The following is a 57,671-nucleotide window of genomic DNA, read 5'->3' on the forward strand; positions in this document are numbered from 1 at the left end:
TCGGATGAAAAGGAAGCGGCAGAGTGAGACTGACAATTGACCGGCTAGGGCACCTTGGCGACGGAATCGCCCAAGGCGACAATGGGCCGGTCTTTGTGGCCGGGATGTTGCCGGGAGAGGTGGTCGAGGGCGACCTGGAAGGCGATCGCCTGATAAATCCCAAGATCGTGACCCCCAGTGCCGCCCGCATCAAGCCGCCCTGTTCGCACGCACGCGCCTGCGGCGGCTGCCTGATGCAGCACGCATCAGATGCGATGGTGGCAGACTGGAAGACGGCACATGTCGAGGGCGCCTTGGCAGGACAGGGGTTGCATGCCCCGTTCCGGCCGATCCTGACCTCGCCGCCCCGGTCACGGCGGCGGGCGACCTTTGCCGCGCGGCGCACCAAGGGCGGGTCGATGATCGGATTTCATGCGCGCGGGTCGGATGCGCTGGTGCAGATCCCGAACTGCCAACTGGTGCATCCCGACCTGATGGCCGCGATGCCGGGGCTGGAGGAGCTGGTGCGGCTGGGTGGGTCGCGCTCACAGGAAGTGGCGTTGATGGTCACCCGCGCCCTTGGCGGGCCGGATGTCGTGGTCACGGGGGGCAAGCCATTGGACGGCGCCTTGCGGTTGGAACTGGCGCGGGTGGTGGAGGCACATGCCTTGGCGCGGCTGACCTGGGATGGTGAGACCGTGGCGCTGCGGGCAACCCCGATCCAGACGGTGGGCAAGGCCCGCGTCGCCCCGCCTGCTGGTGCGTTTTTGCAGGCAACGGAACATGGCGAACACGCCTTGTTAGACACGGTGCGTGACGCGTTGGGGCCGCAGAAAAAGATCGTTGATCTGTTTGCCGGCATCGGCACGTTTGCGCTGCCCTTGGCCGAACTGGCCGAGGTGCATGCGGTGGAAGGGGACCCGGCGATGGTGGCAGCCCTCGACAAGGCCGCCCGCAACACCGAAGGGCTCAAACCGATCAAGGCCGAGGCGCGTGACCTGTTTCGCCGCCCGCTGGAGCCGGACGAGTTCAAGAATGTGACCGGGGTGGTGATCGACCCGCCGCGCGCCGGTGCCGAGGCCCAGGTGCGCTGTCTGGCCGAAACCAAGGTGCCGGTCATTGCAATGGTATCCTGCAATCCGGTGACCTTCGCACGCGATGCAAAAACGCTCGTTCAGGCCGGCTACCGGCTGGACTGGATACAAGTTGTCGATCAATTCCGCTGGTCGGCGCATGTGGAACTTGTGGGCCGCTTCGTTCGGTAGCATATCCCCCGTCACAATCTGGTTCGGGAGATGATGATGACGCGCGCAGCAGTGGGTGAGTGGCTGGACCGGCCGATGGTCAGAAATGCCATCATCGGCGTGATCCTGTTCAACGCGGTGATTCTGGGGCTTGAAACCTCTGCCCCCGTAATGGCGCGGGCGGGAGAGCTGATCCTGGTGCTGGATGCGATCTGTCTGGCGATCTTTGTCGCCGAGATTGTGGCCAAGATCTATGCGCATGGTTCGCGCTTCTTCCGAAGCGGATGGAATCTTTTCGACTTTGTCATCGTCGGCATAGCCCTTGTGCCTGCCGGGCAGGGGTTGTCGGTGTTGCGGGCCTTGCGCATCTTGCGGGTCTTGCGGGTGATCTCTGTGGCTCCGCGTCTGCGCCGCGTGGTCGAAGGCTTCATCACCGCACTGCCGGGAATGGGTTCGGTGTTCTTGCTGATGGCGATCATTTTCTACATCGGTGCGGTGATGGCCACCAAACTGTTTGGTGGCGCGTTCCCGGAATGGTTCGGCGATCTGGGCAATTCGGCCTATACGTTGTTCCAGATCATGACGCTGGAAAGCTGGTCGATGGGAATCGTCCGCCCGGTGATGGAGGCATTCCCCTATGCCTGGCTGTTTTTTGTACCCTTTATCATGGTCACCACATTCGCGGTGGTGAACCTGTTGGTCGGTCTGATCGTGAATTCGATGCAGGATGCCCATTCCGCCGAAGACAATCTAAAGACCGACGCCTACCGTGATGAGGTGCTGGCAAGGCTGACCGCGATAGAGGCGCGCCTTTCATCGGTTGATGACACATCCGTGAGACGCTGACCCACGATCTCCGCTAGGCAGGTTGCCGGAATTTGGCTATGCGGTTGGAAAAAAGCGGGGCAGTTGTCGATGTGGCTTTATCGGATTGTGGCAGTGCTGGTGCTGGCCTTCGGGATTTCAGCCTGTGGCAACAGCAAGTTCAAAACCTACAATGGCCCTGCGGTCACATCGGTGCAGGTGCACAAGGGTGAGCGGAAGATGTATCTTCTGCATCAGGACAAGGTCCTGAAATCATATGACATCGCGCTGGGGTTCGCCCCGGTGGGCCACAAGCAGTTTGAAGGTGACGGCAAGACGCCTGAGGGCACTTACATTATCGACCGGCGCAATCCGAATTCTGAATTTCATCTGTCGATCGGAATCTCTTATCCCAATCAGGCCGACCGGGCCTATGCCGAAGCGCTTGGCAACAAGCCAGGAGGGGACATCTTCATCCATGGCGCACCGAAGCGAAAAGTGTCGCGCCGAGACTGGACTGCAGGCTGCATCGCGGTGACCGACAAAGAGATGGAGCGGATCTATGCCATGGTCAAAGACGGCACGGTGATCCACATCCTGCCCTGAGGCCGGGGGTCAGCCCCCGGTCACCAGGCACCACCAGATCTTGCCGCCCGGTTCCTGATACCAGGAAAAGCCGATCTCGCGTGCGGCTGGGTCCAGAATGACGGCGCGGGTTTCGGGCTGTCGCATCCACGCGGCCAGCGTGACCAGTTCGGTCTCGAAGGTTTCCGAAATCAGCTCGCCTTTCAGCGCCCCGGTATAGCCCACGCGCTGCACCCGGGTCAGCGGCGAAGACCCGTCCGACCCAAAATGCCAGGGCCGGTTCTGCACCGACATATCACGCGCATGTGTGGCAGCAGCAGCGTTCAGCGCGGCGTTGAACGCCAGCGGTGCCGCATTCTGGGCGCGGCGCAGGGAATTGACGGAATCGAGCAGCCGGAACGAAACCTCATTCTCGCTGCCCGGAGCGATCTTGTATACCTGCGGCAATGGCTGGCCGCTGGCATCGAGCTGCACCGCAGCCGTTTGCTGGACACATGCCGAGAGCAGCCCAACTGCACCGAGGGTCAGGACCATGCGTCTGTTCATCTGGAGTTCCGATCGTTCCGGCCCGGGGGCACATTGTTTTCAGGCTGTCTAGCGAAAACCGCACAGCAATTCAAACCCCACTCTGCGACCCCGCCGGTTGACGGTGGTTTGATTTGCGGGTTTTGGCCGATGGGAGTATGCAGCTGTCAAAACGTCAATGGCAGGAGACCTCTGATGAGCGTCGAAGATCGGATCAAACTGAACCGCCGGGTTTTTCTGGGAACCGCAGCCGCTGGCCTTGGTGCCGCAATGACCCCGGCATTGGCCATGGATGGCTCGACCGAAATGGTCGCCCCGGTGACCAGCGGATCTGTGCGCAACAACGTGTCCAGTTTTCGCATGCTGAACTGGCAGGATTATTTTGACAACACGCGGGGGGGCGCGATTCTGGTCGATCTTACCTCGCGCGCGCTGCACTACTGGTCGGAAGATCAGGCCGTCTATCGGCTTTACCCAACGTCAGTTCCTCTGTCCGAAGATCTGACCCGCCGAGGTCGGACTGAAGTGGTGCAAAAGGTGGTCGCGCCCAGCTGGCGGCCGACGCCCTCGATGAAAGAACGCAACCCTGAATGGCCGGATGTTGTCGAAGGTGGCGCGCCCGATAACCCTATGGGATCGCATGCGCTTTACTTGTCCTGGACCTATTATCGCATTCATGGCACCCATGACACGCGCAAAATTGGCCGCCGGTCCTCCAATGGATGTGTCGGACTTTATAATGAGCATATCTCGGAACTGTTTTCCATGACCAAAGTTGGGACTCAGGTGTTGCTAATTTGACGACATGGCGGTGAGACGCGCGGTGGTTCAACAAGCCAGATTGCAAATCTCGTGCCAAGCTGGTTATGAAGTCGATACGAGGTACAGTCTTGGGTGCATGCCGTCGCCTCTGCAACATTCGGCGGTATGCTATATCTGGAGGTTATTATGAAGAAACTTGCACTCGCCGCCGCTCTGACGGTCGCTGCTTCCACCGCTTACGCTGGTGGTATGGTTGAGCCGGTTATGGAGCCGGAAGTTGTTGCTGCGTCGACCTCGTCGTCGTCGGGCGGCATCGTTGTTCCGCTGCTGCTCCTGCTCATCATTGCAGCAGCAGTTTCGAACTGATCTAACGATCACGTTCCTAAGGAAAAAGGCGGTGAGTTCACTCACCGCCTTTTTTCTGTTCAAATCGCGGGACGCCCGGGGTGTTGACTGCGCTACCGCAGCCAACCCGCAAGATTCTCGGAGATAACGGCCAGCAATGCCGCGATATGGGCATCGTCATCGTTGAGACAGGGAATATAGGTAAAAGTCTCGCCGCCCGCGTGTTCGAAGGCTTCGCGGATTTCTCCGTTAATTTCTTCCAGCGTTTCGATGCAATCGGCAGAAAAGGCAGGGGCCATTACGGCGATGTTCTTTTTACCCTGCTTTGCCAGTTCCGCCACATGCTCGACGGTATAGGGCTTCAGCCATTCTTCGGGGCCAAACACCGATTGAAACGTCGTGTCGATGCTGCCCTTCTCCCAGCCCAACCGTTCACGCAGCAAGCGTGAGGTTTTTGCGCACTGGCAATGATAGGGGTCGCCTTCCATCAGATAGCGCTTGGGCATGCCGTGATAGCTGGCAACCAGCACATCCGGCGTCGTCTCCAGCGTGGCATAGGCGCGTTCCACCGATTGCGCGAGCGCATCGATGTATAGCGGATGGTCGAAGTATTCGGGCACAGTGCGGACGGACGGCTGACGCTTTTCCTTCATCAGGGCGCGGAAGAATTCGTCATTGGCGGTGGCAGATGTGGCCCCGGCATAATGCGGGTAGAGCGGGAAAAACAGGATCTTCTCACATCCCGCCTCGACCATCGCGCGGACTTTTGAAGCGGTCGACGGATTGCCGTACCGCATGCAGAAATCGACCATGATCCCATCGCCATATTGTGCGGCGATGCCTTCGGCGATCTTGGCGGTCTGATCCTTGGTGATGGTCAGCAACGGGCTTTCATCGCGGTCATGATTCCAGATCAGCTTGTAATTGGCCCCCGAGCTGAGCGGCCGCTTGGTCAGGATCACCAGTTGCAGCAGAGGTTGCCAAAGCCAGCTGGAGTAATCGACCACGCGCTTGTCTGACAGGAATTCGTTCAGATACCGCCGCATCGACCAGTAGTCGTAATTGTCAGGCGTGCCCAGATTGGCGACCAGAACGCCGATCTTTGCCTTCCGCACCGGCGGGTGATCGGCGGGGGCATGGGCAAGGCGGCCCTGACCGGGCCCGATGACAGACCCCTGTGGGGCATGAGTCAATCCGTGCTTGGCATCGAGCATCGTGGGCGTCCTTGGCTGATCAAAGTTCTGCGGGACATATAGGCTTATGCGCCGGGGTCAACCTTTGGCCGGATCAGAGGGCAGCGGCATTTCCGCCGCATTGAGCACATCGGCCAATCTTTGGGCAGCAGAGCCGGGTTTGAGCGGCTTTGGCTGGCTGGCGTCGGGGGCCCAACCGGTCAGACAGATGATCTCGAACGTGGCGGGGATGCGGCCTTCGCTGTCGGCATATTGCGCCTGATAGATCTCGGCGGCGCGCAGCAGGACCGAGCGGCGGGTCGGATGGCGCAGACGGGTGGACAGAGCATTGCCCTCTCCCATCAGGCGCAGGTCGCGCATCAGATGCAGAGCATCGCGGTACCGCACGGTCTTGCTGAAACTGTCCGCAACCGGCAGGGCAAATCCCGCACGTTGCAGCAGACCGCCCAGGTCACGGATTTCCCCCATCGGCAGCACGCGGGGTGACAGGCCGCCTGTCACATCGGCCTCGGCTTCGGCGAGGCAGGCCCGCAGCTCGTGCAGGGTTTGGCCGCCGAACATCAGGGCCAGAACCAAGCCATCGGGGCGCAGGGCATGGCGACATTGCACCAGCTGGCCGACGGGATCATTGGCCCAGTGCAGGCAGAGCGCATGGATCACCAGATCATGCGCGCCAGGGGTCAGCGCCAGAAGGTCATCATCGGCCACCGTGGCGCCCATGCCCGACCAGAGCGCAGGGAAACCAGTGACAACCGCGGGTGATTTAAACGTCCTGTTAACCTCGATCAGCCTCTCCTGAACTTCGGCGCGCACCTCGTCGTGCAAGAAGAACTCGGTGGCCCGGCTGCGGTTGCGCAACAAGGCGGGGCGATCGGTCAGGATGGGGGGTGTCTGCATGGCGCGGAAGATGGGGGGAGCGGTATGGGATTGCAAGACGCGCTGCTGCATATGGTGTATCCGCCGCATTGTGTGGCCTGTGACGCCATGGTGTCGAGCGATTTCGGTCTTTGTGGCAGCTGCTGGCGCGACACGCCGTTTGTGGCGGGCTTGGTTTGTGACCTTTGCGGCACGCCCTTGCCCGGGGAGGACCCGGGCCATCCGGTGCATTGTGATGATTGCCTCAGAACGGCACGGCCATGGTCGCATGGGCGCGCGGCGATGTTGTACCGGGATCGGGCGCGCGATCTGGTGCTGAAACTGAAGCATGGCGACCGGTTGGATCTGGCCCGGCCCGCCGGTGGCTGGCTGATGCGCGCGGCGCAGCCGATTGTGCAGCCGGGGATGCTGATCGCGCCCGTGCCCTTGCACTGGCTGCGGTTGCTCAGGCGACGCTATAACCAGTCCGCCTTGCTCTCGGCGCAGGTGGCGCGGCTGTCGGGGCTGGAACATTGCCCCGACCTGCTGCAACGCCGCCGCAACACCCATAGTCAGGAGGGCAAAGACCGCGACGGGCGGTTTGCAAATGTGGCTGACAGCATCCGGGTGCATCCGCGCCGCCGCGCGCGGGCAGAGGGGCGGCAGGTGCTGCTGGTGGATGACGTGATGACATCGGGTGCCACACTGGCCGCCGCCGCCGAAGCCTGCCTCGCAGTGGGAGCCGTCGGGGTCTGTGTTCTGGTGCTGTGTCGCGTTGCGAAAGAAGGGTAAATCCGTATAGTCCGGCGCAACGCCTTTGTTTGCAGGACATGCCATGAAACCCGTTGAAATCTACACCACGCCGACTTGCCCCTATTGCATTGCAGCCAAGCGGTTGCTGGACAAAAAGGGCGTGGCCTATACTGAAACCGATGTCAGCCGCGATCCTGCCCTGCGGCAGGCAATGATGGCGCGGGCAGGTGGTGCCCGCACCGTGCCGCAGATCTTTATTGGCGGTCAGCATGTGGGCGGGTCTGATGACCTGCACGCGCTTGACCACCGCGGCGCGCTTGATCCGATGCTGGCGGGCTGATGCGCGTCGGTTTGGTGCAGTTGACGGTCAACGACGACCCGGTGGAAAACCTTGTCGCAACCCGGACGCTTGTACGTGAGGCGGCGGCTGGTGGGGCGCGGTTTGTGCTGACGCCCGAATGCACCAATGCGCTGTCTTCAAGCCGCGATCAGCAGCGGGCGGTTTTTCATCACGAAGCCGATGACCCCACCCTCGCCGCGCTGCAGGCCGAGGCGGCGGCACTTGGCATCTGGTTGTTGATCGGGTCACTTGGGTTGAAAACCCATGACCCCGATGGCCGCTTTGCCAACCGGTCGTTCCTGATCGGGCCGGATGGCGCGGTGGTCGCGCGCTATGACAAGATGCACATGTTTGATGTGACCGTTTCAGAAACAGAGTCCTATCGCGAATCGGCGGGTTACCGCCCTGGGGCGCGCGCGGTGGTCGGTGACACGTCCTTTGGACGGATCGGGATGACGGTGTGTTATGATGTCCGGTTTCCGTATCTGTACCGGGCTTTGGCGCAGGCCGGGGCGCAGATTCTGACCGTGCCGGCCGCGTTCAACCACCTGACGGGGGCGGCCCATTGGGAGGTGCTGCTGCGGGCGCGCGCCATTGAAACCGGGTGCTTCGTGCTGGCCCCGGCGCAGACCGGCTTTCACCCGGAGCGGGCGGGCAAGGGGCGGCGGACGCATGGGCATTCCTTGGTGATCGCACCCTGGGGCGAGGTGCTGGCCGATGGTGGCAGCGAGACCGGTGTCGTGTATGCCGATCTTGATCTGTCGCAGGTGGATGCGGCCCGAGGTCGGATTCCGTCCTTGAGCCATGACCGGGGATTTTCCGGGCCATGAGCGAAAAGGATCGCGTCGAAGAGATTGCGGTCGCCCTGTTCGGCGAGCTGTTCATGGCCGATCAGCTGGCGCGCAACCGGATTTCCAAGGTGCTTCCCAAGGGGATGGAACTGTCGCATTTCGGCGTGCTGAACCATCTGGCGCGGCTGAATGAAGAGCGGACCCCGGCGCAACTGGCGCGGTCGTTTCATGTGACCCGGGGGGCAATGACCAATACATTGGCCAAGCTGGAATGGGCGGGACATGTGCATATTCGCCCTGACTGGGATGACGCCCGGCGCAAATTCGTCGCGATCAGCCCTTCGGGCCGGTCGGCGCGCGATGCAGCGGTGCAGTCGGTCGCCCCGCTGATTGCCGAGGTGGTGCAACAACTGGGTGCCGAGCGGGTGCGGGCTCTGCTGCCGGTGCTGCGTGAAATGCGCACCCGGCTGGAGGATGAGGGCTGAAGTGAAGGTGACCGCTGGGTTTCGGGCAAGGGGGAGCGGGACATGACGCCTGGCAAACGTCTGTTCGACATCGCCGCCGCCCTGGTTCTGGGAGCGGTGTTGATCCTGCCCTTTGCCATCCTTCTGATCATTGTAGTGCTGCGCGAGGGACGGCCAGTGTTTTATGTCTCTGAAAGGATGCGCGCGCCGGGACAGCCGTTCCGCTTGTGGAAGCTGCGGACGATGCGGAATGTGGCGTCTGATTCCGGCGTGTCTGGTGGTGACAAGGCCGCGCGCGTGACACCGATGGGCCGATGGTTGCGCAAGCACCGCGCAGATGAAATTCCCCAGCTGTGGAATGTGCTCAAAGGCGACATGAGCTTTGTCGGCCCAAGACCGCCGCTGCGCGCCTATGTCGAACGCTATCCACAGATCTATGCCCGTGTGTTGCAGTCGCGTCCGGGAATCACCGGACTTGCAACGCTTTACTTTCATCAGCACGAAGAGCGGGTTCTGAGTACTTGCCTGACGCCGGATCAGACCGATGCGGCCTATGTGCGGCGGTGCATCCCGCGCAAGGCGCGGCTGGACGAGATCTACCGCAGGCGCCGGTCGCTGTGCATGGATTTTATGCTGATGGTGCAGACGGCGCGGCGCGCGCCGCGCCGGGGCATGAAAAAGCGTAAAGGATGATCGAGGCGACTTAACCACCTGTTAACCATCGACTGCCTATCACTGACTTACGGCGCGTGTGTTGCGACGGTTTGTTGGTTCCGAGGTAAGTCCATTTTGACCAGTGCGGCATCCGGGTTTTTTCTTTGGTTTGTCGGCCGCCTGTCCAGGCTGCAAAAGCAGCTTATTTTGCTGTCCATTGACGTGCTTCTGGCTCCGCTCTCCTTGTTGGCCAGCTATTGCTTTTTGTACCCGATCTCTGTCGCCCCTGGCATGGCGCTGGCTGGGTGGCCGGGATTTGTGGCGGTAACCTTGTTTGCCGCGGTCGGATCGCCAGTGCTGGGCATCCCGCTGATCAAGCTCAAATCCTATGAGACCGTTGGCGCAATCAAGACCGGCCTTCTGGCATTGTTTTCCGGCGCTGGTCTCTGGCTGGCAAAAACCGGAGCGGGGTTTGCGCTGCCCTTTGCAGGAATGCCATTGTTCTTGCTTATTTTTGTTCTGTCTATGGTCGTTGCGCGGGTCGGGCTTCTCAGTCTGTTTCTCTCCGTGCTGCGCCACGGGCAGGTCCGGCGCAATGTGGTGATCTATGGCGCGGGCCGCACGGGGACGATGCTGGCATCGGCGCTGCGGTCGCATGAAAACATCCATGTCGTGGCCTTTGTCGATGACAGCGCGCAGCTGCAGGGCATGACCCTGATGGGGATCAAGGTACATCCAGCCAGCCAGCTTGAACGCCTCGTTGCCCGATACGATGTGGAGCGTGTGCTGCTGGCGATGCCTTCTGTGGCCATGGCGCGGCAGGCAACCATTGTGCGAGACCTAGTGTCGCGCGGGCTGGATGTGCACGCCCTGCCGTCCTTTGCGCAACTGGTGGGAACAGAGGTCATTCTGGATGCGCTCGCGCCGGTGTCGCCCGGCGCATTTCTGGGCCGCAAGCCGGTCAATGACCTTCACCCCGACACCAGCGGTGCCTATGGCGGCAAGACCATTCTGGTCACCGGGGCCGGGGGATCGGTCGGGTCTGAACTGTGCCGCCAGCTGATCCGCTATAAACCTGCACGCATCGTTCTGTTCGATGTAAGCGAAATCGCGCTGTACCAGATCGGGCGGGAAATGGCGGATCGGGTGGATGCGGCGGGAATCAGCTTTGTGCCGGTGCTGGGTACCATCGCGGATTCGCGGCAGATCCGGGCCGTGTTGGCGGCCAATCAGGTGGATGTGATCCTGCATGCCGCGGCCTATAAGCATGTGCCGCTGGTTGAAGCGAATCCCATCGCGGGCATTGTGAACAATGTGCTGGGCACCCGGACCCTTGCCGAAGCTGCAGTGGAAGTGGGGGTGAAGCGGTTCATCCTGATCTCGACCGACAAGGCCGTGCGCCCGACCAACGTGATGGGCGCGTCGAAGCGGATGGCAGAATTTGTGGTGCAGGACATGGCCCGGCGATCCGTCAGCACCGATTTCTCCATTGTGCGATTTGGCAATGTTCTGGGCAGCTCAGGCTCCGTCGTCCCCCTGTTCCGGGAGCAGATCCGCAAGGGCGGCCCGGTGACGCTGACACATGAGGATGTGACCCGCTACTTCATGACGATCTGCGAAGCGGCCAGCCTTGTGCTGATTGCCGGCGGGTTGTCGATGTCGCGCGGTGTGCATGAGGGTGATCTCTTCGTGCTCGACATGGGCCAGCCGATCCGGATCAGGGATCTGGCCGAACGCATGATCAAAGCCGCTGGTTACACGGTCAGATCGCCCGAGAACCCGGAGGGCCAAATCGAGATTCGGATCATCGGGCTGCGCCCCGGTGAAAAACTGCATGAAGAATTGTTGATCCAGCCAGGAATGTTGGCCACGCCACACGAAAAGATCCTGCGGGTGCAGGAACGCGGATTGTCGCGGATAGAGATGACAACGGCGTTGCGCGATCTGCGCAGTGCGGTCGCTATGGACAGCGCGGATGCCGCCTGCAGGGTGATGGAAGCCTATGTCGAAGGGTTCCGCCGCAGCGATGCAGGCCCCCGCCGCGGCCCCCCCATCGTCTTGGTTCCCGGCAGGTTCGTGTCCGGGCCGCGGCACAGCAAGATCGGGTCGTCCTGATGCAAGACAGATGTCCACGGGTTCCTGCGATCGGCCTTGGCTGCGTGGCAACGGGGGTGGCGCTTGCCTTGTTGGGCACCTTGAGCGCGACACCGCTCCAGGCGGAATCCCGCGCGACCCTGAACCTTTACGGGGCAACCGGAATGATCGACATGCCCTCGGCAGAGATGCAGTCGGATGGCATCCTGTCGGTGTCATCCAGCCATTTCGGCCCCGTCAGCCGGACCACCCTGAGCTTTCAGATCACGCCGCGACTCTCGGCCAGCTTTCGCTTTCTCGGCGTGCGTGACTGGAACAAGGTGCTGTGCTGCGCGGGGGTGAACCAGTTTGATACCTATTACGACCGCTCCTTCGATCTGCGGTATCAGATTGTGACGGAAGGTCGCTACCGCCCCGCCCTCACCCTCGGCCTGCAAGACTTTGTGGGAACCGGGGTGATCGCCGGGGAATATCTGGTGGCGACCAAGCATGTCACGCCGGATGTGAAGCTGTCTGCGGGTCTGGGTTGGGGGCGGCTGGGCAGCTTTCAATCCATCGGCAGCCCCTTTGGCGACCGGCCCGCGCTGGAAGTGGGGAGCGGCGGCAATTTCAATTTTGATCAATGGTTCCGGGGCCCCGCCGCCCCGTTTGCCGGGCTGGAATGGCAGATCACCGACACCTGGACGGCAAAGGCCGAATACTCATCGGATGCCTACCGCGAGGAGGCAGGCCGGCGTGGCTCGTTTGACCGCCGCAGCCCGGTCAATTTCGGCATCGAGCATCAGCGCAGTGATGCGCTGCGTCTGGGAGCCTATTTCATGCATGGCAGCGAAATCGGCGTCGCCGCGCATCTCAGCCTGAACCCCAAGCGGCGCCCTTCTGGCGGCATCATTACCTCGGCCCCCGATCCGGTGAAGCCCCGCCCCCCCCGAGGGACAGATCCTGACGCCTGGTCGGCGACCTCGCTGGCGCAGCCCGAGACGCAAACTGCTTTGCGGACACAGCTGGCGCGCAGGCTGGCAACAGATGGGGTACAGGTCGAGTCACTCCGGCTTGATGGCACGACGGCGCATGTCGGCATCCGCAACACCGGCATCGACGCCGAGGCGCAGGCGGTGGGGCGTACGGCGCGGGCGTTGACGCATGTGGCACCTGCGTCCATCGACCGCTTTGTGATCAAGCCCCTGGTCAATGGCATGGCGGTGTCACAAGTGGTGCTGCGCCGTGCTGACATCGAGGCGCTGGAGTTTGACACATTGGCGGGCCCAAAGCTGCTGGCCCGGGCACAAATCCTTCCGGCCCCTGCGGGAGGGGCAGGCGGATATCGCGATCGGGCGGCCTATCCGAGGCTTTCCTGGTCGCTGGCACCCGCATCCCTGATCCGGGTCTTTGACCAGACCTCCCCTTTCAAGATCGGGGTGGGGCCGGAGCTGAGCGGGCGCTATGACATCGCGCCGGGGCTGGTGCTGAGCGGATCAGTGGCGAAATACTTGATCAGCAATCTGGATGATCGCCCGCCGCTGCCCGGACGGGGGCGGCTGCATCCGGTGCGCTCAGCGGCGTATTTCTACGATCGTGACGGCGATCCGGCGTTGAACACGCTGATGCTGACCGCCTATGGCAAACTGTCGCCCGAGCTTTATGGCCGGCTTTCGCTTGGCTATCTGGAGCGGATGTATGGTGGCGTCTCTGCTGAGCTCCTCTGGCTTCCGACCGATCGTCGTTGGGCCATCGGGGCCGAAGTCAGCCAGGTGGCGCAACGGGCACCGGACCAAAGGTTCGGCTTCTCCCTTCCTGCTTATATGTTTGAAAATGATGCCTGCACGCCCGACCTGGCCACTGGGGCTTGTGGCGCGCGTGACAGTTACCGCGTGCTGACCGGGCACATATCGGGCTATTACAAGTTCGAGAACGGCTTTCATGCTCAGCTTGATCTGGGTCGGTATCTGGCCGGCGATGTCGGGGCCACGCTTTCGCTGCGGCGGGAATTCGACAATGGCTGGAAGGTTGGGGCCTTCGTCACCAAGACCAATGTCTCGGCAGAAGATTTCGGCAGCGGTTCGTTTGACAAGGGCATCACGCTGGAGATTCCGATAGCCTCGGTGCTGGGGAGACAAAGCAAAAGCATGCGATACGCGACCATAAGGCCATTCGGCCGTGACGGCGGTCGTCGGCTGGAGGTTGAAGGGCGGCTTTATGAGCAGCTGCGCGGCTATCGCCGCGACGGTCTGACAGAGCAATGGGGGCGATTCTGGAAATGAAGCGGACGCTGGCCCCTGCGCTGCTTGCGCTGTTGGGTGCAGCATCCTGCGGCTCGGAACAGCCGGAACTGATCGGCGTGACGCGGGCCTTTGCCGCTTCGGTTCTTGGCACGGCACCGGACCCGCCGCAAATTACCCGGGCCTTGCTGGATCAGGTGCTGACACCGGTGATGCTTGTCACCGTCGAGAACCGCATGCAGCAGGCGCTGGTCGCGGAACTCCAGACCAATGGCGGCGTGCAGACCTGGTCTTCGGTGGATGACGTCACTCTGTCATTGCGCAAGGGGATGATCGTGGCGACCCGGGGCTTTGGTGCAGATCTTATGGCGGCGGATGTGCCTGGCATCCCACTGGGCATCACAGGCACCACCACGCATCGCCGCGTCCACACCCTGCTGAACGATGAGGATCAGGCCGTCCGCACCGTGTTTGCCTGCACCTTCCAGTGGCCGGAGCCGGAGACCATTACTGTGGTGGAGATTACCTATCATGTGACGCGCATCAGCGAATCCTGCGCGGCGGGCCAGGTGGCGTTCCAGAATGAGTACTGGCTGAGCAAAGATCGCCATCTGCGCAAATCCAGACAATGGATCAGTCCTGATGTCGGTTTTCTGACTGTTGAAGACGTAAGGCGGTAATTTAAGGAAAATTATCTTCTGACACCTGCCATTTTGCTGTACGTTCTGACCAAGACCCAACCAAAAGTGGAGAGTAACGATGTCGCGTTTTATCGCATTTACAACCGCCCTGAGCCTTGCAGCCTCGGCCACCTTCGCATCTGCCGGGGAAACCGCCCAGTCTGATGCGGGGAATGGTCTTATCAAGATGCGTCCCGCAAACCTGCATGTGTCTACCCAAGCCGCGGCCGGTGCCGGTTCAGCCGCCTCTGCAGGGGGTGGTGCCGCAGCGGCGGGAGTCGCAGGGGCCGGAGCCGCATTCGGCGGGCTGTCCATAGGTTTGGTTGCGGCCGGAACAGTCGCTCTTGCGGTGGCTGTCGCTGCGACCACCAACCAAAACTCGAGCAGCCACAATTCGACAGGAAGTCACTGAATTTTGCCTTGCCGACCCTTGGCATGGTGTTTCAGGGTCCGCGAGAGCGGGCCCTTTCCATAATGCGGATCTGTGACCGTTGACGGGCTTTCTGTCTTTGCCCCTTGCAAGACCGCAGTTTCGGGTTTACCTACAAGTCCAAAGCGGCTTTGGCGTCCACACCCGAAGCTACCGGATCAAGTTTGCGGGCCGCTAGGCCCGTTTTTCGTTTTTGGAACCCATAGCTGACCTTCATGTCCGATCTTATCGCCAAAACCGCCATCGACCGCCGCCTTGCCGGCATCATCACCCCCGTGATTGAGGGGCTGGGGTTCGAACTGGTGCGTGTGCGCCTGATGGGCGGCAAGACGCGCATCCTGCAGATCATGGCAGACCGGCCGGATGGCGGTATCATCGTCGATGACTGCGCGACGATCTCGACCGCTGTTTCGGCGGTTCTGGACGTCGAAGACCCGGTCGAAGAAAACTATGTTCTCGAGGTTTCCTCGCCGGGGATCGACCGCCCGCTGACCCGGCTGAAGGATTTCGAGATGTGGAAGGGCTGGGAGGCCCGGATCGAGACGACCGAGCTGATCGATGGCCGCCGCCGGTTCAAGGGCGCGCTGGCCGGGGTCGAGGATGACGAAGTGCTGATCCAGATTGAGGAACACGGCGAAGAGGTGACCATCGGACTGCGGTTCGACTGGCTGTCCGATGCCAAGCTCATTCTGACCGATGACCTGATTGCCGAGATGCTGCGCCAGAAAAAGGCAAGCGGCACCTTCAACGAGGCGGATTTCGACGAGATTGACCAATCGACGGGCGATGAAGAAGACCCCGCCGAAGAAACCAGACATTAAGACCGGGAGTTGACCGATGGCGATTACCTCTGCCAACCAGCTTGAACTTCTCCAGACCGCAGAAGCGGTGGCACGTGAGAAGATGATCGACCCGGATCTGGTGATCCAGGCGATGGAAGAAACGCTCGCCCGGGCCGCCAAGTCGCGCTACGGGTCCGAGTTGGATATCCGCGTCAACATCGACCGCAAGACCGGTCGCGCCACCTTCGCCCGCGTGCGCACGGTGATGGAAGACGATCTGATCGAGAATCACCATGCGCAGCTGACCGTAAAGCAGGCCAAGAACTACCTTGCTGACCCGCAGATCGGCGATGAGGTGATCGACGAGGTTCCCCCGGTCGATCTGGGCCGGATCGCGGCGCAATCGGGCAAGCAGGTGCTGTTGCAGCGCGTGCGCGAAGCCGAGCGGGATCGTCAGTATGAAGAATTCCGCGACCGCAAGGGCACCATCATCAACGGTGTGGTCAAGCGCGAGGAATATGGCAACGTCATCGTCGACGTGGGCCGTGGCGAGGGCATTCTGCGTCGCAACGAAAAGATCGGCCGTGAAGCCTATCGCATCGGCGACCGCATCCGCTGTTTCATCAAGGACGTGCGCCGTGAACCGCGCGGGCCGCAGATTTTCCTGTCGCGCACCGACCCGCAGTTCATGGCAGAACTGTTCAAGATGGAAGTTCCGGAAATCTATGATGGCATCATCGAGATCAAGGCTGTCGCCCGTGATCCCGGGTCACGCGCCAAGATCGCTGTGATTTCCTATGACAATTCGATTGATCCGGTCGGTGCCTGCGTCGGTATGCGCGGCAGCCGGGTTCAGGCAGTTGTCAACGAACTGCAGGGTGAAAAGATCGACATCATTCCGTGGAATCAGGATCAGGCGACCTTCCTTGTGAATGCGTTGCAGCCTGCCGAAGTGTCGAAAGTCGTGATCGACGAAGAGATCGGCAAGATCGAAGTTGTGGTGCCGGATGAGCAACTGTCGCTGGCCATCGGTCGCCGGGGCCAGAACGTGCGTCTGGCCAGCCAGCTGACCGGACTGGACATCGACATCATGACAGAAGCCGAGGAATCGGCACGTCGTCAGGCTGAATTTGCCGAACGCACCAAGCTGTTCATGGATGCGCTGGATGTGGACGAGATGATGGCGCAGTTGCTGGTCGCCGAAGGCTTCACCAATCTGGAAGAAGTGGCCTATGTCGAAGTGGACGAGCTGCTGTCGATTGACGGGTTTGACGAAGGCACTGCCGCTGAATTGCAGGCACGCGCGCGCGACAATCTGGAAGAACAGGCCCGCAAGGCGCTTGAAACCGCCCGCAGCATGGGCATGGAAGAGAGCCTGATCAACTTCGAAGGTCTGACGCCGCAGATGCTGGAGGCGCTCGCCAAGGACGGTATCAAGACGCTTGAAGACTTTGCAACCTGCGCCGACTGGGAACTGGCCGGCGGCTGGACCACCGAAAACGGACAGCGCAAGAAAGACGAAGGTATTCTGGAGGCATTCGACGTAAGCCTGGAAGAAGCCCAGACCCTGGTGATGACGGCACGCGTCATGCTGGGTTGGGTGGACCCGACCGAGATGGAGCCGGCAGAAGACGACGCCGAAGCCACGGAGGCCGAGGCCTGATCTCAGGCCTCGGAGCAACGCGCATGACGCGTGGCGGCCAGAAGACATCGCCAGACGATCCGGAGCGCAAGTGCATCGTTTCCGGAGAGAGCCAGCCAAAAGCGGGGTTGATCCGCTTTGTGCTGGGGCCAGAGGGTATGATCGTGCCCGACATTCTGGCGCGGCTGCCGGGGCGTGGCATCTATGTCGCGGCGGATCGCGAGGCTCTGGCCAAGGCGGTCAAGAAGAATCTGTTCTCCCGCGCTGCGCGGCAGCCGGTGAAAGCGCCCGAAGATCTGCCCGAACTGGTGGAACGGCTCTTGGTACAGCGGGTCATCGACCTTATATCCCTTGGGCGCAAAGCCGGCGACGCGATTTGCGGCTATGAAAAAGTTAAGGACTGGCTGATCAAGGGTCAGGCACGGACACTGATTCAGGCCAGTGATGGTTCTGAACGCGGCAAAGAAAAGCTTCGCCCGCCAAATGGGCCAGATTCCCTCATTTCCTGCCTGACAGCAGGGGAAATGGGTTTGGCATTCAGTCGCGAACGTGCGATACACGCCGCGCTTGCGGCTGGTGGACTCAACAACCGTGTTGTAGAGGAAGCGGCAAGGCTTGTCGGACTGCGTAGGGCAGATGGCAAGCAGGTCGGCGACGAGATCGCCGGGAAGGATACGAAGGACGCATGAGCGATACAGACGGCAAAAAACCCCTGGGTTTGGGTGGCGCACCTCGTTCCGGTCAGGTGAAGCAAAGCTTCAGCCACGGCCGGACGAAAAGCGTCGTGGTTGAAACGAAGCGCAAGCGCGTGGTCGTTCCCACAAAACCGGGCGCAGCCGGTACATCAGGCACGGGCGGAGGCTCGCCCAATCTGGGGGATCCGGCCAAGCGGCCGGCCGGTATTTCCGACGCCGAGATGGAGCGTCGTCTGACCGCTTTGCGGGCCGCCAAGGCACGTGAAACGGCAGACAATGAACGCCGTGCCGAAGAAGAGCGTCAGCGCGAGGAAGACCGCCAGCGTCGCCGTGAAGAGATTGAGACGAAAGAGCGCGAAGAGCGTGAGCGTCTGGAGGCTTTGCGTCAGAAGGCCGAAGAAGAAGAACGTGCGGCTCGTGCCGAGGCAGAGGCCCGCGTTGCAGCCGCTGCGCAGCGCAAGGCCGATGTTCTGGGTACGCGCCCCCGGTCGGCCGAAAAGCCTGCCGAAGCCAAGCCAGGTCCGGCAACGCCGGCCCCGGCCGATGCGCCAACCAACCGCAACCAGGATGCGACCGGGCCGCGAGGTGTGGCCGCCAAGGCTCCGCTTGCCCCGGCCCCGCAGCGCAAGACCGACCGCGAGCGCGAAGAGCGTGAACGCAGCGCCAAGGCCAAAGGCGACGACAACCGTCGTGGTGGCAAGCTGACGCTGTCAGCAGCGCTGAATGGCGAAGGCGGGCGGACCCGCAGCCTTGCCGCGATGAAGCGCAAGCAGGAAAAGGCCCGTCAAAAGGCCATGGGGTTCGGATCGAAGCCCGAAAAGCAGGTGCGCGATGTGCAGCTGCCGGAGACGATTGTCGTGTCGGAACTGGCCAATCGTATGGCCGAACGCGCGGCCGATGTCGTCAAATCGCTGATGAAGATGGGCATGATGGTCACGATGAACCAGCCCATCGACGCCGATACCGCCGAACTGGTCATCGAGGAATTTGGCCACAAAGCGGTGCGTGTCTCTGATTCCGACGTGGAACAGGTGATCGACTCGGTCAAGGACCGGGACGAAGACCTGCTGCCGCGCCCACCGATCGTGACGATCATGGGCCACGTCGACCATGGCAAAACCTCGCTGCTGGATGCGATCCGCAAGGCGAATGTGGTGTCGGGCGAGGCAGGTGGTATCACCCAGCACATCGGTGCATATCAGGTGAAAACGCCAAGCGGTGCGCTGGTGTCCTTCCTTGATACTCCCGGCCACGCTGCCTTTACCAGCATGCGGGCCCGTGGGGCGAGCGTGACCGATATCGTTATTCTGGTGGTTGCGGCCGATGATGCCGTGATGCCGCAGACGATTGAAGCGATCCACCATGCACGCGCCGCCAAAGTGCCGCTGATTGTGGCCATCAACAAGATGGACAAGCACGGCGCCGATGCGACCAAGGTGCGGACAGACCTGCTGCAGCATGAAATCGTTGTCGAGGCGATGTCCGGCGATGTTCAGGACGTTGAACTGTCTGCGAAAACCGGCATGGGCATCGATAACCTGCTCGAAGCCATCGCGCTGCAGGCTGAAATCCTTGAACTGAAGGCCAATCCAAAACGGGCGGCTTCTGGTGCGGTGATCGAAGCCAAGCTGGATGTGGGCCGCGGCCCCGTTGCGACGGTCCTGGTGCAGAACGGCACCCTGCGCAAAGGCGATATTTTTGTCGTCGGCGAGCAGTGGGGCAAGGTGCGCGCGCTGATCAACGATCAGGGTGAAACCGTGCTGGAAGCCGGACCTTCGGTTCCGGTCGAAGTGCTGGGCCTGTCTGGCACACCTTCTGCGGGCGACACCCTGAACGTGGTGGAAACCGAAGCGCAGGCGCGTGAAATCGCGGATTACCGCGAGAAAGCCACCAAGGACAAGCGCGCCGCCGCCGGTGCTGCAACGACGCTGGAACAGCTTATGGCCAAGGCCAAGGCCGACCAGTCGGTTGCCGAACTGCCGGTTCTGGTGAAGGCCGATGTGCAGGGCTCTGCCGAAGCCATCGTGCAGGCGCTGGAAAAGATCGGCAACGACGAGGTGCGCGTGCGTATCCTCCACTATGGTGTGGGGGCGATTACCGACACCGACGTGGGTCTGGCCGAAGCCTCTGGTGCGCCGATCATCGGGTTCAACGTGCGGGCCAATGCCTCGGCCCGCCAGTCCGCGAACCAGAAGGGCGTCGAGATCCGGTACTATTCGATCATCTATGATCTGGTGGACGATATCAAAGCCGCTGCCTCTGGCCTGCTCAAGGCCGAAGTGCGCGAAACTTTTATCGGCTATGCGCAGATCAAAGAGGTGTTCAAGGTTACGGGCGTGGGTCAGGTGGCCGGCTGTCTGGTCACCGAGGGTGTGGCACGCCGGTCGGCGGGCGTTCGCCTGCTTCGAGACTCTGTCGTGATCCACGAAGGCACGTTGAAGACACTGAAGCGCTTCAAGGACGAAGTGAAAGAAGTGATCTCGGGTCAGGAATGTGGCATGGCATTCGAACGCTATGAAGACATTCGCCCCGGCGATGTCATCGAGATTTTCGAGCGCGAAGAGGTACAGCGCTCGCTGGCGTGATCAGGCCGAACAATAAAAAAAGCCGGGGGAAACCCCGGCTTTATTCATCTGTGATGCGATGATCAGGACGGACGCGCCGCGGCAACCGGAACCCCGACAAACATCTTTTCATCCACTTTGATGACCAGTTTCCCATCAGACAGGGTTCTGACAAGCAGTCCCTGAATGGAGACACAGCTCCCGATTGCGATTGTCCTCAACATGCACCAATCCCCCATTAGCGTTGTGAGAGGGAGGTTAGACAAAAAAATTCAGAAAACCATCAAGAAAGTGTCGCGTTGCGAAATAATTCGTCGATTTAAAAACGAATGTTTCTAAAGCCACTCTCTCAGGATGGGAATCAGGGGAACATCGGCGGGCGGCATCGGGTAATCGCGCAAATTTTCAGCTTTCACCCAGGCAAGACGCTGCCCTTCCAGGCCACGAACGATGCCGTCCCAGCGGCGGCAGGCGAACAGAGGCATCAGAAGATGGAAAGAGTCATAGCTATGGCTGGCAAAGGTCAGCGGGGCGAGGCAGCTTTGCCAGGTGTCAATTCCCAGTTCTTCCTTCAACTCGCGAATCAGCGCGGCTTCAGGTGATTCGCCCTCCTCGACCTTGCCGCCCGGAAACTCCCAAAGGCCCGCAAGCGACTTGCCCTCCGGCCGCTGTGCCAGAAGCACGCGGCCATCAGGGTCGATAAGCGCAACGGCCGAGACAAGGACGATTTTCAAGAGCGGTAATCTGCGTTGATCTCGATGTAGCGGCTGGTCAGATCACAGGTCCAGACCGTGCGCGCCGCCTTGCCAAGCCCCAGATCCACCCGGATCAGGATCTCTTGCTGCTTGAAGCAGGCGGCACCGTCTTCTTCGACATAGGTCGGGTTGCGCCAGCCATTCTTGGCCACCAGAATGTCACCAAAACGAATGCTCAACCGGTCACGGTCTGCCTCGGCCCCCGATTTCCCGATCGCCGCGACAATGCGGCCCCAGTTGGGATCCTCGCCCGCCAGTGCTGTCTTGACCAGCGGCGAGTTGGCAATCGAGAACGCCACTTTGCCGGCATCCTCATCGCTGGCCGCCCCTGTCACCTGGATTTCGACCAGTTTGGTGGCACCTTCCCCATCGCGGATGACCTGAAGCGCCAGATCTTGCATGACAGCCTGCAAGGCAGTCTCGAACGCCTTGGCCACGGCTCCTTTTACGGGGGCCGCTTCGCTTTGCCCGGTCGCGGCCAGCAAGAGCGTATCAGACGTGGAGGTGTCGCTGTCGACCGTAATGGAGTTGAAAGTTGCGTCCACATTGCGCGACAGCATGCGCTGCAAGATGGTGGGCGAAATCTTTGCATCGGTGAAGATATAGACCAGCATGGTCGCCATATCCGGCGCGATCATACCCGATCCTTTGGCAATTCCCGCGATGTGAATCGTGCCGCCGTCACCTTCAACGGTCGCAGCGGCACCTTTTGGGAAAGTGTCCGTGGTCATCATTGCCTGCGCGGCCATTTCGATACCGTCTTCACGCAGACCGGCCACCAGATCCGGCACAATGGCAGTGATCTTGTCATGCGGCAGAGGTTCACCAATCACGCCGGTCGAGGATGAAAACACCCGGGCGGGCGGCAGCTGGAGCGCGGAGGCAACACTTCCGGTCACAGCCGCAACGGCCTTGTCACCGAGCTTGCCGGTAAAGGCGTTGGAATTGCCGGAGTTCACGAGAATGGCGGCACCCACGCCGGCTGGGGCCTTGATCGCCAGCTTGTCCTGGCAATCGCGCACGCAGGCGGATCGGGTCGAAGAGCGGGTAAACACACCGGCCATTGCCGTTCCCGGAGCAAGGCGGATCAGCATCACATCCTTGCGGTCGGCATATTTTATCCCGGCTCCGGCGGCGGAAAATTCCACCCCCTTGATGACCGGAAGGGCGGGGAAGCCATCCTTCGGTGCCAAAGGCGACACGGGTTTGGCCGATTTCAGCTTTGCCCCAATCTTGCCCGCGACCTCTGCCACCTCTTCGCGCACATCGCCCGCGACGTCAGAGACAGTTCCCGTCACTGCAGATTTAAGCTTGCGCAGGCGCTTTTTCAGCTCCTTTGCCTCCGCCTTCCAATCGGTCTTCGCCATGGCTTCCCCCTGGGATCAGTTGTCCAGCAGCGTTGCATCACGCAGCAGGGTCGGGTCAAGCCCTTCGCCGGGGCGGGTGATTTCGGCTGCATCGGTCAGCGACTTCAGATGGGCCTCGACTGTGGTGCGTTCGATTTCGGCAGCCAGTTCGTCACGGGTCTCATCCAGGCTGGGCGCGGCGGCGACGCGCGTTTCCTTGACGAGGATCAGGTGAAAGCCGAAATCCGACTGCACTGGCGCAGTGACTTGGCCAATCTCGGCAGCGATGACGGCGTCTTCAAATGGTTTGACCATCATGCCCGGGCCGAACCAGCCCAGATCACCGCCATTGGCCCCTGAACCGACATCGGTGGAATTTGCCCGTGCCAGCTCAGCAAAATCGGCACCGCCGTCAAGTTGGGCCTTCAGTTCCGCTGCTTTTTCTGCGGAATCGACAAGGATATGGGCGGCATTGTATTCGGTTGCCGGCGGCGCGTTGGCAAACTTTTCATCATAGGCAGCCTGCAGCGCTTCCTCAGTAACCGCACCCGCGATCACTTTTTGCAGCGCCACACCAGAGATAAAGCCGCGACGGTCATTTTCCAGCGCCAGCTGGTCGCGCTTGGTTATGTCGGTCACCGACTGTTCCAGCGCGGTCTGCTGGATCAACTGGTCCAGGATGCCGCTGAACAGAACATCGTCCGGCAAAGCCTGATACTGCTGTGGCAGGCTTTCCCGCAGGGCAATCATGTGGCCGAGCGTGATGGTGGTGCCATTTACCGTGGCCACGATCGTGTCAGCCGTGGTGTCTTGTGCCAGTGCTGGCCCCGACAACGCGCCCAACACGGCACAACTGGCCAGAAACCCGGTCCATTTCGTCATTTCACACCCTCCTGATCGGGCAGAAAGCCCGCAAAACATTGACTATGGCGGACCTGTCCCTTACATCGCGGGGGTCGCGTGCGACGGGGCCGGCCGGCCTTCTTGGGCTTTCTATGGAAGGCATTGGGGGCGGGCAAGGCCCTTGGTTCACACGATGCTGTCAGGAATACCCACGGAGAACATATGCTGGGTCTGGGTTCGCTTACGCGCAAGGTCTTTGGAACACCAAATGATCGCAAGGTAAAATCGGTTCGTCCGCTGGTCGCACAGATCAACGCGCTGGAGCCGGAGTTCGCCGCGCTCAGCGACGAAGGGCTGAAGGAAAAGACGCAGGCCCTGGCCAAGCGGGCGCAATCTGGCGAAAGCCTTGATGCGCTGCTGCCCGAAGCCTTTGCCAACTGCCGCGAAGGGGCAAAGCGGGCGCTTGGCCTGCGCGCCTTTGACGTCCAGTTGAAGGGCGGGATCTTCCTGCATCAGGGCAACATCGCCGAGATGAAGACCGGCGAAGGCAAGACCCTGATGGCGACCTTTCCTGCCTATCTGAATGCGCTTGCCGGCAAGGGCGTGCATATCGTGACGGTCAACGACTATCTGGCCAAGCGCGATGCCGAATGGATGAGCAAGGTTTACGGTGCCTTGGGGATGACCACCGGGGTGGTCTATCCCTATCAGGCCGATGCCGAAAAGCGGGCCGCCTATCGCTGCGACATCACCTATGCCACCAACAACGAGCTGGGCTTCGACTATCTGCGCGACAACATGAAGGGCAGCATCGACGACATGGCACAGCGCGGGCATTTCTTTGCCATCGTGGATGAGGTCGACTCGATTCTGGTGGATGAAGCGCGCACGCCGCTGATCATCTCGGGCCCGTCGCAGGACCGGTCGGAGTTGTATGTGAAGGTCGATGGCCTGATTCCGCAGCTGACCGATGCGCATTTCAAGCTGGATGAAAAAACCCGCAACGTGACCTACACGGATGAGGGCAATGAATTCATCGAAGGTCTGGTGCGCGCAGCGGGCATTCTGCCTGATGGCCAGAACCTCTATGATCCGGAAAGCACCACCATCGTTCACCACGTGACGCAGGCGCTGCGGGCCCACAAGCTGTTCACCAAGGATCAGCAATACATCGTCCGCGATGGTGAGGTGATGCTGATTGACGAATTCACCGGCCGCATGATGCGCGGACGCCGCCTGTCTGACGGGCTGCATCAGGCGATCGAGGCGAAAGAGGGCGTGCAGATCCAGCCGGAAAACGTGACTCTGGCAAGCGTGACCTTCCAGAACTACTTCCGCCTCTATGCCAAACTGGCTGGTATGACCGGCACCGCGGCGACTGAGGCCGAGGAATTCATGGAAATCTACAAACTGGGCGTGGTCGAAGTGCCGACCAACCGTCCGATTGCCCGCAAGGATGACCATGATCAGGTTTACCGAACCGCGCGCGAAAAATACCAAGGCGTGGTGAAGTCGATCCAGGAGGCGCATGAAAAAGGGCAACCGATCCTTGTCGGCACCACCAGCATTGAAAAGTCTGAGTTCCTGTCAGGCTTGCTCAAGGCCGCCGGTGTGCCGCACAATGTGCTGAACGCCCGCCAGCATGAGCAGGAGGCGCAGATCGTGGCCGATGCAGGGCGTTTTGGTGCGGTGACGATTGCCACCAACATGGCCGGCCGCGGCACCGATATCCAGCTGGGCGGCAATGTCGAGATGCAGGTGATGGCGGCAATCGCTGCCGATCCGCATGTGAACCCGGATGAGGTGCGCAGCCGGATCGAGGCAGAGCACGCCGAAGAAAAGGCCAAGGTGCTGGCTGCAGGCGGGTTGTTCGTCCTTGGCACCGAACGCCACGAATCCCGCCGCATCGATAACCAGTTGCGCGGCCGGTCGGGCCGTCAGGGTGACCCGGGGCGATCCTCCTTCTTCCTGTCGCTGGAAGACGATCTGATGCGGATTTTCGGCTCGGAAAAACTGGATGCCGTTCTGTCCAAGCTGGGCATGAAAGAGGGCGAGGCGATTGTGCACCCATGGGTGAACAAATCGCTGGAACGGGCGCAGGCAAAGGTCGAAGGCCGCAACTTCGACATCCGCAAGCAGCTTCTGAAATTTGACGATGTGATGAACGACCAGCGCAAGGCAATCTTTGGCCAGCGGCTGGAGATCATGCAGGCCGAGGATGTGGCCGAAATCACCGAGGACATGCGCAATCAGGTGATCGACGATTTGGTTGATCTGCATATGCCGCCCAAAAGCTATCCCGATGCCTGGGATGTTGATGCGCTGACGCTGGCGGTGCGCGAAAAGCTGAACCTGGACATGCCCTTGGCCGCTTGGGCCGCCGAAGAAGGCGTCGATCAGGATGTGATCAAGGACCGCCTGACCGAGGCGAGCAGCAAGGCGATGGCTGATAAGACCGAGGCTTTCGGCGTTGACACGATGCGGTCGATCGAAAAGCAGGTTCTGTTGCAAACGATTGATGGCAAGTGGCGCGAACATTTGCTGACGTTGGAACATTTGCGCTCTGTTGTTGGCTTCCGTGGCTACGCCCAGCGTGATCCGCTGAATGAGTACAAGACTGAGAGTTTCGCCTTGTTCGAATCGCTGCTGAACTCGCTGCGCCAGGAAGTCACGCAGAAGCTGGCTGCGATCCGGCCGCTGACCCAGGCCGAACAGGATGCGATGATGGCGCAGGTGCTGGCCCAACAGCGCGCGGCAGCTGCTCCGGCAGAGGCAGAGCCGGCGCTGGTGCCAGCCGGTTCCGACGCAGCCCCCGCCCCACGCCTTGCGGGATTTGACGAGGCAGATCCGGCGACTTGGGGCAACCCGAGCCGGAATGACCCGTGCCCCTGTGGATCAGGGGAAAAGTTCAAACATTGCCATGGACGTCTTGCCTGACAAGCTGGTGGGCAGGTGAATGGGGCGGTGCAAGCTGCCCCAGATTTGCCACCAAGTCCGTTAACAAATCGCTAATTTGCCACGTATTGGCCTGCTTTGCGCAGCAGGATACCAGCTGACGGATGAGGCTGGAGACAATGATGAACCTGCTGCGGAAACTGACACTGATCGCCGGAACCGGGGCTGTGGCCCTTGGTGCCGGGCATTTCGTGCAGCAAAAGGCAGAGACCCGGGCAACTGCGGATGTGCCGGGGGTTGTGGTATCGGACATCAGCCCGGTCGCGGCGGGACCGGGTGATGTCGCCCCGTCCTTGCCCCCTCTCGCTGCCCCGGCTGCCCTTCCGGACCTGCCCCCGCAAGATCTGGCCCCTGTCGCTCCGCAGGCCGATGTGCTGGCAGCCGCTGATCCTGATCTTTTTGACGTGCCTGTCGCGCCATCCTTGTCCGTTCCTGGCATCGGTGCGGCCCCGGAATGCGATGTCAGCCTGGGTTTGGTGCCGCAACCCGGCGCGATGATCGGCATTTCCCTGCTTGCCCCCTGCCATCCTGACCAGCGCGTGGTGCTGAACCATTCTGGTTTAACCGTCACGGCCCGCACCTCCGCCAGTGGCGCGCTGCTCAGCACCCTTCCCGCGCTGAAAGCACTCGCGCAGGTTGACGTGATCTTTGCGGGCGGCGAGCGGGTGCGCGATACGGTGGCTCTGGCAGACTTTTCCGGAGTGAAACGCTTTGCCGTTCAATGGCAGGCCAGTGATGCCTTTCAGCTGCACGCCTTTGAAAACGGGGCCAGATATGGCCATCCAGGCCATATTTCGTCTGCGACGGGCGGCATGTCTGGGCAGACCGGCACAGTGACCCTGCTGGGGGATGCGACCGTTGATCTGCCCTTGCAGGCAGAGGTCTATACCTTTGGTGCTGCTGCCAAGACCGAAATCGTGCTGGAGGCCGCCATCACCCAAGCCACCTGTGGGCGCGAGGTTCTGGGCGAGGCCATTCTTGCGGTTGACGGGTCGGTCAAGATCAGTGATCTGACTCTGGCCATGCCGGATTGCGACGCTGTTGGCGATATTCTGGTATTGAAAAACCTGCTTGAGGACATGACACTGGCCACTGCAAACTAGCGGGGCGCACAGGGGTTATGGGGGCATGTTTCTGGCGTGCTGCTGTTTTTGCAGCAGTTTTTGCTCCCGCTGCGGCAGCCGCTCAGGATATCACCCTGTCTGCCCGGGAAGGTGGGTTGGAGATTTCCGGCACGCTGCAGGGCTATGATGGCGAATTTTACAGGATCGACAGCGTTTATGGCCTGCTGACTGTGGATGCGGCGGGGGTCATTTGCGATGGCCCCGGTTGCCCCGATCTGACCGCGCCGAAAGCCCGGTTGCGGATTGTCGGCCTGGCGGGGGTCGGGGATGGGCTGCTGCCACCCCTGATGCGCGCCTTTGCCGAAGGGCGGGGCCTGGCCTATGCAGAGGCGGTTCAGGGCGGCTACTCGGCGGTGGTGTCAGATCCGCAGAGCGGCAAGCCATTGGCGGATATCAGCTTTGTGGCTGCCGCGCCCGGCGTTGCCCGTGACGAGGTTCTGGCGGGCCGGGCCGAGATGATCCTTTCCGCCGCGACAGAGCCTGACATGGGATCACGGGTTCTGGCACTGGATGCCATGCTGCCCATCGTGCCGCCGGACAATTCCCTGCCGCAGATCAGCACGGGTGATCTGGCGCGGGTGCTGGCAGGGGAGGTGGCAAACTGGGCCGAGATCGGCGGGCCGGACATGCCCTTGATATTGCACGGTTTGGCCAGCGACACAGCGGTGCAGCAGGCCTTGGCGGGGCGGTTGGGGCGGGATGTGGCAGCGGGTGTCGTGCATGGCGACATTGCGGCTTTGGGCGCGGGGGTGCGACGCGATCCTTGGGGGCTCGCGATGACACTGCGGGCCGGCGTTGGGGACGCGCGGGTGCTGCCATTGACCGACAGTTGCGGTTTTCCGTTGCTGCCCTCTTCGCTGGCGGTGAAGGCAGAGGATTACCCTTTGGCGCTGCCGATCTATCTGCTGACCCCGCAGCGCCGTATGCCCTTGTTTGTGCGCGAGTTTCTGTCTTTTCTGGACACGCCGCAGGCACAGGCCGTGGTGGCCCGGGCCGGGTGGGTGGACCGCCAGCCGGAGCGGCAACCGCTGACGGAAGACGGGTTGCGGTTGATCAATGCCATACAGGGGGCGGGGGAAGAAACCACCTTGGCCGATCTGAAGCGGCTGGCTGATGCGATGGATGGGGCCGACCGTTTGTCTTTGACCTTCCGGTTTCAGGACGGGTCAAGCCAGCTGGACGCCCATTCGCGCAACAACCTTATGGATCTGGCGCGCCTGATCGAGGTGGGGGTGTTCCGCGACCAGGCCCTTGTTCTGGCAGGATTTTCTGATGGATCAGGCGCTGCCGAGGCCAATCTGGCGTTGAGCCAGTCACGGGCGGAAGGGGTGCTGCAAGGGCTGGCGCAGGCCGGGGTGGCCGAGGGCGATCTGCCGCAGGTGATGGCCTTTGGCGAGTCGATGCCGATGGCCTGTGACGCCACAGAGGCCGGGCGGCGGCTGAACCGACGGGTGGAGGTCTGGATCAAGCCGGTGTTCACAGATAGCCCGCCGAGCGGAAACTGAGTTCACGGCTTTTTCCGATGATCAGATGGTCATGCAGGACTATGCCAAGCACCTGACATGCTTCGAGAATCTGGTTTGTCATTGCGATGTCGGCCTGGCTGGGCGTGGGGTCGCCCGAGGGGTGGTTGTGCACCAGGATGAGCGCCGAGGCGTTGAGTTCCAGCGCACGTTTCACCACCTCACGCGGATACACTGGCACATGATCGACGGTGCCTTTGGCCTGTTCCTCATCGGCGATCAGGGTGTTCTTGCGGTCAAGGAACAGGATGCGGAATTGTTCGGTGTCGCGGTGCGCCATGGTGGTGTGGCAATAGTCCAGCAGCGCATCCCAGGAGCTGAGGACGGGCTGATGCATGACCCGTGCCCGCATCATGCGTTGGGACACGGATTCACATAATTTCAGTTCACAAACAACGGCTTCGCCCACGCCTTTGACCGACAGAAGCCGAGATGGCGGTGCGGAAATCACCCGGTTGAGATCACCAAATGTGTCGATCAGCAGTCTTGCCAGCGGTTTGACATCCTGCCGGGGAATGGCGCGGAACAGCAGCAGTTCCAGCAGTTCATAATCCGGCATCGAGGCGCCGCCGCCGGCCATGAAACGGTCGCGCAGGCGTTTGCGGTGGTCGGCGATGTAGGAGGGCAGTTTGGCTGGCAAGGCTGTGGGCAGGGCTTCATCCTCATCCCCCGTGGTGGAGAAGAGCGAGGGGGTGCGGTCGTGAAAGCCCTGCTGTGCCATGCGTGGCAGGGTGGCAGGGCTTGGTGAATCAACGGTTAATCAGGCCGTTTCGGGCGACGAAATCCGGCGTATGATCTGCGTCTGGCTCAGGTATGGCCGACGTATGGTTTACGTCATGACGTCTGTGCGTGAGGCTTGGCGGGCGGGCAAAGAAAAACCCCGCCGGTTGCCCGGCGGGGTTTTGCAGACCAGGCCTGTCGCCCTGTCAGCTTTTCATGCTGTCCCAAAAGCCCTTGACCTTGGAAAAAAACGAAGAGCCTTCGGGGTTGTTTTCTTCGGACAGTTTTTCAAATTCGCGCAGAAGTTCTTTCTGCCGCGCGGTGAGGTTGACCGGAGTTTCCACCGCCAGTTCGATCAGCATGTCGCCGATGCCGCCGCCGCGCAGGGCGGGCATGCCTTTGGCGCGCAGGCGGAGCTGCTTGCCCGATTGGGCCCCGGCCGGCACTTTGACCCGGCTGCGGCCGCCGTCGATGGTGGGCACCTCGACCTCGCCGCCGATGGCGGCTGTGGTCATGCTGACGGGGACGCGGCAGAACAGATGCACCCCGTCACGCTGGAACAGGGCGTGTTCGCGGACCTCGATGAAGATATAGAGGTCGCCAGACGGCCCGCCGCGCAGGCCCGCCTCGCCTTCACCGGCCAGACGGATGCGGGTGCCGGTTTCCACCCCGGCCGGGATGTTGACCGAAAGCGCACGTTCCTTTTCCACCCGGCCCTGACCGCCGCAGGCGCGGCAGGGGTTCTTGATGATCTGGCCCATCCCGTTGCAGGTGGGGCAGGTGCGTTCGACCGTGAAGAAGCCCTGCTGTGCGCGGACCTTGCCCATGCCGGAACAGGTCGGGCAGGTGGTGGGTTCGGCCCCGCCTTCGGCCCCGGTGCCGCGACAGACCTCGCAGGCGGTGGAGGTGGGGACGTTGATGGTTTTCTGGATGCCCTTGAACGCCTCTTCCAGCGAGATGCGCAGGTTGTAGCGCAGGTCAGACCCGCGTTGCGCGCGGGAACGGCCACCGCCGCCGCCGCGCCCGCCCATGAAGTCACCGAACAGGTCTTCGAACACATCCGAGAAGGCCGAACCAAAATCGGCCCCGCCCCCGGCACCGGGATGCCCGCCGCGGCCGCCGCCCATGCCGCCTTCAAAGGCCGCATGACCGTAGCGGTCATAGGCGGCCTTCTTGTCGGCATCTTTCAGCACCTCATAGGCCTCGTTCACCTCTTTGAACTGGGCCTCGGCGTTCGGGTTGTCTGAATTGCGATCCGGGTGCAGCTCTTTGGCCTTCGAGCGGTAGGCCTTTTTCAGGTCTTCCGCCGAAGAGCCCCTGGGCACGCCAAGAACATCATAAAAGTCGCGTTTTGCCATGGGTTGGAACCCCTTTCCCGAACCGGAGAGGGGCGGTCTGTTGCCAGACCGCCCCCTGTTCCGATTCCTGCGGTCTTATTTCCGCTTGTTTTCGCCCAGATCTTCGAAGTCGGCGTCGACGATGTCTTCGTCGACATCGCGCGGACGGTCCGGATCGGCCCCTTCGCCCTCGGACTGCGAGGCCTTGTAGATCGCCTCGCCCAGCTTCATCGCGGCTTCGGTCAGGTTCTGGATGCCCGAGCGGATCTTGCCAGCGTCATTGCCCTTCAGCGCCTCTTCCAGCGGCTGCATGGCAAGTTCGATGGCCTCGACCGTGGTGGGGTCAACCTTGTCTGCATGCTCCTTGAGCGACTTCTGGGTGGAGTGCAGCAGGCTTTCGCCCTGGTTCTTGGTTTCCACCAGCTCGCGGCGTTCCTTGTCGGCCTCGGCATTGGCTTCGGCGTCGCGGACCATCTTTTCGATGTCCTCATCCGACAGGCCGCCAGAGGCCTGAATGGTGATCGCCTGTTCCTTGTTGGTGCCTTTGTCCTTGGCCTTCACCGAGACGATGCCGTTGGCGTCGATGTCGAAGGTGACCTCGATCTGCGGCATGCCGCGCGGGGCGGGCGGGATGTTTTCAAGGTTGAACTGGCCCAGCATCTTGTTGTCGGCGGCCATTTCGCGTTCGCCCTGGAACACCCGGATCGTCACGGCGTTCTGGTTGTCTTCGGCGGTGGAGAAGATCTGGCTTTTCTTGGTCGGGATCGTGGTGTTGCGGTCGATCAGACGGGTGAAGACACCGCCCAGGGTTTCGATACCCAGCGACAGCGGGGTAACGTCAAGCAGAACCACGTCCTTGACATCGCCTTGCAGCACGCCGGCCTGAATGGCGGCACCGGCGGCGACGACTTCATCCGGGTTGACACCCTTGTTCGGCTCTTTGCCGAAGAACTTGGTCACTTCCTCGATCACGCGGGGCATGCGGGTCATGCCGCCGACCAGAACCACTTCGTCAATGTCGCCGACCGACAGGCCCGCATCCTTGAGCGCGGCCTGGCAGGGCTTCATCGAGCGCTTGACCAGATCATCGACCAGCGATTCCAGTTTCGCACGGGTCAGCTTGACCACGAGGTGCAGCGGCTGGCCGGTGTTCTTGTCCATCGAGATGAACGGCTGGTTGATTTCGGTCTGCGACGACGAGGACAGCTCAATCTTGGCCTTTTCAGCGGCCTCTTTCAGGCGCTGCAGGGCCATCTTGTCGAGCGTCAGATCGACGCCGTGTTCCTTTTTGAACTCATCAGCCAGATAGGACACGATGCGCATGTCGAAATCTTCCCCACCAAGGAAGGTATCGCCGTTGGTGGATTTCACTTCGAACAGACCGTCGTCAATCTCCAGAATGGTGATGTCGAAGGTACCGCCGCCAAGGTCATAGACCGCGATGGTCTTGGTTTCCTTGCGGTCCAGACCATAGGCCAGGGCGGCTGCGGTCGGTTCGTTGATGATGCGCAGCACTTCCAGACCGGCGATCTTGCCCGCATCCTTGGTGGCCTGACGCTGGGCGTCGTTGAAATAGGCGGGCACGGTGATGACGGCCTGGGTCACGGTTTCGCCGAGGTAGGATTCGGCGGTTTCCTTCATCTTTTGCAGGATGATGGCGGAAACCTGGGCGGGCGAGTACTTTTCGCCGCGCACTTCGACCCATGCGTCGCCATTGCCGCCGTTGACGACCTTGTAGGGCATGTTCTTCTGGTCTTTGAGGATCGCCGGATCGTCAAAGCGGCGGCCAATCAGGCGTTTGACCGCGAAAATCGTGTTGCTGGCGTTGGTGACGGCCTGCCGTTTGGCGGCCTGACCCACAAGACGCTCGTTTTCGGTGAAGGCTACGATCGACGGCGTGGTGCGCGCGCCTTCGGAGTTTTCGATGACGCGAGGTTGCGACCCATCCATGATGGCGACGCAGGAGTTGGTTGTTCCAAGGTCGATACCGATGACTTTGGCCATGTTGTAATCCCTTTCTGCAGGCGATGGTCGTGGCGCGGGCCCGATGCGGCACCCTTGCCCATGGAGCGTGTGGTAAAACCGATGAACCCGGACTTACCGTTGCGTGCTGTATATAGGGGTGGGGCATTTTGCCTGCAACGGGGTCAGGCTGTGCAGTGTTGTGAATTTTTCACATGCGTGGCCGGTCTAGCGATGATCCAGCGTGCAGCAGCCGGGCAGGGAGGCGTTGCCATCGGGGGCTTCGGTGAACATCAGGGTCGAAAAGCCGTAGGCGCGGTCTGACATGCCATCGGAGCACTGCGTGCGGCGGATGATCAGCGTGCGGTTCAGGGTGGGGCCCTCTTCCAGCTGGATCAGGAAGCCCTCTGCCGCAACGGCTTCTTGCACGACGGACATCGGCACCGCCCCGGTCTCTGGCGAGTTGTATTCAGCGCCGCCCGGATAGAGGCTGACAGACCAGAACGGTTCGGTGCCAAAGCAGGACAATGGCCGCTGAACCAGGGTGGGGTCTTCCGCTTCGGTCAGGTCAAGATAGGACATCGACACCCAGCCATTCCCCTCTGGCACACCGACGCGGCCCCATTTGCCATCGGGCGACAGGGACAGCACTTCGACGTTCATGGCATAGGGCGCGATCTCTCCGGCAATGGCGGCCTGTGCCGAAGGTTCGGCCCTGATGTTGAGCACATCATCTGCGGCCACCCCGGTGACGGCGTAGCTGGCCGGAAAGACCTGTGCCATCGCCTGCACCGGCCACAGGCTCAAGAGCGTAATCAGAACACCGCGGATCATCGCTTGGCCCCCCAACTGCTGGATGCGTGTTTGCGGGTGTAGAATTCGCCCATCAGCCCGATCACGATGCAGATGATCATGACGGTCACGGCATAGCGGATCGAGCTGTAATGCGGGTTGTAATTGAGGAAGATGAAACCGCGGGCCTGATCGATGATGTGGAACAGCGGGTTCCAGGTGAAATAGGCCAGAATATAGGTGGGTGTTGCGTTGGCCACGAACATCTTGCCCGAGGCGATCATGTTGGCGCGTTGATACACCGTTGAAAAGATGCCGAAAAACTCGGGCTGCCATGGCATGGCCGCCTTGAACACCATGCCGATGGCCACGCCGGTGCCCCAGGCCAAGAGCAGCATGGAAAACGCCCCGACCGGATCGTGGATGGTGATGGGGGTGAAGGCGGCGTGATAGACGAAGAGCACCACACCGGCCGACAGGATCTGGATGTACAGCGCGCCCAGCGCCGCAGCGGCAATGGCGATGATCGGGTTCATCGGAGAGTGCTTCATCATCGGCGAGGTCGGGCCATCAGACCCGACGACGGCTCCCATGGCTTTGGTATGGGTCATGAACATGAAGATGCCGGACATGACATAAAGCAGGAAATCGCCGCGTACCGCATTGCCGCGCAGGCCCAGCAGGTCAAACATCACATAGAACACCACCACCATGATGACGGTTTGCAGGATGTTGAGCAAAAGTCCGATGACCGCATTGCCGTGGGTGCGCCGGACAGAGCGGACGGTGGCGTGAAAGATCAGCTCCAGCATCGCCAGGGCGCTGCGCGCCGAAGATTTTCTGACTGCGGGTCGGAACATGTCTGCCCTCATGGGGGTTGTGGCTGGAACCCCTTGCCATACCGACGGAAATCTTGCTGTGTCCTTGAAAGCGATGATAAAGCCAGCTTGGATTTTAAGCAACTGTTGCGCCGGGTGCCGCACAGAATCGGAGGCGGACATGGATTTCGACCATCTGACACAAGTGATGCGGCGGCTGGCGCTGGAGGCGGGTGACCGGATCATGGCCGTCTATGACGGGCCGGCGTTCGAGGTGAAGGCCAAAAGCGATGCCAGCCCGGTGACGGAAGCCGATGAGGCGGCGGATGCCATCATCAGCGCAGGTCTGCGCGCGGCCTTTCCGGATGTGGCGCTGATCACCGAAGAGCAGGCCGACAGCCACGCCCTGACGGCCAGCACCTTTCTGATCGTGGACCCGCTGGATGGCACCAAGGAATTCGTGCAGCGGCGCGGCGATTTCACGGTGAACATTGCCTATGTCGAAGCGGGTGTGCCGCTGCGGGGGGTTGTTTATGCCCCGGCCAAGGGGCGGCTGTTCTACACCCAGGCGGATGGCCGCGCGGTGGAAGAACGCGGGCCGTTCGACAAGGCGCATCCCGGGCCGCTGGTGGCGCTTTGCGTGGCCAGCCCTGACAATGAGGCGCTGATGGTGGTGGCGTCGAAGTCGCACCGCGATGCGGCGACCGACGCCTATATTGCCGCGTACAAGGTGAAGGACATGACGAGCGCGGGCAGCAGCCTGAAATTCTGCCTTGTCGCCACCGGCGAGGCCGATCTTTATCCGCGTCTGGGCCGGACGATGGAATGGGATACGGCCGCCGGTGATGCGGTGTTGCGCGGTGCGGGCGGGCATGTGGTGCGCTTTGACGACCACAAGGTGTTGACCTATGGCAAACCGGGGTGGGACAATCCGTTTTTCATCGCCCATGCGCCCGGCGTCCAGCTGCACAAACAAGGGGCATCAATTTGATGTTACGCTGCCGCGATAAGCGATGGGATGCCGGCGCGTCTGGTTAATCATAGTTTTGCCATTCTTTGGCCCGGTGTTTGATGTATATGAGTGAAAAGTGATCTGCCACTTGTGGTGGGAAAAAAATGAAGAGCGAGTGTCATGAAGCATAAAAAGGTTACCAAAGCGGTGTTTCCGGTCGCCGGCCTTGGAACGCGTTTTCTACCGGCAACAAAATCCATTCCCAAGGAAATCATGACCTTGGTGGACCGGCCGCTGATTCAATATGCCATTGATGAGGCGCGTGCCGCCGGAATCAAGGAATTCATCTTTGTGACCAGCCGCGGAAAATCGGCGCTGGAAGATTATTTCGACGTGGCCCCCGAGTTGGAATCGGCCCTGCGCAAATCGGGCAAGGACCATTTGCTGGAGATTCTGAAAGACACCAATATGGACAGCGGTGCCATCGCCTATATCCGCCAGAACCGTCCGCAGGGGCTGGGGCACGCGGTATGGTGCGCGCGCCGTCTGATCGGGGATGAGCCCTTTGCCGTGCTGCTGCCCGATGACGTGATTGCCGCTGAAAAATCCTGCCTTGCCCAGATGATCGAGGCCTATGCCGAAACCGGCGGCAATATGGTGGCCGCGATGGAGGTGGCGCCAGAGAGAACGTCGTCCTATGGCGTGCTGGATATTGCCGAGGACATGGGTTCGATCGTGGAAGCCAAGGGCATGGTTGAAAAGCCGGCGGCGGGCACCGCGCCATCGAACCTTGCGGTGATCGGGCGCTATATCCTGTCGCCGCAGGTGATGACCAATCTGAACAAGATCAAGCAGGGCGTGGGCGGTGAAATTCAGCTGACCGATGCGATTGCCGAAGAGATCGGCAAGAGCAAGGTCTATGGCTATCGCTTCCGCGGTCAGCGCTATGATTGCGGGTCCAAGGCTGGTTTCTTGCAGGCCACGGTTGCCTTTGGTCTGGCGCGACCCGATCTGCGGGATGAATTCGGGGCCTATCTGAACGATATGGTCGCGCTGCAGAAAGCCGCGCAATAAGGCATCGCCTGTGACCGGGCCTGTCCAGTCCCTGTTGGCAGCGATGTCATCGGCGGGGCGGGCCTACGCCTTGCGGACCCGGCGGCGGCGCAACCTGTGGCGCGCCTTTCGCAGCCGCCATGCGCTGCGCGTGGTCAAGGACCGCAGTGGTACAATCGGACCGGGCGATATCCTGTGCTTCATGTCGGTGCGCAACGAGGCGCTGCGCCTGCCCTATTTTCTGGACCATCACCGCAAGCTGGGGGTGGATCATTTCCTGATCGTCGAGAATGACAGCACCGATGGCACGCGCGCCTTGCTGGCGGCCGAGCCCGATGTGTCTTTGTGGTCGACAGATGCAAGCTACAAGCGGGCCCGTTTCGGGCTGGATTGGGTGACCTGGTTGCAGATCTGCCACGGGCACGGCCATTGGTGCCTGACGCTGGATGCCGATGAGCTGCTGATCTATCCCTATTGGCAGACACGGTCCCTGCCGGCCCTGACGGGGTGGCTGGCCGATCAGGGGCTGCCTGCGATGGCGGCCATGATGCTGGATCTCTATCCGGAGGGGCCGCTGTCGCAGGCGCAAAGTGCGGCCGGGGACAATCCGCTGACCGTGCTGCGCTGGTTCGATGCGGGCAATTACAGCTTGCGGGTGCAGGAGCGCACGGGAAACCTGACCATCAAGGGTGGTCCGCGGGCGCGGATGTTTTTCACGGAAGATCCCCGCCGTGCCCCGACGATGAACAAGATCCCGCTGGTGTTCTGGAACCGGCGCTACACCTATGTGAATTCGACGCATGACATGCTGCCACCGGCGTTGAACGCGGTCTATGCGCGGGGTGGGGGGGAGCAGATTTCCGGCCTGCTGTTGCACACCAAGTTCCTGCCCGAGATCATCGCGAAATCGGCCGAGGAAAAGGACCGCAAGGAGCATTTCACCAACAGCAGCCTTTATGACCGCTATTATGACGCCGTAACGGCAGATCCGGTTCTGCATACGGCGGCATCCGAGCCGCTGACCAGTTGGCGGCGGCTGGAAGCGCTTGGTCTGATGTCGCGCGGCGGATGGATCTGAGGCGGGCCTGGCTGCGATAATCTGGCCAATGCGGGGAAATTGTTAACGCTTTCGCATCAATTTTGCTGGCGTGATGCCCACAATCACGCCAGATGATGGCTATGGGTGTCAGAAAACGGATGTGCTGACTTGGGGTTGCTGTCGTCTTATCGGCTTCGCTGGCATCGCAGGCGTCTGCTCTTTCGGGCATGGGCCAGCCGGCGTGATCTGACGCTGGTGGCGGACCGGTCGGCGGGGCAGGCCGAGACTGCGATCTTTGCCTTTACCACCCTGCGCAATGAAAAGATCCGGCTGCCCTATTTTCTGCGCTATTACCGCGATCTGGGGGTCAGTCATTTCTTTGTGGTCGACAACGGATCGACCGACGGGTCGCTGGAGTATCTGCGCGATCAGCCGGATGTGTCCTTGTGGCGGACCGAGGCCAGCTACAAGACCAGCCGCTTCGGGATGGACTGGATCAGCCACCTGTTGCGCCGCTATGGTCATGGCCACTGGTGCCTGACGGTCGATCCGGATGAGTTCTTTGTCTATCCGTTCTGTGAAACCCGGCCCATCCGGGCGCTGACCGACTGGCTGGACACGACGCAGATCCGCACGTTTTCGGCGATGCTGCTGGACATGTATCCCAAAGGGCCGATCACCGAGCAGGCCTATCGTGAAGGGCAGGACCCGTTCGAGATTGCGCAGTGGTTTGACTCGGGCAACTATCAGATCAGCCGCAACCCGGCCTATGGCAATCTGTGGATTCAGGGTGGCCCGCGCAGCCGGATGTTCTTTGATGAGGCACCGAAGAAGGCCCCTGCGCTGAACAAGATCCCGCTGGTCAAATGGCATCGGTCCTATGCCTATATCAGTTCCACCCATATGATGCTGCCGCGCGGGCTGAACCTTGCCTTTGATGAATGGGGCGGGGAAAAGGCCTCGGGCGTGTTGCTGCACGCCAAGTTTCTGGACACTTTCGCCGCCAAGGCCGAAGAAGAGCTGCTGCGCAGCCAGCATTACGCGGCCAGTGCGGAATACAAGGCCTATCAGAAGGTCCTGTCCAGCCACCCCGAGATGTGGTGCAAGTGGAGCGAGAAATACATCAACTGGCGTCAGCTGGAGATTCTGGGTCTGATGTCCAAGGGGAACTGGGCATGACGGTCGGCTTTGTGATGCTGTGTCATACGGCGCTGGACCGGGCCGCGCAGGTGGCGCGGCACTGGGCCGAGCGTGATTGCCCGGTTGTCATCCATGTGGACCGGCGGGTGGCGGCAAAGCCCTATGCGCAGCTGGTGGCCGACCTGGCCGATCTGCCGAATGTGCGGTTTTCCGGGCGGCATGCCTGTGAATGGGGGACATGGGGCATTGTGGCGGCCAGTCAGGAGGCCGCCACCGTGATGCTGCGCGATTTTGCGCAGGTGCGGCATGTGTTTCTGGCCTCCGGCTCCTGCTTGCCCCTGCGCCCGGTGGAAGAACTGCGCGCCTATCTGAATGAGCGGCCCAAGACCGATTTCATCGAGAGCGTGACGACGGAAGATGTGGGTTGGACCGTCGGGGGTCTGGATTATGAACGCTTTACCCTGCGGTTTCCGTTCAGCTGGCGCAAACAGAAGTGGTGGTTTGACACTTACGTCAAACTGCAGCGCAAGGTGGGCTTTCGCCGCAAGATCCCGGCCGAACTGGTGCCGCATCTGGGCAGCCAGTGGTGGTGCCTGACGCGGCAGACCCTGTCGGCCATTCTGGAACACCCCGAGCGGGCCACGATCGACCGCTATTTCCAGAAGGTCTGGATTCCGGATGAAAGCTATTTCCAGACGCTGGTGCGGCAGGTGTCGAGCACGGTGGAAAGCCGGTCTTTGACGCTGTCGAAGTTCGATTTTCAGGGCAAGCCGCATATCTTTTACGACGATCACCTGCAGCTTCTGCGCCGGTCGGATTGTTTTGTGGCCCGCAAGATCTGGCCCGATGCGGTGAAGCTTTACGGGGCTTTCCTGTCGGAGGATCGCAGCCGTCAGGCCGTGGCGGAACCGAACCCCGGCAAGATTGACCGTTTGTTCGCCAAGGCGGTGGAGCGGCGGGTAAAGGGGCGGCCGGGCCTGTACATGCAAAGCCGGTTCCCGAATGAGAACCATGAAAACGGGCGCACGGCGGGGCCCTATTCGGTGTTCTGCGGTTTTGCCGAAGTGTTCGAGACTTTTGAGATCTGGCTGTCAAAGGCCAGCGGAACCCGGGTGCATGGCCATCTGTTCGCGCCCGACCGCGTGCATTTCGCCGGGGGGGAGACCATTTACAACGGGGCCCTGTCCGACAATGCCAAGCTGCGCGACTATAACCCGAAAAGCTTTCTGACCAGCCTGATCTGGAACACGCGCGGCGAACGGCAGTGCTTTCAGTATGGTCCTGCTGATACGCAGGATCTGAACTGGTTCATGGCGCTGGATGGCAATGCGCAGATTTCGGTGATTTCAGGCGCCTGGGCGGTGCCCTTGTTCCATTCGAACCGGAATTTCGGGGAGATAAGGCGCGAGGCCGCCCGGTTGCAGCAGGTGGAGCAGGAGTTTCTGAACATCCTGCGCGGCCCCTATACCAAGGCGCGGGTGCGGGTCTGGTCCCTGGCCGATTTCGTTGAAAACCCGATGGAGCCGTTGCAGACCATCATCGACGAGATCGGCCCAAGGCAAGCGCGCAGGCTGACCGAGGCGCCGCGCCTGATTGATCTGACCGGCTTTGGCCAGTTTTTGCAGAACCTGCGCAATCAGGGCATGCAGCCGGTGCTGATGGGTGATTTTCCGGTGGGCGATGACCCGGCGGCCCGGTCTCCGCGCCGCGGGCGCCCCTATCTGGTGAAATAAGTGGGCCGGTTCGACAGTTTTGTGATGTTCGCGGAAATGCGGACCGGGTCGAATTTCCTTGAGGCCAATCTGAATGCGATGCCGGGCGTCACCTGCCATGGCGAGGTGTTCAACCCCTATTTCATCGGCAAGCTGGGTCAGACCAGCCTGTTCGGCTTTTCCATGGCCGACCGTGAGGCCGACCCGCTTGCGCTGATCCGCCGGCTGCGGGCGCAAACCGATGGGATGGCCGGGTTCCGCTATTTCCACGACCATGACCCGCGGGTGTTGCAGCCGGTGCTGGATGATCCGCTCTGCGCCAAGATCATCCTGACCCGCAACCCGGTGGAAAGCTATGTCAGCTGGAAGATCGCGCAACAGACCGGGCAATGGAAGCTGACCGGGGCGAAGGCCCCGAAAACCGCGCAGGTGCGGTTCGACGCGGCGGAGTTCGAGGCACATGTCGCCGCCTTGCAGGCGTTTCAGATGCGGCTGATGCACGGCTTGCAGGTCAGCGGGCAGACGGCGTTCTACATTGATTATGAAGACATCAACGATCTGGATGTGCTGAACGGGCTGGCCCGCTTTCTGGGGGTTGAGGGGCTGGCGGGGCTGGATGCGAGTCTGAAAAAGCAGAACCCCGAAGAGATTGGCCAGAAGGTTGTAAACCCCGACGAGATGGAGCGGGCTCTGGCGCGGCTGGACCGGTTCAATCTGGCGCGCACGCCGAATTTCGAGCCACGCCGCGCGCCGATGGTGCCGCAGTTTGTGGCATCGCGGCTCGCAGGCTTGCTGTTCATGCCGGTTCCGGGGGGGCCGGTGGCACAGGTGACCGGATGGTTGCAGGGGTTGGGCGGGGTTGAGGGCGGCTTTACCCAAAAGACCTTGCGGCAGTGGAAGAAGGCGCGCGCAGGCCATCGGTCGTTTACCGTGCTGCGCCATCCGGTGGCGCGGGCGCATGAGGCGTTTTGTGCGCAGATCCTGTCTGGCAATTTTGCGCAGATCCGAGAGCAGATGGGGAAGATCCACAAGCTGGACCTGCCCGATGCGGGGATGGACTATGCCAATGCGGCGGCGCACCGGGCGGGGTTTGTCGGCTTTCTGGCCTGGGTCCGGCTGAACCTGTCGGGCCAGACCAGTGCGCGGGTGGATGTGCATTGGGCCAGCCAGTCGGCAGTGTTACAGGGCTTTGCCGGGTTTCAGGGGCCGGATCTGGTGCTGCGCGAGGACGGGTTGACAGCAGGGCTGGCCTATCTGGCCGCAGAGGTGGGGGCGGCCTGCCCCGCCTTGCCGCCCGCGCCCGCACATGGATTTCTGCCGCTGGATGCCATCTATGATGAGCAGGTGGAGGCCGCCACGCGCGAGGCCTATGCGCGGGATTATCTGGCCTTTGGCTTTGCCGATTGGGCTCCGCCCGTCAGATAGCGCTGCAGGGTTTTTGCGGTGCCATCGGCCCAGAGCGCGGTCAGCGCCCCGGCAAAGGCGGCGGCAAAGCGCGGATCTTGCCCCGCGTCGCCATAGATGGACCTTTGGGCGATCCAGACCGAGGGGTCGGTTTTCGCGGCCTGTGACACCCGTTGCAGAGTGGGCCAATCGGGGTCATTCGGTTCGATTGCCGTGCCGCTGTCGGTTTGACCCGCGCAATAGCGGCACCACAGCGCCGAGACCAGCGCCAGCCCGTCAATCCGGCCGCCGGCGGCCAAGGCATCGCGCAGCGAGGGCAGGATGAATTTGGGCTGACGGTTCGAGCCGTCAAAGCACAGGCGCCGTTCGGTATCGGCGATGTCGGGGTTGCTGAACCGGTCGCGGATCAGATCGTAATAGGCGTGCAGATCGGTCTTCGGGACAGGGGCGACGTAAGGGATGATTTCCTCACGCTCTACCTTGTCCAGCAAGCCGCTGATCAGAGGGTTGGCCATTGCCTCGTGGACGTGTTCGATATCCAGCAGCGCACCGGGATAGGCGATGGTGGCGTGGCCGCCGTTCAGGATGCGGATCTTCATCGCCTCATAGGCGTGGACGGCATCGGTGAAGGTGACGCCGACCTGTTCCAGCGGCGGGCGCCCCTGTGGGAAGTGGTCTTCCAGCACCCATTGCCGGAAGGGTTCGCAGGTGACGGGCACCGGGTCATCCGCCAGCCCGAAGGCGGCCGCCATGGCGCGTTCGCGCGGGCCGGTGGCGGGGGTGATGCGGTCGACCATGCTGTTGGGGCAGGCAACATTGGCCTGAACCCAGGCCGCAAAGCCGGGGTCTGACAGGCGGGCGAGGTCGGTGAGGGCGGCCTGCGTGACATGGCCATTGCCGGGCAGGTTATCGCAGCTGAGCACGGTGAAGGCGGGAATGCCTGCCGCTTTGCGGGCGCGCAAGGCTGCGAGGATGGCACCGAAGGCGGTTTTCGGGCTGCCCGGGTGTGCGGCGTCGTGCCGGATGTCTGCGGCGTCAGGGTCAAACCGGCCTGTGGCGGAATTGAGGAAATAGCCGCCTTCCGTCACGGTCAGGCTGACGATGCGGATGGCAGGATCTGTCATCGCCAGGATCAGCGCGGCGTTGTCGGGCTGCACGGCGATGAACCCTGTCATCGACCCGACCCGGCGCGCGGTGCGGCCCCTCGGGTCCAGCTCGATGACAGTGGAGAGGCAGTCTTGCGCCATCAGGGCATCGCGCATCCGGGCATCCGCCGGGCGGACACCGGCACCCAGAATGGCCCAGTCCTGCGCCAGACCCATGGCCATCAGGTCGTCGAGATAGACTGCCATATGGGCGCGGTGAAAATTGCCAAGGCCAATATGGACAATGCCGGGGGTCAGGCGACTGCGGTCATAGGCAGGCAAGCGGGGGGCGGTGGCACAAGTCATGTCAGGTCATCCCCCACTGCTGGCGCTGCGAAAGCCGGGACAGTGATGGCCATTGCGTGCCGCGTGGCAAGCAAAATCGGATCAGGCCGCCTGAGTCGAGCGTGTTTCGGTCAGGATGGCATGCAGCTTGGCCGGGTCGGTGTTGGCGCGCAGTTTGGCCACCACGTTCGGATCGCGCATGGTGCGGCTGACCAGCGCCAGCGCCTTGAGGTGGTCGACACCGGAATCCTTGGGCGCGAACAATCCGAAGATCAGATCGACCGGCTGACGGTCTACAGAATCGTAATCCAGGGGCTTTTCCAGCCGGATGAACACGCCAACGATCCGGTCAAGATCCTGCAACCGGGCATGCGGCAGGGCGATGCCATGGCCCACCCCGGTGGGGCCAAGGCTTTCGCGTTCCTGCAACCCGTCCACCGCAACGCCCGCCGAGAGCTTGTAGCTTGTGGCGACCATCTCTCCCAATTCCTGGAAAAGACGCTTCTTGCTGGTGATCTGCCCGACGACGCGAACGGCGCCGGGCGTGAGGAGCTTTGCTAGATCCATGGACGGTCGTATTCCCGAACAGCCGAAACGCTGCCCTTACTTGCTGTTACGCGGGTCGATCCAGCCTATATTGCCGTCATCCCGGCGATAGACCACATTCACCCCGCCGTGCCCTTCGTTGCGGAAGACAAGCATCCGGTTGCCATTGAGTTCCAGCTGCATCACGGCTTCGCCGACGGTGATCGAAGGAATCTTCGTCTCCATCTCGGCGATCACGATGGGCTGAAGGCTGTCCGGCTCCACATCCTCGGCGTCTTCGGTTGGGGCGAGGATATACGAGGATGCCCCGCCAAACTCAACAGGTGACGTTCGGGCAGAATGATGGTTGCGAATCCGGCGTTTGTAGCGCCGCAGCTGCTTGTCCATCTTCTCGCGGCAGGATTCGAAAGCGGCATAGATTTCGGTCGCATGGCCCTTGGCCTGTGCGGTCAGCCCGGTGGACAGGTGGATGACGGTTTCGCACACGTATTCATGCGCCACCCGGGAAAAGACGATGACAGCCTCGGTGGGTCGCTGGGCGTATTTCTCGACCACCTCGCCAAGTTCGGACTTCACATGGGTCTGCAGGGCCTCTCCGACGTCGATCTGTTTTCCACTGATCTGATAGCGCATTATGGTTCCTCCGCGCGGCTTCTTGGTCTGCCAGCGGGCCGGGGCGCGGTGGCAAAGGTCTTCTGTCTTTGACATGGGGATCGGTGGCGCATCTGCAAGGTTGCGGGCCGGCAGGCAACCGTGGGGCAGGGCTGGCACAGGCGGGTTCTTGCACGCATCACGGGTATTTGGCGACAGGCAGGCCCGCCTTGTCAACCGAATCGTCACAGGGATGTCATACGGGCAGGGTCAGGAAATGCGGAAATTTTGTCCCAGATAGACACGGCGCACCGTTTCATCGCGCACCACCTCATCCGTGGTCCCGCTCATCAGCACATGGCCGTCGTGCAGGATATAGGCGCGGTCCACAATCTCCAGCGTTTCGCGCACATTGTGATCGGTGATCAGCACGCCGATGCCGCGCGATTTCAGATCATGGACCAGACCCCGGATTTCGCCCACCGCAATCGGGTCTACCCCGGCAAAGGGTTCATCGAGCAGCAGATATTTCGGATTGGCCGCCAGACAGCGCGCGATTTCCACGCGCCGCCGTTCCCCGCCCGACAGCGCGAGCGCGGGCGCGCGGCGCAGGTGGGTGATGGAAAATTCGGACAGCAGGTCTTCCAGCCGTTCGCGCTGCTTGTGCCGGTCGAGATCGGTGATCTCCAGCACGGCCCGGATGTTGTCTTCAACCGACAGGCCGCGGAAAATGCTGACCTCTTGTGGGAGATAGCCGATGCCAAGCCGGGCGCGGCGATACATTGGCAGGGCGGTCACATCCTTGCCATCGATGATGACCTGCCCGCCTTCGGGCGTGACCAGCCCGGCAATCGCGTAAAAGCAGGTGGTCTTGCCCGACCCGTTCGGCCCCAGCAGGGCCACAACCTCGCCCCGGTTCAACTGCATCGACACATCCCGGATCACGGGGCGTTTCTTGTAGCTTTTGCGCAGGGACCGGATCACCAGACCTGCGCTGCCGGTGGTGACGGACAAGGATGGGACAGGGGTCAAGGCGCGCCACCCGGGGTGAAGATCGTCCGGACCTGGCCGGTCATGGTGCCGGTGCCGTCGGTCAGGTTGACGGTCAGTCTGTCACCGGAAATCGCGGCCGCGCCCTGGGTCAGCAAGACATTGCCTGTCATCACCACGGCGCCGCTGGCGATGGTGTAGACCGCCTCGGACGCTTCGGCGGCGTCGGTCGGGCTGACCAGGGTCACCCCTTCCGTGGCGATCAGCTTGTCGATGCCCGCACCATTGGCCGCGTATTCCACCCGGATGGTTCCTGCGGTCAGGCGCATGTCGCCCTGTTTTGCGGTTACATTTCCGGTGAACAGCGCTGCCCCGCTGGCCTGATCGACCGAGAGCGAGTCTGACGTGACCTCGACAGGCAAAGTGGTGTCCTGTTGCAGCCCGCCAAAGCGGATATCGGTCTGCTGCGCCATGGCTGGGCCGGAGAGTGCGGCCGCAAGGCACAGCACGCGCAAGAAATGGGACATATTTTGCCTGCAATAATGGATCATCTGGTCAATTCGTGGGCGTATATATCAGCTTTACCGTTCCGTTGAAAACCAGAACATAGGCACCAGTATGGCGCGCGTCCTGTGTCAAGCGCATGGTGTCGGCGGTGACGACGCCTGCCGGTCCGGTGGCGGTGACGGGATCGGGCAGCGCGATATCTGTCGTATCCATGGCGGCGGTCAGGCGGTCGCCCACCACTGTCCACCCGCTGGAGGAGGAGACCGTTACCCCGCCCGACAACAGAACCTGCCGCGCCGCCGGGTCCAGCCGGCCGGCGCCGGCCACCAGCCGTGTCGTGCCGCCATCGGGTGTTTCAAGCAGGCCCGTCAGGGCGCTGGCACTGGCCCCCGAGCCATCGGCCGCCACGGGCCTCGCGTCATCCGCGCTGACGGAAAGTGCCGCACCGTCGCTGGTCAGCCCGGCATAGGTGGGCGCGGTCATCCGGGGTTCGCGCAGACGGTCTTCGACATCAACCTCGGCATAGGGCAGGGCATCGTCCGGATTGATGGTCCGCGCCACCAGAAACAGCGTTGACAGGAGGGCAAGCGCCGCGAGCGGCAGGATGACCTTGAGCCAGCCGATCAGCCGGGTGTGAAAATCTGCATCCATCATCTGGCGTCGCCCTTGTTTGCCGAAGGGTAAGGGGCGCGGCAGGAAAACCCAACCTGCGCTGTCATGCCCTCGGCGGCCTGCCGCCTAGTGATGGAAGATGTCATTGGGCTCGTCCCAGCCCATCAGATCAAGTTCTGCTCGGGTCGGCAGAAAGGCAAACAGCCGGTTGGCCAGATCGGTGCGGCCTTCGCGGGCCAGCCGCTTTTCAAGCTCGGCCTTGAGGGCGTGCAGGTAAAGCACATCGGACGCCGCATAATCCTTTTGCGCCTCGGTCAGGGTTGCGGCGCCCCAGTCGCTGGTCTGCTGTTGCTTTGACACATCGACCCCGACCAGTTCCAGCAGCAGATATTTCAGGCCGTGCCGGTCGGTGAAGGTGCGGATCAGGCGCGAGGCGATCTTGGTGCACCAGACCGGCTGGGTGGTGACGCCAAAGGCTTTCTTCAGCGCGGCGATGTCGAAGCGGCCGAAATGGAACAGTTTGAGCGTGTCCGGGTCGGTCAGCAACCGTTCCAGATTCGGGGCGCTGGTCTGGCCCGGGGCGATCTGCACCAGATGTGCATCGCCATTGCCGTCTGACAGCTGCACCACGCACAACCGGTCCCGGCGCGGGTCAAGGCCCATGGTTTCGGTGTCAATCGCCACCACGGGGCCAAGGGACAGGCCATCGGGAAGGTCATTCTGATGCAGATGAATCGTCACGCGGAAACCCTTTTCAAGACGTGCAGCGCTGGTGCCAATGGCTCTAGCAGGCGGCGGGACAAATGAAAACGGCCGTCCCGGGGGACGGCCGTTTTGAATTTGGTGCCCAGAAGAGGACTCGAACCTCCACGCCTTGCAGCGCTGGTACCTGAAACCAGTGCGTCTACCAATTCCGCCATCTGGGCGATGGTGTAGGCGGCTTCTATGCGGGCAATGCGAGGGTGTCAACGGGGCGCAAGCAAGGATTTTCAAAATTCGCACAAAGCCTGCGACGGCCTTTCATCTTGCCCGCAGGGGACGTGAAAGCTATGGAACATTCAGGTTTCGTCTGGCCGAAAGGGGTCCTGCGCATGGGCAAGCTTGTCACCATCTATGGCGGTTCGGGTTTTGTGGGCCGTTACATCGCAAGGCGCATGGCCAAGGATGGCTGGCGCGTTCGGGTTGCGGTGCGCCGCCCCAATGACGCGCTGTTCGTGCGGCCTTACGGCGTGCCGGGTCAGGTTGAACCCGTTTTGTGCAACATCCGCGATGATGCCAGCGTGCGGGCGGTGATGACGGGTGCCGATGCGGTGATCAATTGCGTGGGCATTCTGAACCGGTCGGGCAAGAACACCTTTGACTCGGTTCAGGCGCAGGGGGCCGGGCGCGTGGCCCGCATCGCCGCCGAGCTTGGCGTGCCGCATCTGGTGCAACTGTCGGCGATCGGGGCCGATACCGGCAGCGACAGCGACTATGCCCGCAGCAAGGCCGCAGGTGAAGAGGCGGTGCTTGCGGCCTATCCTGCGGCGGTGATCTTGCGCCCTTCGGTGATTTTCGGCAGCGAGGATCAGTTCTTCAATCGCTTTGCCGGCATGGCCACCCTGTCCCCGATCCTGCCCGTCGTGGGGGCGGATACCCGGTTTCAGCCGGTCTATGTGGATGATGTGGCGCAGGCTGCCGTGCTGGCCGCGACGGGCCAGGCCGCACCCGGCATCTACGAGCTTGGTGGCCCCGATGTGCTCAGCTTCCGGGCATTGATGCAGCGGATGCTGGCGGTGATCCAGCGCCGCCGTCTGATTGTGAACGTGCCGTTTTTTGTGGCGCGCCTGATGGGCGGGGCGTTCGATCTGCTGCAAACGCTGACAGTGGGCCTGTTTGAAAACAAGACATTGACCCGCGATCAGGTGAAAAACCTTGCGCGCGACAATGTGGTGGCAAAGGATGCAAAGGGCTTTGCCCAGCTTGGTATTGCCCCCACCTCCATCGAGTCGGTCTTGCCGGAGTATCTGTGGCGTTACCGCCCTTCGGGCCAATATGCCGCGATCAAGAAATCGGCGAAGAACCTGAAAAAGGCCTGAGTTTTTGGATAATATCTTTCTTGCAGCGCTTCTGGGTCTTCTTGAAGGGCTGACCGAATTCATCCCGGTGTCATCGACCGGCCATCTGTTGCTGGCGGGCCATTTCCTGGGGTTCGACAGTCCGGGAAACACCTTTGAGGTGGTGATTCAGCTGGGTGCCGTTCTGGCGCTGATCTCGCTTTATGCGGCCAAGCTGACGGCGATTGCCTTGCAGGCGCGGACCGATGCCGTGGCGCGGCGGTCGCTGCTGTCTTTGCTGATTGCCTTTCTGCCAGCGGTGTTCATCGGCCTTCTGGCGCATGATTTCATCAAGACCGTGCTGTTTGACACGCCGATGCTGATTGCGGTGATGCTGATTGTGGGCGGTGTCATTCTGCTGGTGATTGACAGGATCGCCCCGCCACCTGTGCATCTTGACGCCACCAGACTGCCGTTGCGGACCGCGCTGATCATCGGGGTCTGCCAATGTGTTGCAATGATTCCGGGGGTTTCGCGGTCCGGGGCCACGATTGTGGGCGCGCTGCTGCTGGGCGTGGAAAAGCGGGCAGCGGCGGAATTTTCCTTTCTGCTCAGCTTGCCGACCATGGGGGCGGCGGTGGCCTATGATCTGTTCAAATCGCGCGATATGCTGGATTTTTCAGCAATGGCCGATATCGCCGTTGGTTTTGCGGTGGCCTTTGTGTCAGCCCTGCTTGTGGTGCGGGCCGTGCTCAACTTTGTTGGGCGCAATGGCTATGCGGTCTTTGGCTGGTGGCGAATCATCGTCGGCACTGTGGCTTTGGTGGCTCTTTTGACGGTCGGCTGAGGGTATAGGTATCGCATGCTGACCTAATCTTCCGAAAAAAAGTCAACATGGCTGACCAAAGGGCAGGAAAAGCGTAAATAAGGTCAGTATTGCTGACTTTTATTCCAGATGCAGCTTGGCTATGAAGGCGCACCCGATATCCGCATGGGAGACGCAGCCTTGGCCACGCAGAAAATGCTCAAATTCGTGACCCTGCCCAAAGAGACGCCCGAAAAGCGCCCTCCTACTTTGCGCAATCAGGATTTCCATGAGATTTACCGCGAGTTCGCCGCCGAGAAGGCAGCCGAACAGGCGGGGCGGTGCAGCCAATGTGGCGTGCCCTATTGCCAGTCGCATTGCCCGCTGCACAACAACATCCCCGACTGGCTGCGGCTGACCGCCGAGGGACGGCTGGAAGAAGCCTATGAGCTGAGCCAGGCCACCAACACCTTCCCCGAGATCTGCGGCCGGATCTGCCCGCAGGACCGGCTGTGTGAAGGCAATTGCGTGATCGAGCAATCGGGTCATGGCACGGTCACCATCGGGTCGGTCGAGAAATACATCACCGACACCGCCTGGGAAAATGGCTGGGTCAAGCCGATCAAGCCCGCGGTGGAGCGGGCCGAGAGCGTGGCCATCATCGGGGCCGGGCCGGGGGGCCTTGCCGCCGCCGATGTGCTGCGCCGCCGGGGCTATCAGGTGACGGTCTATGACCGCTATGACCGGGCAGGCGGGTTGATGACCTATGGGATTCCGGGGTTCAAGCTGGAAAAACCCGTTGTGATGCAACGGATTGAACAGCTGGAGCTGGGTGGCGTGCAGTTCGTGCTGAATTGCGCGGTGGGCAGTGACATCAGCTTTGATGCGATCCGGGGCCAGCATGATGCGGTGCTGATTGCCACTGGCGTCTACAAGTCGCGCGACATCGAGGCCCCCGGCGTGGGGGCGCAGGGTGTGGTGCGGGCGCTAGACTACCTGACGGCCAGCAATCGCAAGAGTTTTGGCGACGAGGTGCCGGAGTTTGACTCGGGTGAGCTGAACGCACAGGGCAAGCGCGTGGTGGTGATCGGCGGTGGGGACACGGCGATGGATTGCGTGCGCACGGCCATTCGCCAGGGGGCGACCTCGGTCAAGTGCCTGTACCGCCGCGACCGGGCCAATATGCCCGGCAGCCAGCGTGAAGTGCAGAATGCCGAGGAAGAAGGCGTTGAATTTGTTTGGCTTTCTGCACCCAAGGGCTTTACCGCCGGGGAGGCTGTTGAGGGGGTGATGGTGCAGAAGATGCGCCTTGGCCAGCCCGATGCCTCGGGCCGGCAGTCGCCCGAGCTGATCGAGGGGGCCGATTATATCGAGCCCGCCGATCTGGTGGTGCAGGCGCTGGGCTTTGAGCCGGAGGAGATTCCGACGCTGTGGGGCGTGCCCGATCTGGCGGTGACGCGCTGGGGCACGATCAAGGCTGATTTCCGCACCCATGCCACCAGCCTGCCGGGCGTCTATGCGGCGGGGGATATCGTCCGGGGGGCGAGCCTTGTGGTCTGGGCGATCCGCGACGGGCGCGAAGCGGCGGAGGCGATCATGGGCTATCTGGCGCAGACCGGGGCCGTGGCCGCAGAATAACGGGTCTGGCCAGCGTATGATCTGCGTCTGGCAAAGGTATGGCTTGCGTATGGCACCTTGTGCGGTGGGCAAATGTGGTGCGGGTCAGCAGGGCTGACCTGATCGGAGGGCAGGGTTTATGTTGAAACAGATGCTGATCATTGCAGCCCTGCTGCCCGCCCCCGCCTTTGCCGGGGCCTTCAGCCCGCCCGAGGGGTGCAGCACCTATATGACCGTGCAGTCGCGGCAGTGCCGGGTGTCGAACCATTACACCTGCAGCGCCGATGCCGAGGGCGACAAATGGCGCGCCGATTTTGACCAGCAGGGGCCGTTCTTTCTGAGCCGGATCAACCATGAGGCCGAATGGGTCGAAAGCTATGATCTGGGGGAGGGCGTGGTGCGCCAGACGCTGGACCCAAACCCGTCTGACCCGGCATCATTTTCCGAATTGCTGGCCTCTGGCACCGATACGTTTCAGTTCAACCTGAGCCGCGACAATGGCGAGCGGACCCGGGTGAACGGGTTTGACACGCTGACCGGGCGCAGCGTGACCATTGATGGCGTGACGCTGCAGGAAACCCAGTTCGAGTTTACCGAGACCGATCAGGCGGGCGTGGTGCTGCGCCAGTCGCGCGGGCGGGAATATATTCACCCCGAGATGCGCATCTTCTTTTCCGGCCCGTCGGAATGGCGCGGTTCGGACGGGGATTTCCTGCCGATGGATGGCAGCCCGGTGGAGTTCATGTTTCCGGGCGAGCCCGGTTTCGAGGCCACCGAGCCGTTGTTCGACTGTGACCCGTTGATGACCCAGGCCCTGCCCGATGCCACGCCGGTTCCGGCGGCGTTCCGGCCGGGCAAGACACCAGACTTTAGCCGTGCCGGAGCGCCTGCGCTGTCCGGCGACAATGCCAGCCCAGAGGAGTGAGCCATGACGATCTATGATGATGCCTGGGTAAAGTCTGAGGAAGCCAAGCGCGCCTTTATGGATGCCAACGGGCTGTACAAGGCGGATGATGAGCATTCGTCCTGCGGCGTGGGGCTGGTGGTGGCGATTTCCGGCAAGCCCAGCCGCAAGGTGGTGCAGTCGGGGATTGATGCGCTCAAGGCCATCTGGCACCGCGGCGCAGTGGATGCCGATGGCAAGACCGGCGACGGCGCGGGCATTCATGTGCAGATTCCGGTCAAGTTCTTTTATGACGTGATCCGCCGCACCGGGCATGAGCCGGATACGGGCAAGCTGGTCGCGGTGGGGCAGGTGTTCCTGCCGCGCACCGATTTTGGCGCGCAAGAGCGGTGCCGCACCATTGTCGAGGCCGAAGTGCTGCGCATGGGCCATTATATCTATGGCTGGCGGCATGTGCCGGTGGACACCACCGTGCTGGGCGAGAAGGCCAATGCCACCCGGCCCGAGATCGAGCAGATCCTGATCCGCTGTGAAAAGGACATCGATCAGGAGCAGTTCGAGCGTGAACTGTACATCATCCGCCGCCGGATCGAGAAGGCAGCGATGGCGGCGCAGATTCAGGGGCTGTACCTGTGCAGCCTGTCGTGCCGCAGCATCATCTACAAAGGCATGATGCTGGCCGAGCAGGTGGCGGTGTTCTACCCCGATCTGATGGACGACCGGTTTGAAAGCGCCTTTGCGATCTATCACCAGCGCTATTCCACCAACACTTTCCCGCAGTGGTGGCTGGCGCAGCCGTTCCGCATGCTGGCCCATAACGGCGAGATCAACACGCTGAAGGGCAACGTCAACTGGATGAAAAGCCATGAGATCCGCATGGCGTCGAACAATTTTGGTGACGCGGCCGAGGATATCAAGCCGATCATCCCGTCGGGCACGTCCGATTCCGGTGCGCTGGATGCGGTGTTCGAGGTGATGGTGCGGTCAGGCCGGTCGGCGCCCATGGCGAAAACCATGCTGGTGCCCGAGGCGTGGAGCAAGACCACGACCGATATGCCGAAAGCCTGGGCCGATATGTATGCCTATTGCAACGCGGTGATGGAGCCCTGGGACGGGCCTGCGGCGCTGGCGATGACCGATGGCCGCTGGGTCTGTGGCGGGTTGGACCGCAACGGGCTGCGCCCGATGCGCTATGTGGTGACCGGGGATGGCTTGCTGATCGCCGGGTCCGAGGCGGGGATGGTACCGGTGGACGAATCCACCATCCGCGAAAAGGGCGCGCTGGGGCCGGGGCAGATGATCGCGGTCGATATGGCCGAGGGCAAGCTCTATCACGACGCGCAGATGAAGGACAAACTGGCGGCCTCGAACCCCTATGGCGAGTGGATCGAAAAGGTCATCGACCTGAACAGCCTGCTGCGGGATGTGCCTGAGCGCGCGCAGTTTGAAGGGGCCGATCTGCGCCGCCGCCAGATTGCGGCGGGGTTCACGGTGGAAGAGCTGGAGCAGGTTCTGGCCCCGATGGCCGAGGACGGCAAGGAAATGATCGCGAGCATGGGCGATGATACGCCTGCGGCGGTGCTGTCGAGCATCTATCGCCCGCTGTCGCATTTCTTCCGGCAGAACTTCAGCCAGGTCACCAACCCGCCGATTGATTCCTTGCGCGAAAGCCGGGTGATGAGTCTGAAGACGCGGTTTGGCAACCTGAAGAACGTGCTGGATGAAAACTCCAGCCAGACCGAGATTCTGGTGCTGGAAAGCCCGTTCATCGCCAATGCGGAATTCGACGTGATGTGCAAGCATTTCGGCGAGCAGGTGGCCTATATCGACTGTACCTTCCCGGTGACGGCGGGGTTGGACGATCTGCGCCAGGGGCTGGAGCGTATTCGCGCCGAGGCAGAGGATGCGGTGCGGTCGGGGGCCAGCCATCTGGTGCTGACCGATGAGCATCAGGGGCCGGACAAGGTGCCGATGCCGATGATTCTGGCCACCAGTGCGGTGCACAGCTGGCTGACGCGCAAGGGGCTGCGGACCTTCTGTTCGGTGAACGTGCGGTCTGCCGAATGCATTGACCCGCATTACTTTGCGGTGCTGATCGGCTGTGGCGCGACCACGGTGAACGCCTATCTGGCGCAGGATTCCATTGCCGACCGGATTGCCCGTGGCTTGCTGGATGGCAGCCTGACCGATGCGATGCGGCGCTACCGCGATGCGATCAACGGTGGCCTGTTGAAGATCATGTCGAAGATGGGGATTTCCGTGATCTCCAGCTATCGCGGGGGGTTGAACTTCGAGGCGGTGGGGCTCTCACGCGCCATGGTGGCGGAGTATTTCCCCGGCATGCACAGCCGGATTTCGGGCATCGGCCTGACCGGCATCGAGCAGAAGCTGGAAGAGGTGCATGCCAAGGGCTGGCTGGGCGGCGCCGATGTGCTGCCGATCGGTGGGTTCTACAAGGCGCGGCGCTCGGGTGAAAAGCATGCCTGGGAAGCGCAGACGATGCATATGCTGCAGGCGGCCTGTGACCGGGCCAGCTTTGACATCTGGAAGCAGTACACGGCGGCGATGCGGGCCAATCCGCCGATCCATATCCGCGACCTTTTGGACATCAAGCCCTTGGGCAAGCCGGTGCCGATTGAGGAGGTGGAGAGCATCACCTCTATCCGCAAGCGGTTTGTCACGCCGGGCATGAGCCTTGGGGCGCTGGGGCCAGAGGCGCACAAGACGCTGAACGTGGCGATGAACCGGATTGGCGCGAAGTCTGACTCTGGGGAGGGCGGCGAAGATCCGGCGCATTTCCTGCCCGAGGCGAATGGTGACAACCCGAGCGCCAAGATCAAGCAGGTGGCGTCGGGGCGTTTTGGCGTGACGGCGGAATACCTGAACGCCTGTGAAGAGCTGGAAATCAAGGTGGCGCAGGGCGCGAAACCCGGCGAGGGCGGCCAGTTGCCGGGCATGAAGGTGACCGAGCTGATCGCGCGGCTGCGGCATTCGACCAAGGGGGTGACGCTGATCTCGCCCCCGCCGCACCACGACATCTATTCCATCGAAGATCTGGCGCAGCTGATCTATGACCTGAAGCAGATCAACCCGCGCGCCAAGGTGACGGTGAAGCTGGTGTCGTCGTCGGGCGTGGGCACGATTGCGGCGGGCGTGGCCAAGGCCAAGGCCGATATCATCCTGATTTCCGGGCACAACGGCGGCACCGGGGCATCGCCCGGCACCAGCATCAAATATGCCGGCCTGCCGTGGGAAATGGGCCTGACCGAGGCGCATCAGGTGCTGAGCATGAACAACCTGCGCGACCGGGTGACGCTGCGCACCGATGGCGGGCTGCGCACGGGCCGCGATGTGGTGATGGCGGCGATGATGGGGGCCGAGGAATATGGCATCGGCACCGCAGCCCTGATCGCGATGGGCTGCATCATGGTGCGGCAGTGCCAGTCCAACACCTGCCCGGTGGGGGTCTGCACCCAGAATGAGGAGTTGCGCAAGAAGTTCACCGGCACGGCGGACAAGGTGGTGAACCTGATCACCTTCTATGCGCAGGAGGTGCGGGAGCTGCTGGCCGGGATCGGCGCGCGATCCTTGGATGAGATCATCGGGCGGGCGGATCTGCTGACGCAGGTTTCCCGCGGTGCGGCGCATCTGGATGACCTTGATCTCAACCCGCTCTTGATCACCGTCGATGGGGCGAACCGGATCACCTATGACCGCAGCAAGCCGCGCAATGCGGTGCCCGATACGCTGGACGCCGAGATCATCCGGGATGGCGCGCGCTTCTTTGAAGAGGGCGAGAAGATGCAGCTGTCTTACGCCGTGCGCAACACGCACCGGACCATCGGCACGCGGGCATCGAGCCATATCGTGCGCAAGTTCGGCATGCGCAACGCGCTGCAGCCCGACCATCTGACGGTGAAGCTGACCGGCAATGCCGGGCAGTCGCTGGGGGCATTTGCCGCGCGGGGGCTGAAGCTGGAGGTGATGGGCGACGCCAATGACTATGTTGGCAAGGGCCTGTCGGGCGGCACGATTGTGGTGCGGCCGGTGATGTCGTCACCGCTGGAGGCGTCGGAAAACACCATCATCGGCAATACCGTGCTCTATGGCGCGACCGATGGCTATCTGTTTGCCAGCGGGCGCGCGGGCGAGCGGTTTGCGGTGCGCAATTCGGGCGCGCATGTGGTGGTCGAAGGCTGCGGGTCGAACGGTTGTGAATACATGACCGGCGGTGTGGCGGTGATTCTGGGCCGGATCGGCGCGAATTTCGGGGCCGGGATGACCGGCGGCATGGCCTATCTGTATGACCCGAGTGGCGTGGCCGAGGATTTCATCAACATGGACTCGCTGGTGACCTGTGCGGTCAGCCACCCGCATTGGGACCGGCAGCTGCGCAGCCTGATTGAGGCGCATGTGCGCGAAACCGGCAGCCGCAAGGCCGCCGCCATCCTGTCGGACTGGGAGACGGAGCGGGCCAATTTCCTGCAGGTCTGCCCGACCGAGATGCTGGTGCATCTGCCGCATCCGCTGAGCGACGAGGCGGTGAAGGTTCCGGCGGAGTAACGACACGGAAAAGGGCCCCTCTGCGGGGCCCTTTGCTTTGCGGCGTCAGATCTTGACCCGGCGCGCCGCTTGGGGCCTAACGGGGCATGGCAAGCGCACCCCGAAAATCCCGCAAGGGCAATGATGCCGCCCCGCTTCTGGCCCCGGCCCGCGCGCTGCGACGGCGCGTGCTGCGCTGGGCGGTGCGGGGGATGCTGGGGGTGGCTGCGCTCTTCGCGCTGCTGGTGCTGCTGTTTTCCTTCCTCAACCCGCCGGTGAATATCTACCAGTTGCAGGAATCGGCGCGTCTGGGCGGGGTTGAGCGTGAGTGGGTGGCGTTTGACCAGATTGCGCCGGTGATGGGTCGGTCGGCGGTGGCGGCAGAGGATGCGAATTTCTGCCTGCACTGGGGGTTTGACATGAACGCCATCCGCGCGGCGGTGGCCCAAGGTGGCAACCGGGGGGCCTCGACCATCAGCCAGCAGGTGGTGAAGAATGTGTTCCTGTGGCACGGCCGGTCCTGGCTGCGCAAGGCGATGGAGGGGGTGCTGACCCCGGCGGTGGAGCTGATCTGGTCGAAAGAGCGGATTCTGGAAGTCTATCTGAACATTGCGGAATTTGACGAAGGGGTGTTTGGCGTGCAGGCGGCGGCGCAGCATTATTTCGGTGTGGACGCCCGTGACCTGAGCGCGCTGCAAGCGGCCCGGCTGGCAGCCATTCTGCCCGATCCCAAGGCGCGCTCGGCCTCGGACCCGAGCAGCTTTGTGCGCAACCGGACGCGGGGAATCATGGCGGGGGCCGAGACGATTGCCGCAGACGGGCGCGACGGGTGTTTCAGGTGAGCGCTTTGGGGAAAGGCCGGGGGGGCTGTCTGCCCCCCCGGACCCCCCCGAGGATATTTAGGAACAGATAATAGCAGCAGCCAGCGCTGCGCTGCGACCCCAGGGACGCAGGAGGCGGTTGCAGGGTTTTGGGGGTCAAAAGGGGAATGGAAATGATAGCTGACCGCAGAATAAAGATCGCGCCGTCGATTTTGGCCGCTGATTTCGCGAATTTCGGGGCGGAATGTGCGGCGATCGAGGCGCAGGGCTGTGACTGGGTGCATGTCGATGTGATGGACGGGCATTTCGTGCCCAACATCACCTTTGGCCCTGCCACCTGCGCCGCCATCCGCCCGCATATCAAGGGGGTGATGGATGTTCACCTGATGGTGGCC

The 57,671-nt window shown here is 61.9% G+C and carries 51 protein-coding genes, 1 tRNA gene and 2 pseudogenes (2 of these 54 cut by a window edge); 35 read left to right on the forward strand and 19 right to left on the reverse strand.

The annotated features are described in order from the left end of the window. From CXR43_RS14750 to CXR43_RS14765, 4 genes are all read left to right on the forward strand, one after another. Positions 1-27 carry the 3' end of an ABC transporter ATP-binding protein gene (locus tag CXR43_RS14750; RefSeq protein WP_103335124.1) on the forward strand. Its footprint begins 1,824 nt before the window's first position, so only the last 27 of its 1,851 coding nucleotides appear in the window; its start codon lies beyond the left edge, outside the window; the stop codon is at positions 25-27. Further along, the gene (locus tag CXR43_RS14755; RefSeq protein WP_103335126.1) at positions 24-1,244 is read left to right on the forward strand and encodes a class I SAM-dependent RNA methyltransferase; all 1,221 of its coding nucleotides are present in this window, start codon (positions 24-26) and stop codon (positions 1,242-1,244) included. Before CXR43_RS14750 ends, CXR43_RS14755 begins: the two co-directional genes overlap by 4 nt. 33 nt (positions 1,245-1,277) lie before the next feature. Beyond that, complete coding sequence (locus CXR43_RS14760) at positions 1,278-2,069, forward strand: ion transporter (protein ID WP_103335387.1); 792 nt, start codon at positions 1,278-1,280, stop codon at positions 2,067-2,069. Between the two features lie 69 nt (positions 2,070-2,138). After that, positions 2,139-2,633 carry a L,D-transpeptidase family protein gene (locus tag CXR43_RS14765; RefSeq protein WP_103335129.1) on the forward strand — a complete coding sequence of 165 codons (495 nt, stop codon included), beginning with the start codon at positions 2,139-2,141 and terminating at the stop codon, positions 2,631-2,633. Between the two features lie 9 nt (positions 2,634-2,642). On the opposite strand, the gene dalA is transcribed toward CXR43_RS14765, so the two are convergent. Further along, positions 2,643-3,158, reverse strand: a complete 516-nt coding sequence (gene dalA / locus CXR43_RS14770) for a divisome-associated lipoprotein DalA (RefSeq protein WP_103335131.1) — start codon at positions 3,156-3,158, stop codon at positions 2,643-2,645. 174 nt (positions 3,159-3,332) lie between these two features. Between dalA and CXR43_RS14775 the strand changes: the two genes are divergently transcribed. After that, complete coding sequence (locus CXR43_RS14775; protein ID WP_103335134.1) at positions 3,333-3,938, forward strand: L,D-transpeptidase; 606 nt, start codon at positions 3,333-3,335, stop codon at positions 3,936-3,938. A gap of 147 nt (positions 3,939-4,085) precedes the next feature. Next, the gene (locus tag CXR43_RS14780; RefSeq protein ID WP_103335389.1) at positions 4,086-4,265 is read left to right on the forward strand and encodes a hypothetical protein; all 180 of its coding nucleotides are present in this window, start codon (positions 4,086-4,088) and stop codon (positions 4,263-4,265) included. A gap of 92 nt (positions 4,266-4,357) precedes the next feature. Here the strand turns inward: CXR43_RS14780 and hemH are convergent, their stop codons facing one another. Both hemH and CXR43_RS14790 read right to left on the reverse strand, forming a co-directional pair. Further along, positions 4,358-5,458 carry a ferrochelatase gene (gene hemH, locus CXR43_RS14785; RefSeq protein WP_103335136.1) on the reverse strand — a complete coding sequence of 367 codons (1,101 nt, stop codon included), beginning with the start codon at positions 5,456-5,458 and terminating at the stop codon, positions 4,358-4,360. 57 nt (positions 5,459-5,515) lie between these two features. Beyond that, positions 5,516-6,334: a methyltransferase domain-containing protein gene (locus tag CXR43_RS14790; protein ID WP_103335139.1), complete on the reverse strand. Its 819-nt coding sequence runs from the start codon at positions 6,332-6,334 to the stop codon at positions 5,516-5,518. A 24-nt stretch (positions 6,335-6,358) separates the two neighbouring features. Here CXR43_RS14790 and CXR43_RS14795 point away from each other — a divergent pair, with 24 nt between their 5' ends. The 13 genes and pseudogenes from CXR43_RS14795 to infB form a co-directional block, all read left to right on the forward strand. Next, on the forward strand, positions 6,359-7,084 hold the full coding sequence (locus CXR43_RS14795) for a double zinc ribbon domain-containing protein (RefSeq protein ID WP_103335143.1): 726 nt from the start codon (positions 6,359-6,361) through the stop codon (positions 7,082-7,084). Between the two features lie 43 nt (positions 7,085-7,127). Beyond that, on the forward strand, positions 7,128-7,385 hold the full coding sequence (grxC, locus tag CXR43_RS14800) for a glutaredoxin 3 (RefSeq protein ID WP_103335145.1): 258 nt from the start codon (positions 7,128-7,130) through the stop codon (positions 7,383-7,385). Continuing rightward, a complete protein-coding gene (locus CXR43_RS14805) occupies positions 7,385-8,215 on the forward strand; it encodes a carbon-nitrogen hydrolase family protein (protein ID WP_103335148.1) in 831 nt (276 codons plus the stop codon). The genes grxC and CXR43_RS14805 overlap by 1 nt, the downstream gene beginning before the upstream one ends. Beyond that, the gene (locus CXR43_RS14810) at positions 8,212-8,661 is read left to right on the forward strand and encodes a MarR family winged helix-turn-helix transcriptional regulator (protein WP_103335150.1); all 450 of its coding nucleotides are present in this window, start codon (positions 8,212-8,214) and stop codon (positions 8,659-8,661) included. The genes CXR43_RS14805 and CXR43_RS14810 overlap by 4 nt, the downstream gene beginning before the upstream one ends. Positions 8,662-8,703: 42 nt before the next feature. Further along, positions 8,704-9,333: a sugar transferase gene (locus CXR43_RS14815; RefSeq protein WP_103335152.1), complete on the forward strand. Its 630-nt coding sequence runs from the start codon at positions 8,704-8,706 to the stop codon at positions 9,331-9,333. 168 nt (positions 9,334-9,501) lie between these two features. Further along, entirely contained in the window at positions 9,502-11,409 is a 1,908-nt protein-coding gene (locus CXR43_RS14820; protein WP_246831406.1) for a polysaccharide biosynthesis protein, read from the forward strand. Beyond that, the gene (locus tag CXR43_RS14825) at positions 11,409-13,649 is read left to right on the forward strand and encodes a YjbH domain-containing protein (protein WP_103335156.1); all 2,241 of its coding nucleotides are present in this window, start codon (positions 11,409-11,411) and stop codon (positions 13,647-13,649) included. The genes CXR43_RS14820 and CXR43_RS14825 overlap by 1 nt, the downstream gene beginning before the upstream one ends. After that, positions 13,628-14,287 (forward strand): YjbF family lipoprotein, encoded by a 660-nt coding sequence (locus CXR43_RS14830; protein WP_103335159.1) that lies wholly within the window; start codon positions 13,628-13,630, stop codon positions 14,285-14,287. Before CXR43_RS14825 ends, CXR43_RS14830 begins: the two co-directional genes overlap by 22 nt. 645 nt (positions 14,288-14,932) lie before the next feature. Further along, the gene (rimP, locus tag CXR43_RS14840; RefSeq protein ID WP_103335165.1) at positions 14,933-15,538 is read left to right on the forward strand and encodes a ribosome maturation factor RimP; all 606 of its coding nucleotides are present in this window, start codon (positions 14,933-14,935) and stop codon (positions 15,536-15,538) included. 16 nt (positions 15,539-15,554) lie between these two features. Next, on the forward strand, positions 15,555-17,162 hold the full coding sequence (nusA, locus tag CXR43_RS14845) for a transcription termination factor NusA (protein ID WP_103335167.1): 1,608 nt from the start codon (positions 15,555-15,557) through the stop codon (positions 17,160-17,162). A 23-nt stretch (positions 17,163-17,185) separates the two neighbouring features. Further along, positions 17,186-17,830: an RNA-binding protein gene (locus CXR43_RS14850; protein ID WP_103335170.1), complete on the forward strand. Its 645-nt coding sequence runs from the start codon at positions 17,186-17,188 to the stop codon at positions 17,828-17,830. Then, a pseudogene (locus CXR43_RS18270) lies at positions 17,827-18,385 on the forward strand (translation initiation factor IF-2 associated domain-containing protein); the annotation flags it as partial. The gene CXR43_RS14850 and the pseudogene CXR43_RS18270, both read left to right, overlap by 4 nt. An 83-nt stretch (positions 18,386-18,468) precedes the next feature. Then, a pseudogene (gene infB, locus CXR43_RS14855) lies at positions 18,469-20,421 on the forward strand (translation initiation factor IF-2); the annotation flags it as partial. Positions 20,422-20,735: 314 nt separating this feature from the next. On the opposite strand, the gene CXR43_RS14860 reads toward infB, so the two are convergent. The 3 genes from CXR43_RS14860 to CXR43_RS14870 are packed head-to-tail and all read right to left on the reverse strand — an operon-like array spanning position 20,736 to position 23,383. Beyond that, complete coding sequence (locus tag CXR43_RS14860; protein ID WP_103335176.1) at positions 20,736-21,134, reverse strand: (deoxy)nucleoside triphosphate pyrophosphohydrolase; 399 nt, start codon at positions 21,132-21,134, stop codon at positions 20,736-20,738. Then, positions 21,131-22,522 carry a bifunctional glutamate N-acetyltransferase/amino-acid acetyltransferase ArgJ gene (gene argJ, locus CXR43_RS14865; protein WP_103335179.1) on the reverse strand — a complete coding sequence of 464 codons (1,392 nt, stop codon included), beginning with the start codon at positions 22,520-22,522 and terminating at the stop codon, positions 21,131-21,133. Before argJ ends, CXR43_RS14860 begins: the two co-directional genes overlap by 4 nt. 15 nt (positions 22,523-22,537) lie before the next feature. Further along, on the reverse strand, positions 22,538-23,383 hold the full coding sequence (locus CXR43_RS14870; protein WP_103335181.1) for a peptidylprolyl isomerase: 846 nt from the start codon (positions 23,381-23,383) through the stop codon (positions 22,538-22,540). Between the two features lie 183 nt (positions 23,384-23,566). On the opposite strand from CXR43_RS14870, the gene secA reads away from it, so the two are divergent. The 3 genes from secA to CXR43_RS14885 all read left to right on the forward strand — a co-directional run bounded on the left by secA (position 23,567) and on the right by CXR43_RS14885 (position 28,928). After that, positions 23,567-26,281: a preprotein translocase subunit SecA gene (secA, locus tag CXR43_RS14875; RefSeq protein WP_103335184.1), complete on the forward strand. Its 2,715-nt coding sequence runs from the start codon at positions 23,567-23,569 to the stop codon at positions 26,279-26,281. Positions 26,282-26,421: 140 nt separating this feature from the next. Beyond that, a complete protein-coding gene (locus tag CXR43_RS14880) occupies positions 26,422-27,402 on the forward strand; it encodes a hypothetical protein (protein ID WP_146036531.1) in 981 nt (326 codons plus the stop codon). A gap of 116 nt (positions 27,403-27,518) precedes the next feature. Further along, on the forward strand, positions 27,519-28,928 hold the full coding sequence (locus CXR43_RS14885) for a phosphate ABC transporter substrate-binding/OmpA family protein (protein WP_246831407.1): 1,410 nt from the start codon (positions 27,519-27,521) through the stop codon (positions 28,926-28,928). Here the strand turns inward: CXR43_RS14885 and radC are convergent. The 5 genes from radC to CXR43_RS14910 form a co-directional block, all read right to left on the reverse strand. After that, positions 28,900-29,667 (reverse strand): RadC family protein, encoded by a 768-nt coding sequence (gene radC / locus CXR43_RS14890; protein ID WP_103335192.1) that lies wholly within the window; start codon positions 29,665-29,667, stop codon positions 28,900-28,902. The two genes, CXR43_RS14885 and radC, sit on opposite strands and share 29 nt — an antisense overlap. A gap of 205 nt (positions 29,668-29,872) precedes the next feature. Next, positions 29,873-31,024, reverse strand: coding sequence for a molecular chaperone DnaJ (dnaJ, locus tag CXR43_RS14895; protein WP_103335194.1), 1,152 nt, complete (start codon positions 31,022-31,024; stop codon positions 29,873-29,875). Positions 31,025-31,099: 75 nt separating this feature from the next. After that, positions 31,100-33,007, reverse strand: coding sequence for a molecular chaperone DnaK (gene dnaK, locus CXR43_RS14900; RefSeq protein ID WP_103335197.1), 1,908 nt, complete (start codon positions 33,005-33,007; stop codon positions 31,100-31,102). 186 nt (positions 33,008-33,193) lie between these two features. Next, a complete protein-coding gene (locus CXR43_RS14905) occupies positions 33,194-33,799 on the reverse strand; it encodes a COG3650 family protein (RefSeq protein WP_103335200.1) in 606 nt (201 codons plus the stop codon). Further along, on the reverse strand, positions 33,796-34,617 hold the full coding sequence (locus CXR43_RS14910; protein ID WP_103335392.1) for an ABC transporter permease: 822 nt from the start codon (positions 34,615-34,617) through the stop codon (positions 33,796-33,798). The genes CXR43_RS14905 and CXR43_RS14910 overlap by 4 nt, the downstream gene beginning before the upstream one ends. 139 nt (positions 34,618-34,756) lie before the next feature. Here CXR43_RS14910 and cysQ point away from each other — a divergent pair, with 139 nt between their 5' ends. From cysQ to CXR43_RS14940, 6 genes are all read left to right on the forward strand, one after another. Next, positions 34,757-35,566 carry a 3'(2'),5'-bisphosphate nucleotidase CysQ gene (gene cysQ / locus CXR43_RS14915; RefSeq protein ID WP_103335202.1) on the forward strand — a complete coding sequence of 270 codons (810 nt, stop codon included), beginning with the start codon at positions 34,757-34,759 and terminating at the stop codon, positions 35,564-35,566. Between the two features lie 141 nt (positions 35,567-35,707). Then, a complete protein-coding gene (galU, locus tag CXR43_RS14920) occupies positions 35,708-36,601 on the forward strand; it encodes a UTP--glucose-1-phosphate uridylyltransferase GalU (protein WP_103335205.1) in 894 nt (297 codons plus the stop codon). Positions 36,602-36,611: 10 nt separating this feature from the next. Continuing rightward, positions 36,612-37,658, forward strand: coding sequence for a glycosyltransferase family 2 protein (locus CXR43_RS14925; protein WP_435530810.1), 1,047 nt, complete (start codon positions 36,612-36,614; stop codon positions 37,656-37,658). A 129-nt stretch (positions 37,659-37,787) separates the two neighbouring features. Then, on the forward strand, positions 37,788-38,798 hold the full coding sequence (locus CXR43_RS14930) for a glycosyltransferase family 2 protein (RefSeq protein WP_103335210.1): 1,011 nt from the start codon (positions 37,788-37,790) through the stop codon (positions 38,796-38,798). Then, positions 38,795-40,492 (forward strand): DUF5927 domain-containing protein, encoded by a 1,698-nt coding sequence (locus tag CXR43_RS14935; protein WP_103335212.1) that lies wholly within the window; start codon positions 38,795-38,797, stop codon positions 40,490-40,492. The genes CXR43_RS14930 and CXR43_RS14935 overlap by 4 nt, the downstream gene beginning before the upstream one ends. Next, positions 40,493-41,896 (forward strand): nodulation protein NodH, encoded by a 1,404-nt coding sequence (locus CXR43_RS14940; protein WP_246831408.1) that lies wholly within the window; start codon positions 40,493-40,495, stop codon positions 41,894-41,896. Here the strand turns inward: CXR43_RS14940 and CXR43_RS14945 are convergent. From CXR43_RS14945 to CXR43_RS14980, 8 genes are all read right to left on the reverse strand, one after another. Continuing rightward, positions 41,851-43,326, reverse strand: a complete 1,476-nt coding sequence (locus tag CXR43_RS14945) for a mannitol dehydrogenase family protein (RefSeq protein WP_103335215.1) — start codon at positions 43,324-43,326, stop codon at positions 41,851-41,853. The two genes, CXR43_RS14940 and CXR43_RS14945, sit on opposite strands and share 46 nt — an antisense overlap. An 81-nt stretch (positions 43,327-43,407) precedes the next feature. Beyond that, positions 43,408-43,872 carry a PTS sugar transporter subunit IIA gene (locus tag CXR43_RS14950; protein ID WP_103335218.1) on the reverse strand — a complete coding sequence of 155 codons (465 nt, stop codon included), beginning with the start codon at positions 43,870-43,872 and terminating at the stop codon, positions 43,408-43,410. Positions 43,873-43,908: 36 nt separating this feature from the next. After that, positions 43,909-44,484: a ribosome hibernation-promoting factor, HPF/YfiA family gene (hpf, locus tag CXR43_RS14955; protein ID WP_103335398.1), complete on the reverse strand. Its 576-nt coding sequence runs from the start codon at positions 44,482-44,484 to the stop codon at positions 43,909-43,911. Between the two features lie 228 nt (positions 44,485-44,712). Then, on the reverse strand, positions 44,713-45,474 hold the full coding sequence (gene lptB, locus CXR43_RS14960; protein ID WP_103335221.1) for an LPS export ABC transporter ATP-binding protein: 762 nt from the start codon (positions 45,472-45,474) through the stop codon (positions 44,713-44,715). Beyond that, positions 45,471-45,959, reverse strand: a complete 489-nt coding sequence (locus CXR43_RS14965; RefSeq protein ID WP_103335224.1) for an LptA/OstA family protein — start codon at positions 45,957-45,959, stop codon at positions 45,471-45,473. Before CXR43_RS14965 ends, lptB begins: the two co-directional genes overlap by 4 nt. A gap of 28 nt (positions 45,960-45,987) precedes the next feature. Beyond that, entirely contained in the window at positions 45,988-46,593 is a 606-nt protein-coding gene (gene lptC / locus CXR43_RS14970; RefSeq protein WP_103335227.1) for an LPS export ABC transporter periplasmic protein LptC, read from the reverse strand. An 84-nt stretch (positions 46,594-46,677) separates the two neighbouring features. Continuing rightward, positions 46,678-47,292: a ribonuclease D gene (locus tag CXR43_RS14975; protein WP_103335229.1), complete on the reverse strand. Its 615-nt coding sequence runs from the start codon at positions 47,290-47,292 to the stop codon at positions 46,678-46,680. A gap of 100 nt (positions 47,293-47,392) precedes the next feature. Beyond that, positions 47,393-47,477 (reverse strand) — tRNA-Leu (locus CXR43_RS14980). Between the two features lie 165 nt (positions 47,478-47,642). Between CXR43_RS14980 and CXR43_RS14985 the strand changes: the two genes are divergently transcribed. The 7 genes from CXR43_RS14985 to rpe form a co-directional block, all read left to right on the forward strand. Continuing rightward, positions 47,643-48,629, forward strand: coding sequence for a complex I NDUFA9 subunit family protein (locus CXR43_RS14985; protein WP_103335401.1), 987 nt, complete (start codon positions 47,643-47,645; stop codon positions 48,627-48,629). Positions 48,630-48,633: 4 nt separating this feature from the next. Further along, the gene (locus CXR43_RS14990; RefSeq protein WP_103335232.1) at positions 48,634-49,434 is read left to right on the forward strand and encodes an undecaprenyl-diphosphate phosphatase; all 801 of its coding nucleotides are present in this window, start codon (positions 48,634-48,636) and stop codon (positions 49,432-49,434) included. Between the two features lie 159 nt (positions 49,435-49,593). Next, the gene (locus CXR43_RS14995; protein ID WP_103335404.1) at positions 49,594-51,030 is read left to right on the forward strand and encodes an NAD(P)-dependent oxidoreductase; all 1,437 of its coding nucleotides are present in this window, start codon (positions 49,594-49,596) and stop codon (positions 51,028-51,030) included. 118 nt (positions 51,031-51,148) lie between these two features. Further along, on the forward strand, positions 51,149-51,934 hold the full coding sequence (locus CXR43_RS15000; protein WP_210402102.1) for a hypothetical protein: 786 nt from the start codon (positions 51,149-51,151) through the stop codon (positions 51,932-51,934). A 3-nt stretch (positions 51,935-51,937) separates the two neighbouring features. Further along, entirely contained in the window at positions 51,938-56,476 is a 4,539-nt protein-coding gene (gene gltB / locus CXR43_RS15005; RefSeq protein WP_103335234.1) for a glutamate synthase large subunit, read from the forward strand. Between the two features lie 86 nt (positions 56,477-56,562). Next, a complete protein-coding gene (gene mtgA, locus CXR43_RS15010) occupies positions 56,563-57,297 on the forward strand; it encodes a monofunctional biosynthetic peptidoglycan transglycosylase (protein WP_103335236.1) in 735 nt (244 codons plus the stop codon). 152 nt (positions 57,298-57,449) lie between these two features. Beyond that, positions 57,450-57,671 carry the start of a ribulose-phosphate 3-epimerase gene (gene rpe / locus CXR43_RS15015; protein ID WP_103335406.1) on the forward strand. The gene runs 468 nt beyond the window's last position, so 222 of the gene's 690 nt are visible here — the first part of the coding sequence; it begins with the start codon at positions 57,450-57,452; the stop codon falls past the right edge of the window.

This window comes from Pseudotabrizicola formosa, assembly GCF_002900965.1.
Taxonomy (GTDB): Bacteria; Pseudomonadota; Alphaproteobacteria; order Rhodobacterales; family Rhodobacteraceae; genus Pseudotabrizicola; species Pseudotabrizicola formosa.

Coding starts and splice junctions, on each gene's coding strand:
- CXR43_RS14795 (WP_103335143.1), top strand. CDS start 6,359: ATGGGATTGCAAGACGCGCTGCTGCATATGGTGTATCCGCCGCATTGT.
- CXR43_RS14880 (WP_146036531.1), top strand. CDS start 26,422: ATGAACCTGCTGCGGAAACTGACACTGATCGCCGGAACCGGGGCTGTG.
- CXR43_RS14810 (WP_103335150.1), top strand. CDS start 8,212: ATGAGCGAAAAGGATCGCGTCGAAGAGATTGCGGTCGCCCTGTTCGGC.
- CXR43_RS14760 (WP_103335387.1), top strand. CDS start 1,278: ATGATGACGCGCGCAGCAGTGGGTGAGTGGCTGGACCGGCCGATGGTC.
- radC (WP_103335192.1), bottom strand. CDS start 29,667: ATGGCACAGCAGGGCTTTCACGACCGCACCCCCTCGCTCTTCTCCACC.
- CXR43_RS14825 (WP_103335156.1), top strand. CDS start 11,409: ATGCAAGACAGATGTCCACGGGTTCCTGCGATCGGCCTTGGCTGCGTG.
- gltB (WP_103335234.1), top strand. CDS start 51,938: ATGACGATCTATGATGATGCCTGGGTAAAGTCTGAGGAAGCCAAGCGC.
- CXR43_RS14765 (WP_103335129.1), top strand. CDS start 2,139: ATGTGGCTTTATCGGATTGTGGCAGTGCTGGTGCTGGCCTTCGGGATT.
- CXR43_RS14815 (WP_103335152.1), top strand. CDS start 8,704: ATGACGCCTGGCAAACGTCTGTTCGACATCGCCGCCGCCCTGGTTCTG.
- CXR43_RS14935 (WP_103335212.1), top strand. CDS start 38,795: ATGACGGTCGGCTTTGTGATGCTGTGTCATACGGCGCTGGACCGGGCC.
- CXR43_RS14790 (WP_103335139.1), bottom strand. CDS start 6,334: ATGCAGACACCCCCCATCCTGACCGATCGCCCCGCCTTGTTGCGCAAC.
- CXR43_RS14830 (WP_103335159.1), top strand. CDS start 13,628: ATGGGGGCGATTCTGGAAATGAAGCGGACGCTGGCCCCTGCGCTGCTT.
- CXR43_RS14870 (WP_103335181.1), bottom strand. CDS start 23,383: ATGACGAAATGGACCGGGTTTCTGGCCAGTTGTGCCGTGTTGGGCGCG.
- rimP (WP_103335165.1), top strand. CDS start 14,933: ATGTCCGATCTTATCGCCAAAACCGCCATCGACCGCCGCCTTGCCGGC.
- CXR43_RS14985 (WP_103335401.1), top strand. CDS start 47,643: ATGGGCAAGCTTGTCACCATCTATGGCGGTTCGGGTTTTGTGGGCCGT.
- galU (WP_103335205.1), top strand. CDS start 35,708: ATGAAGCATAAAAAGGTTACCAAAGCGGTGTTTCCGGTCGCCGGCCTT.
- CXR43_RS14950 (WP_103335218.1), bottom strand. CDS start 43,872: ATGGATCTAGCAAAGCTCCTCACGCCCGGCGCCGTTCGCGTCGTCGGG.
- CXR43_RS14805 (WP_103335148.1), top strand. CDS start 7,385: ATGCGCGTCGGTTTGGTGCAGTTGACGGTCAACGACGACCCGGTGGAA.
- CXR43_RS14965 (WP_103335224.1), bottom strand. CDS start 45,959: ATGTCCCATTTCTTGCGCGTGCTGTGCCTTGCGGCCGCACTCTCCGGC.
- grxC (WP_103335145.1), top strand. CDS start 7,128: ATGAAACCCGTTGAAATCTACACCACGCCGACTTGCCCCTATTGCATT.
- dalA (WP_103335131.1), bottom strand. CDS start 3,158: ATGAACAGACGCATGGTCCTGACCCTCGGTGCAGTTGGGCTGCTCTCG.
- dnaK (WP_103335197.1), bottom strand. CDS start 33,007: ATGGCCAAAGTCATCGGTATCGACCTTGGAACAACCAACTCCTGCGTC.
- cysQ (WP_103335202.1), top strand. CDS start 34,757: ATGGATTTCGACCATCTGACACAAGTGATGCGGCGGCTGGCGCTGGAG.
- CXR43_RS14945 (WP_103335215.1), bottom strand. CDS start 43,326: ATGACTTGTGCCACCGCCCCCCGCTTGCCTGCCTATGACCGCAGTCGC.
- CXR43_RS14905 (WP_103335200.1), bottom strand. CDS start 33,799: ATGATCCGCGGTGTTCTGATTACGCTCTTGAGCCTGTGGCCGGTGCAG.
- lptC (WP_103335227.1), bottom strand. CDS start 46,593: ATGATGGATGCAGATTTTCACACCCGGCTGATCGGCTGGCTCAAGGTC.
- CXR43_RS14775 (WP_103335134.1), top strand. CDS start 3,333: ATGAGCGTCGAAGATCGGATCAAACTGAACCGCCGGGTTTTTCTGGGA.
- nusA (WP_103335167.1), top strand. CDS start 15,555: ATGGCGATTACCTCTGCCAACCAGCTTGAACTTCTCCAGACCGCAGAA.
- dnaJ (WP_103335194.1), bottom strand. CDS start 31,024: ATGGCAAAACGCGACTTTTATGATGTTCTTGGCGTGCCCAGGGGCTCT.
- secA (WP_103335184.1), top strand. CDS start 23,567: ATGCTGGGTCTGGGTTCGCTTACGCGCAAGGTCTTTGGAACACCAAAT.
- argJ (WP_103335179.1), bottom strand. CDS start 22,522: ATGGCGAAGACCGATTGGAAGGCGGAGGCAAAGGAGCTGAAAAAGCGC.
- CXR43_RS14910 (WP_103335392.1), bottom strand. CDS start 34,617: ATGTTCCGACCCGCAGTCAGAAAATCTTCGGCGCGCAGCGCCCTGGCG.
- mtgA (WP_103335236.1), top strand. CDS start 56,563: ATGGCAAGCGCACCCCGAAAATCCCGCAAGGGCAATGATGCCGCCCCG.
- CXR43_RS14850 (WP_103335170.1), top strand. CDS start 17,186: ATGACGCGTGGCGGCCAGAAGACATCGCCAGACGATCCGGAGCGCAAG.
- CXR43_RS15000 (WP_210402102.1), top strand. CDS start 51,149: ATGTTGAAACAGATGCTGATCATTGCAGCCCTGCTGCCCGCCCCCGCC.
- hemH (WP_103335136.1), bottom strand. CDS start 5,458: ATGCTCGATGCCAAGCACGGATTGACTCATGCCCCACAGGGGTCTGTC.
- hpf (WP_103335398.1), bottom strand. CDS start 44,484: ATGCGCTATCAGATCAGTGGAAAACAGATCGACGTCGGAGAGGCCCTG.
- CXR43_RS14780 (WP_103335389.1), top strand. CDS start 4,086: ATGAAGAAACTTGCACTCGCCGCCGCTCTGACGGTCGCTGCTTCCACC.